Genomic DNA, 41,520 nt, shown 5'->3' on the forward strand with positions numbered 1-41,520 from the left:
CGTGGCAGTCCCAACCGAAACCGCGGGGAACCTTCTTGCCCTTCATGGTCCAGTAACGCGGAACGATATCCTTGATGGTACCGGCAAGCAAGTGACCGTAGTGCGGAAGGCCCGTTGCAAACGGAGGGCCATCGTAGAAAGTGTACGGTTCAGTTTCCGGACGGGAATCCAGCGACTTCTTGAACGATTCATCCTTATCCCACAGGGCGAGCACGCGCTCTTCGATCTGCGGGAAGGTTTCTTCTTTCTTTACTTCACGAAACATGATTGAACCTCGGAAGGGTTTTGCTAGACGAAAGACGAGCGGTTCGACAGGCTCACCGACCATGTAAGATCCCTGAGCTTGCCGAAGGGATTGCACAATCCATCGCCAACGCAACCTAACGTTAAATTTTCGGGCGTAAAGATAGAAACTTTTGCGTAAGGCGAGTGAAGCGGGACTGTTTACAGGCCCATTTCCGAGCCTAGCAAAAGACACTCAAAGAGCGTCAAAGGCGAGAGCAGCGGCAAAAGTGTGCAAGGTGAGAAAGCGCAAAAACTTGTTTTTGCATTTTCGAACCGCAGCCACTTACGTCATAGACGTCAAACAACTAGTTGTTTTGACATTGCCGAGCCGAACTAAATGCGCTCCGTAGGAGCGCCAAGTAGAAAATTCCCCCACCATTATCAAATCAATACAAGAAAATCCAGCCAACCTGGAACTTGGTGCGCTTGTCATTTAGCGGAAGCCCTTCCGGTGCATATTCCAAATACAAACCCCAGGGATGTTTCTTTTCTCAAAAAGCGCTGATGCCAAACGTCAACACATTCGTACGGTGCGCATACCCCGGGTAGTTTTCCCTGCCCTTATCACTTGTCCAATCCGAAAACATCTCGTTTTTAGCATTCGATCCGCCGCTATTGAAAGCGACCCGTTCGTAATTGACGTAAGCTCCCAAAGAAAACACTTCACCGAGATCAAACATTGCACCGCCGCCAACGTTGTACAAAATAAAGCCGTCAAAACGCCCCTTCGGATTATTCACTTTAGGCTCATAATTTTCTTTTTGTTCATTGGAATAATATCCACCCACAAAAGAGACTCCCGCCCCTAAATATGCAGGGCCAATCCATTGCACAACACTCGGACGCACCCCAATATCCATCGGAATGGAAATCGGGACAGACAAGAACAATCCCCCTTTTTGCCCAGCCAACGAGTAATCAAATGACAAAAGTTCAACTTTCGCATTGACAGCAAGCCCTATCATAGATTTCGAATGATGCGGCGACGAAACTTCCCTACTTTCATCACCAGCATAGACTCCCCCCGCTTCCACATAATGGTATTTTTTCTGATTCGTCGAATACTTGAGGACAGCGGCTTCTCCCAGCAAGTTTCCAGACGATGTCGCAGCGCATCCCGAGAACATCAAAGACGACAAACACAAAAACATAAATTCCGCACAAATTCTTTTTATACTAGACAAATTCATTTATTTCTCCTTCCGCAAAAAGGCGGTTTTTATACAAAAAACAAAATAAAAATTCATCGTCCACATATTCCAAGTTGGAATATGTAAAAAAGGCCGCTTTTAAAAATTTCTGTTCCAATGTAATAAAATTATATATAATAGACATATAGGGAGCAATGGTCTCAAGCCTCCAACTATGCTGGAAAGTAAGAAAACCGTTAGTCCTTTTTGGACTATCGAGGTTGATTGTAAACCTTGAATTTACAATTTCTTGATAGCTATATTAGCGGCTAATCCATTTGACAAAATCAAAAAACAGAGGTACGAAAATGGCAGTAGAAGACAATTACAAAGTTGGACATGTCATCATGATAACCCTTTCCGCCGCCATCGGAGGGTTCCTATTCGGTTTTGACTCGTCCGTGATTAACGGCGCAAACGTTGCGCTTAAGGGCTACTTCAACTGCAACGACATGCAGCTTGGCCTTGCGGTTTCTCTCGCATTGATCGGCGCTGCCATCGGTGCATATTTCGCCGGCCGTCTGGCAGATAAGTTTGGACGTGTACGTTGCATGCTCGCAGCGTCCGTCCTTTTCTTTATCAGCGCCATCGGTTCCGGCCTCCCGTTCACCATCTACGACTTCATCGCCTGGCGTGTGATTGGCGGTGTGGGTATCGGTGTAGCATCTATCATCGCCCCGATTTACATTGCCGAAACCTCCCCAGCGCATTTGCGTGGGCGTCTAGGTTCCATGCAGCAGTTCGCCATCGTTATCGGTATCTTTGTTGCCCTCCTTTCCAACTACATCATTGTCCGCATTTCGGGTTCCGCAAGTAACACGATCATGGGCATCCATTCCTGGAAGGTGATGTTCTGGGTCGAAGCCATCCCGGCATTCCTTTACGGTGTCGCCGCCTGGCAGCTCCCGGAATCCCCGCGTTTCCTTGTGAGCAAGGGCCGCATCGAAGAAGCTCAGAAAGTGCTTTCGATGATCGCATCTGTGGGCATTGCAGAAAAGACGCAAGAAATCCAAGATTCCTTCAAGAACAACAAGCCGGCAAAGCTTTCGGACCTCCTCGAAACAGTCGCAGGCAAGAAGCGCATCGCTCCGATTGTCTGGGCGGGTCTCGGACTTGCCATCCTCCAGCAGCTTGTGGGTATCAACGTTATCTTCTACTACGGTTCCATGCTTTGGCAGAGTGTCGGTTTCGGTGAAAGCGATGCATTCCTCACGAGCGTGATTTCTAGCGCCATCAACTTGACCATGACAATTGCTGCAATCCTCCTTATCGATAAGATTGGTCGTAAGCCGCTTTTGCTCATCGGTTCTGCCGGTATGACCGTAACGCTTGGCATTCTCGCCTGCTGCTTCCTCTTCGGTTCCGACGCTAGCGGTAACCTCGTCGGTTCTAGCGGCGTCTTCGCCCTCCTCGCCGCAAACTTCTACGTGGCATTCTTTGCCGCCACGTGGGGCCCGGTGATGTGGGTGATGCTCGGCGAAATGTTCAACAACCGCATCCGTGCCGTGGCTATCGCAATATGTGGCCTCGCCCAGTGGGGTGCAAACTTCCTGGTCAGCTGGTCTTTCCCGGTTCTCGTCGGCAAGGACGGCATCGGCATCGGCCCGACCTACTTGATTTACACGACCTTTGCGGCAATAAGCTTTGTGTTCGTCGCCAAGCTGGTGAACGAAACCAAGGGCAAGAAGCTCGAAGCGATGTAATCCTAAACCCGCTGAACACTCTTAAAAGCAAAGTCTCGGAGCTCCCCTCCGAGACTTTTTGTTAAATCATTCCGAATGGGACGATACAAGAGCCTATATCTTGTATTTTTTTAGCATTATAAGATTATTTTTATAATACTATGGTGTAGTATTATGAAAAAAAAGACGTCAAACAAGTCCACAGCGATAGCACTGGCATGCGGTATCGCATTTGGACTCGCAGGATTCTGCATGGCAGCCCCATTCAGGACCGTTCCCTGGAACGGCCATGTCGGGGCCGTCAGTTTCACATTTGACGACGCTTACGAAACACAGTTTTTGAACTTGAAGCCTTTGCTCGACGCAATGCCCGACGTTCATGTCACCTTCTTCTTGACAGGATTCCAAGACCGCCTGACCAAAAACGCAGAAGGTTTTGCTGCGCTCGCAAACTCCGGAAATGAAATAGGCAACCACACATTGTCACACTGGCGCCTACCGGAAGAAACGGATGACGAACTTGAAGTCGAAATTACCGATTTTGCAGATACCATCGAAGCTGCGCTCGCTAAATATGGCGCCGACGTCAACATCGTCTCTTTCGCAACTCCCGGCTGCGAGAACGGCGAAAACATCAAGAAGGTCATCCAAAAGCGCCACATGATCAACCGCGACTGCGGTTTTGACGGTCGTAACAAATGGGATGTCGAACCGGACTGGATGAGCCTTAAGGCAAAAATCTGGTCACGCACAGATGTCACGGTAAACGAGATGCTGAACGCCTTGGACACAGCTGCCTTTATCGGGACATTCAACAACACAAATCCATTAGAGCCGCAGATTACCGAAGGAACATGGCTTGTCGTCTTACAGCACGACGTTTCGGAAAGGACAATCGACTACCTCTCCATCAATCCGGACGATATAAAGCGTCTTTTTGAACGCGCCGTGAAGAACAAGCTGTGGATAGCGCCACTCGGAACAGTAGCCGCCTACCAGCGGGCGCATTTCATCATCGAGAACGCCACCATGGACAAAATTGACAACGGCTATTCCGTAAAATGGAAAATTCCGCACGAGAGAATGCCCAAAAGCGTTCCCCTCCGCATTCAAATCGATACGACCCGCGTGAGCAGCAAAACGACTCTTGAACAAGACGGCAAAAAGCTGACCCCCGAAAGCGACGGCAGCTACATTATTGAATTCATGTCCCAAAGCCTAATCATGCGGAATACGGGAAACATCCCGCTCCCCAAGGCAAAGCCAAAGAAAGCGATAGCGTCTTATTCAAAATTCACGCTATATGACTTGCGCGGTAAAAAGCTCGGAGCGACAAACGGATTTTCTGTTCCCAAGGACTATCCCAAGGGTATTTACATCATTCGCGCTGAAGCGGAAAAATTGCCAGCTATAACAAAGAAAGTAGCAAAATAAATTTCAGCAAATACAAAAGAAGCCGAGGCATTCGCCCCGGCTTCTGAAATCTTAGGAATTCTTAAGAGAATTACTTCACGTTGACACGGTTCAGTTCAGAACCAATGCGAACGATGTAAGATCCAGCAGTCGGAACCTTGACAGTCAGGTTGCTGCTGAAAGCCATGCCAGCGGCAACGAGCTTGCCCTGCATGTTGTAGACACCGTACGGATTGCCAACCTGAGCACCGTTGATTTCAATCTGCAGGCCGTTAGCACGGACGCTGAAGTGCGGCATCATGGCAACCTTGTAGAGGCTAATCGGATTGTCCTTGATTTCGAGGCCAGTGAGCTTGACCGGGTCAACCGGCTGCTTGGATGCATCGAGGAATTCGACGGACTTGATGGAAAGTTCACCGAGACCGCCCTTGGCATCCTTGACTTCCCACTTGAGACCCTTGATGCAAGTAAGGATTTCAGCGCCTTCCGGTGCATTGTTCTTGCTAACCCAGTCAAGAATATTGATTTCCTTACCAGCGCCAAGGCCATTGAAACCGTATTCATACGGAGTCATGTCATAGGTCACAGCCTTGAATTCTTCAGAGTTGTCAACATAGATACCCGGTTCAGAACCTGCACCAGCGTTTTCAACCTTCTTTTCTTCGTTTTCGTCGGTGATGGTATTGAGGATAGCCATACGAATCGGGCCAGAGGTCTTTGCAGTCACGCGGATGTACTGAATACCAAGTTCCTTGAAGTTCACACCGCAGGACTTGGTAGCCTTGCAATCGTCCTTCTTGAAGGAAACTGCGATACCGGCAGACGGATACTTGAGGAGACCAGCCTTAGCAGCAGCTTCGGTCCATTCCGGTTCCGGTCCGATTTCCATAGAAGCACGGGCAATGACAGAACCGTCATCCAATCTGTAGAGCGGAGATGCGCCAGAATCCGGGACCATATTGGTGCCGATACCGAGCTTGTCGTGGTATGCACCCCAGTTCCAAAGACCAGAAACACCAACAGTCGTATCGCCAAATGCCAAGTGTTCACCATCGCCTTCCTTGATGGACGGAGCCTTGGACGGATCCGGAGTGAACTTTTCAAAGCCGGTCATGTTATAGAAGTTCGGCATGTTACCCGTCACGAGGAGGAGGTAGAGCATGTTCAAAGTAGCCGGATAGTACTTTTCACCAGCGACAGAACCTTCACCGCAACCCTGGGCGGTAGTGCAGCTTTCCTTTTCCTTAAGGACCTTGTAAACCGTACCGAGATAGGTTTCAGCTTCCTTGCTATCGATAGAAGATGTTGCAAGGCCGAGACCGCCGGAGAACGTAGAAGAAACAAAGTTACGTTCGTCGCTCTTGTCAGCCATGAAGATGCCACCAGTGTACTTATAACCAGAATTTACGCCACTAGCCGTGCGGGTTTCCGGAATGAGCCAGTCCACAATCTTCTTGTTGAAAGCCTGAGCCTTGGTATCACCGTACCAGTAATATGCCCATGCCATACGCCACGGCGTACGGGCTGCGTCATCGTAGAAACCAATGTCATTGGCAACGGCTGCATTCGTCAACACCGGCTTATGGGAACTCCAGTCGCACCAGTCCGGAACAAGACCAGTCTTGGAATCCTGGCAAGCGTTCAAGTCCGTATAAGCCTGAGAGATGACGCTAGACCAAGAACCACCGGCAACATCCTGGAAAAGCTGGAAATTGGCAGTCGTTGCATAGCTCGGGTTGAAAGCGTTGTTCCACTGGTTACCCGGCTTAATCTTGTTGCTTTCGATATCGTTAGAAGCAATCCAACTGATAAGGGACTTACCGGCAGTGAGGTAAGAAGCGTCATTCCACTGCTTGGAAGCCATCACGAGAGCGAGAGCGGCATCGAAGTCAGCGTCAGATGCGGTACCCGAGCCACCGTCGCAGCCAATACGCCAGTTCATACCGCCATTGGCACCAGCGCTGTTGCCAGTCCAAGTCTTATAAAGATTCTTGAAAACATCCTGATCGTCCATGTAGACGGAAATCAACATACCGTATGCAATAGCTTCGGAAACAGTAGAGCAAGTTCCTTCCGGAGCGAGCACCCAACCATTGGAAGCCTTGTACCAAGCTTGCTTCCACTTTGCATAGTGGGACTTGATCATGTCCGTATCGGCGTATTCAATAATCTTGCCGTGCGGATACTTCGTGTTCTGCGGAAACGGGAAACTTCCTGCAGCAGATGCTGTCACTGCAGTTGCGGCTGCGAGGCCCAGCATAACTTTTACCAAATTCTTCATATGAATTCCTTTTAAAAAAAGATTTCACCCATCCAACCTAAAAGATAGTTTGATAGCACGTCAAAAATCAACCCTTCTTTTGTAAAAGGATTGACATAATGCGTAAAATCACACGAAAAGTGTTCTTAAAATGTTCCTTTCCGTCACGCTACGTTAACATTTTTTTGCATAACGGAACTTATTGTTTCGAGAACCTTTGATACTATGAACGGCTTTGTAAGATGCTCATCCATTCCCGCCGCTAGGGATTTTTGCCGATCTTCTTCAAAAGCATTTGCGGAGATGGCGATAATCGGAATATGCACACCGGGATAAAGCTTGCGAATAGCACGAGTCGCCTCGTAGCCGCCCATCACCGGCATCTGCACATCCATCAGGATGCAGTCGTAATAATCCGGGGCATGTTCACGTACTTTAGTCACCGCCTCAAGTCCGTTTTCTGCAACCTCCACAATCATCTGGTTGTCATGCAAAAGGTCTTGCGCAATTTCCCGGTTGAACGCGTTGTCTTCAACAAGAAGCACGCGCTTTTCCTTCAGGGCAGCGCAATCCGTTTCACATTTTCCCGCAGGAACCAGGTCCACATCGCTTTCTGTCGCAATTTTGAACTGCGTACGCACATGGACCGTCGTTCCAAGCCCAATTTCACTCTGGATATCGATTTCGGCCCCCATCATATCGGCAAGCCGTTTCACTATCGTCATGCCAAGACCAGTCCCCATCACGCCACTTTGCGTAGACGATTGCTCACGGGAAAATTCGTCATAAATATGCTCAAGAAATTCCTTCGACATCCCAAGTCCGTTATCGCTGATTTCAAAGTCAAATACAGTATAGCCATCGACTTGACACGGACGTTCTTCAAAGGAGAATACCACACGGCCACCATACGGCGTAAACTTCTGGGCATTAGAAATAATGTTGTACATAATCTGACGAAGGCCGCTAGCATACGCCATGACAAACTTGTTCCTTATCGATGGAAATTCCCAAATAAACGAAATATTCTTTTGGCGCATCATGGGTTCGCACGACTCGCAAAGTTCCTTCATGCAGGAAGGAATATTCACCATACGCTCGCTAAGGACCATCTGTCCGGACTCAATTTTTGCCATATCCAGAACTTCCTCGACAAGCTGGAGCAAGTAGCCTCCCGATATGCGGATTTTGCGAAGCGCATCCAAAATATCCGCACGGTTATCGACGTGACGTTCGGCGCGTTCCGTATAACCGATAATCGCATTCATCGGCGTTCTAATATCGTGGCTCATATTGAGCAAAAACTTCGACTTCGCTTCTTTCGCTTCGACGGCAAATGCGTTTGCCTCTCGCAGCCTCATGTCCAGTTCATTTTGACGGTTCTTCAGTTTACGCCTAAACGCAATCCAGACAAGAGAGCCGACCAGCGCCATCCCGAGAACGCCAAAAATTACGCCAAACGCGGTTGCGACTTTAGACTGTTCATGAATTGCGACCCCAGCAAAATCCGGCATACGGAACCCAGCATACTTAGTAATCTTTGACCGAACAACATTGGGCGAAACAGCCAGCACGCCCTTCGTCAAGATAGACGCAAGTTCACGCGGGAACGAACGCGGCACGGCAATGCACATTCCGTATAGCAAGCTATCATAACCGGCAAGCACCTGTTCATGCAAATATGGCGGAGTAAACACCCACGAATCGTCGCCGCCCTCCAAGCCATAAGAGCCATCAAGAACGACAATCGGCTTTTTCTCGTCATAAGTCATGACAAACTCATACTTTAGGCCGTTATGGAGCGCAATTTCGGCAAAGATATCGAGCAAAATACCTCTCGGGACACCCCTATCGATATAGGCAAACGGGAACTTCGCATTGCGAACCGTCACCTTGAGCATCTTGTCCTTGCTGCGAAAATCCTGCAAGAACGCCACCTCGCGGTCTCGAAACACGGACACGTCCAGCACGTCGTCGCCAAAATATTTTCGGTACAGCTGATTTTTCCAGGCGGGCTCCGTCAGGTCCATTTCGCGGATAGCGTAGTCAATTTCCTTCAGCAGTGCGGTATCGTTCTTTCGCAGGATGATGTAATCAGGATACAGCCCCACCGGACGCGAAAACGCAAACCGCTCTTCTAGTTCATCGGTCCGACTTACAGGTGAAACCATATCAATTTCACCTTTTTCAAGCATCACCAACATGTCGTTCCAAGTCTTGTTGAACCCGACGAACTCAAAATTCAGGTTGGCATAGCGGGAAAGCTGACGGTACATTTCGTAGTCATAGCCGCTCTTTTCACCATTTAACGAAATTTCGTGATAGCCGGAATAGGCAAAAAATCCCACTTTAACATTCTGTGGACCTGCGTAGGCAACCCCTCCTAGCAAGAGAAAAAACAGGAATATCATGTTTCTTGCACACATAAGCCAACATCCTGCTAAATATACTTACATTTATATTACAGAATATATACAATTTTTATATTTACAGCAATATTGAACATTTAAGCACAGCATTTTTATTGTGACAATGAACACAAAATGGTTAAAATTACATTTTTCTTACGTTTGACTTTTGAAATTATATACATTTATTATGTATCTATCGGGGTATCAAAGGAATGCGCTTATGGATGAAAGACGTCCGCTAATATTGATTGTTGATGATGTGGCTGTCAATCGCGCCCTGTTGTCCGACATACTCAGCGACAAATACAACATCATCGAAGCGGAAAACGGCAACGAAGCATTGCTTTTACTTAGAGAAAAGACCTCCGAAATATCTCTAGTGCTCTTGGACATGGTCATGCCCGAAAAAGACGGGATGGAAGTCCTTGCCATAATGAACAAAAACGGCTGGATTAACGAAATCCCGGTCATCATGATTTCGGCGGAAACGGCGCACGCGCTTGTCGAAGGCGCCTACATGTTTGGAGTCACGGACTTTATCGGGCGACCTTTCGACGAGATGGTCCTCAAGAACCGCGTCAACAACACCATCCGCCTTTACAACAAGCAGAAAAGCCTTTCGGATCTCGTCCTAAACCAGATTTACGAGAAGACGCGCAACAACAGCATGATGGTGACCATGCTAAGCCACATTGTGGAATTCCGCAATGGCGAAAGCGGCATGCACGTGCTGCACATCAACACCATCACGGAAATGCTCCTACGCGAACTTTTACACCGCAGCACAAAGTACAATATCAACAAAAACGACATCGGCATCATCTGCACAGCATCGTCCATGCACGACATCGGCAAAATCACGATTCCCGACGAGATTTTGAACAAACCAGGAAAGCTCACGACCGAAGAGTTCAACATCATGAAAAATCACACGGTCAACAGCGCCCGGATGCTGAACGCCGTCCCTTTCGGTAAAGACGAACTGCTGATGAAGTACGCCTACGAGATTTGCCGTTGGCACCATGAACGTTGGGATGGACGCGGATACCCCGACGGTCTCAAAGGCGACGAAATCCCCATATCCGCCCAGATAGTCTCTATCGCAGACGTTTACGACGCCCTCACGAGCGAGCGCTGCTACAAGCATGCGTTCACCCACGAAAAAGCGCTCGAGATGATCCACAACAACGAATGCGGCGTATTCAACCCGCTTTTGATTGAATGTCTGGATGCCATTGCAGACAAGCTTGTCATTTCGCTACAAACATTCGACTGGAGCAAGCAAGCCGACAAGGACTTTTTTTACATCGCCGACGCCATGATGACCGACCAGAAGCACCCCATTTACAACCAGGCCTTCAGGCAGTTTATTGACGAACGCAAAAAAAGCCATTTCTACGAATCCATGCTGGATGGAATTTTATTCGAGTACACAACCAACCCAACCGTGATGAAGCTTTCAGCGAAAGCGGCTGCAAAACTAGGATTGCCAAGGACAATCGTTGACGATTACAAGCCAGGAGAAGACGCCACCAGCGCCACCGAGAACCTGGAAAGAATCAAGAAGATACTGCGTCGTCAAACGACTCCAAAAGACAAACCTACGATTTCGAAGCAAGTATTCAACATCGACGGCAAGAAAACCCCCTGCAACGTCAAGGTACTCCCCATCTGGACGAAGGGCTCGAACGAAGAGCCTGTACTCACCTCCGTTTACGGGCACATTGACGTAACACATTAAACAAGGATATTTTATGACGCTCTCTGAATTTTATAGCTCTATCGGTGAATCGCTCAACGAAGTTCTTGAAAGACTCCGTATGGAATCTCGCGTTGCAAAGTACTTGCGCCTCTTTTTGAACGACCCGAGTTTTAGCGAACTGAAGAACGCCTTTGCGGCAAATGACGCAAAGACTGCATTCCGTGCGGCACACACGCTTAAGGGTGTTGCGGCAAATCTCGGCTTGAACAAGCTCTCTGCATCGAGTAGTGAGCTCACCGAAGACCTGAGGCCAGAAGCATTCACAGCCAATTCTCAAGCGCTGCTGGAAAAAGTCGAAGTGGACTACGTTGCAGCAGTGGCAGGAATCAAGCAGTTGGAGCAGTGATTAGTGGTTAGTAAACAGTGGTTAGTAAACAGGGCGGCTTCGCCGCGATTATAAATCCTAATCACTAACCACCAACCACAAATCACTAAAATGATCCTCTCAACGTCTAAGAAACTTCTTCAACGCATCTTCGAGCTGGGCTATAACGATGGGCTTTGCCAAGTGACCATCCATACCCGCTTCTAGGGATTTACGGCGGTCTTCATCAAAAGCATTTGCAGAAAGAGCAATAATCGGGATGCGCTTGTCCGGGAACATCTTGCGGATAGCGCGTGTCGCATCAAAGCCATCCATCACCGGCATCTGGATATCCATCAAAACGCAATCGTAGTAGTCAGGGCCTTTTTCCTTTAAGCAATCCACGGCAATGGAGCCGTCGGCTGCAGATTCTACGATAATCCCTGCACTTTCAAGAATATCCTTCGATATTTCCAGATTCAGTTCGTTATCTTCAACAACAAGAACCTTGAAGCCCTCGAATGAAACTGATTCATGTTCGGAGTGAGCAAAACGCACCTGCTCCACAGACTCGGGATTTTCCTGAATGCGCATCGGGATGCGAATCGTAAACTTGGAGCCCTCCCCAACTTTACTTTCCACATCAATCGTCCCTTCCATCATATCGACTATGCGCTTCGAGATAGCAAGACCAAGCCCCGTTCCCTGTTGCTTACTGACCGTAGATGTCCTTTCACGGGAGAATTCATCAAAGAGGTGCTGCTGGTATTCTGCGCTCATGCCGATACCCGTATCCTGAATGACAAACTGGTACATTCCGTAGCCATCGCGATCCGAGGCAACCTGGCGTATATCGACCGTAACCGAGCCTCCGGAAGGCGTATATTTCACCGCATTCGAGACAACGTTAATCAGCACTTGGTTCAAGCGCAAGAAATCGACATACACATAGCGGTCCCGGATATCATGACGGTTAAATTCAAAGTGTACATTTTTCTTTTCGGCCAAGGACTTGAGCATCGGAACTAAATCATCGCCATTTTCGTCCAGATCAACCGGGTTTAAGTCCAGTTCCACCTTGCCGCTTTCAATGCGCGACATGTCCAGCACGTCGTTGATTAAGGACAAAAGATGCTCACTCGAAAGCTTTGACTTGTTGAGGCAATCAAGAGCTTTTACTTTATCGTCAATATTTTTGACTGCCATGTCGGTAAAGCCAATCATTGCATTGAGCGGTGTACGGATGTCGTGCGACATGTTGAATAGGAATGCGCTTTTGGCCTTGTTCGCAAGTTCCGCTTTTTCGAGACTCGCCATTTCGCGCTTTGTCTCGGCGTCAACGCTATGGAAACCGGCAATCACGTGATTTTTCGAGTTTTCATCCTTGACAAACTTAATCTGGTAGTAAACATCTTCGCCATGGACTTGCAGCCTGAAGTTGACAAAGTACACGTGTTCGTGCTCAACCATGTCAAGAACTTTGGCAGGCTCGGTCGCCGCACAGAACGATTCCCGGTCGCTCGGATGGACAACAGTATTGACAAGAACATCTAGGCGCTCGCCGAAGTTCTTTATCTCGGACCATCCCGGAACAAGCTCATCGAATACAGGGTCAAAACGGTAATGCGCTTCGGAAAGCGTCTCGTAATCTACATACACCACACAACCAAAGTCATCGGAAAGGCCAGAAATCACAGCCATGTCGCGGTTTGCAATCGCCTTGCGTTCGGCCTTAGCAGATTCCTCTTCATCGACGTTTTCAAGCGTCACGACGATGTGATTTTCGGAATCCGGAGTCTTTGCCGCCTTCAAACGGTAGTAAACTAGCCTTCCGTCAAAGGAAAAGCGGAAAGAAACCGAAACAGCGCGGTCCTTTTGCAAACCACGGAGCAATTTTTCCTTATTGACAAAATCCTTGACCGCCTCCCAGTCTTCGCGGTAGACCACCTTTTCCAAAACCCGTTCCAGGCCTTCGAAAAAATCCTTGCAGGTCTTGGAGTCAAGAGTATTCACCGCCCCCTGGGCGTTAAACTCAATGAACGAGTTGTCATTGGTATCAATGTAATAGATGCTGTCGAATCCATCACCAAGCGTATTTGCAATATCGGAATACTGGTCGAGTTCACGCAAATGCATTTTGAACTCAATCTGTTCCGTCACGTCGGTACAGCAACCTTCTAGGCGCACCCCCCGCTTATATTCGTTATTACGGCTCCCGTTGCTCCTCAAGAATATAATCCCGCGGGACTGGTGGTTCCAGGCGTACTCCTGTTCGGACATTTCGCCGCGGGTCATCCGTCCGATGGATTCGGCAAACGCCTCATAGTACGTAAGGTCAATATTATTGCACCATAAGTTGTAAAGGTCTTCGGGGAGAGTTTCTTCGGGAAATCCAAGAATTTGGAGAAAGGCCTTGTCGGCATACATTCTTGGAGGCCTGCCTTCGTCAAGCTCTATAGTCCACAAACCGACTCCTGCACTAGACAGGATCGCATGCGTCAAGTCTGACGATTCGAGACAATCCATGATTTATAAATCCTCCAACAAGAATATCCCTTCCAACGGGCGTCTCCAGTCGCCCTATGGTATAAAATACACTTATTTTCAGAACCCGTTTGGGAAAAACCGAATAAAGTCTCGGATTTCGGCTTATTTAGTTGGCAGATCTTAGAATTGCTTAAAGATAATAGAGAGTGTTCTAAGTTCTAGGTCCTAGCCTTAACCTTCTTGCGGCGCCAGATTTTAAATTCCATGTAAAGCGTGCTAACCGTATAGATAAAGAGGAGCAAAAGGATGGTGTTCTTCGGACGGTTCAGGTTGCAAATGCCCCACGCAAACGTGATGATAGGCAAATGGATCAAGTACGGGTAGAAAGACGCACGGCCAACACGACGCACAAGCGGGATGCAGAAGAATCTCGCCAAGAAGCCCTTGCCCGAAAGGAGGCACACCACAAACATACCGTAAATGAAAATCGGAAGGCTATGGTGGATAAAATAATTATACCCTGGATTTGCATCAGGACGCATAAGGAAGAGACTTCCGTAAAGTGCAAGGAGCAGCAGCGCTTGGGCCACGCCACTCACATAATCTTTCTTGAAAACGTCAAAGACGCCCTCGTTGTAAAGGCGGTAAAGCACCATGCCAAAGATATATTCAAAGACGCGTACCGGAGCAAACATGTGGAAAAAGCGGTACTTGGCATCGAAACCATCAAACCATAAATTGCCCGTTTTGCCATACACGATAGCCCAAAGGATGCCCGGAACGAACACGCAGCCAAAGAGAATCCAGAGCGTGCGACGATTCTGCCGGATAAGCCAACGGCTGAACCACGGCGTAATCGCATAGCAGAGGAAAAAGCTCGTCAAGGACCAAGACGGTTCATTCAACTTCATGCCGAGATCCGGGACTATCGACCACGTGAGCGAGAGATGCATGAGGAGGCTCCGCCACGGGTGGAACATCTTCGCAAGCCCCGCCGAGGCGCAATCGCCTATTTCAGAGAATGCGGGTAAATGCGTGTAGCCGCTCATCTTGAAAATGACGAGCACAAACATGAGGAGCGTCATGAAAAAGTGCAAACGGTAAAGCTTCGCAATGCGGCTGAACATGAACGGGATGACCGGGATACTGCGGTCCGGGTCGCTGTACTTGCTTGCGAAAAGGAAACCGGCCAGCACATAGAAAATCCCCGCGGCAAAGGCAGGCGCCGAAATGATGGGCATGACCCACTTGCAATCGGACATGTACATAAGGGCGTTGGAACTGCCTAGATGGAGCATGACAATGTTCAGGCTCGCAAGAAGACGGAGCCCGTCAATGGCGGGGAAATAATTTGCTGGTTTCGGCATTTCAAGGAAAATTTAGAAAAAACAGGGAGATTCCCGCTCGTCCCCGTCAAGCGAGGACAGGTAGGCGGGAATGACAAGAGTTTTGAAGCAAGCTTAGCAATTCAATATGGTGATTTTGCGCAAATGGAAGGGGTATTTTGATTTTTCAGGAGATAAAACGCTCTTTTTCGTTACATTTTTCTTAAATTAAATAAGTACAACCACTTAAGAAAGAGAAAATAAAAATCGGTGTTTCGACCATGAGCAACGAACGTGCAAAAATTTTGATTGTCGATGACGACGCCATGAACAGGGTTGTACTTTCGGACCTGCTCTCTGACGAATATGATATCATCGAAGCAAAAGACGGCAACGAGGCCATCGATATTCTCGAAAAGATGGCTCAAGAAATCACGCTCGTCTTGCTGGACATGATTATGCCTGGACGTGACGGGCTCGAGGTCCTCAAGGTCATGAACGACCAAGGATGGATCAAAGGGACTCCTGTCGTGATGATTTCGGCAGAGACCTCCTCCCCGCAAGTGGAAAAAGCGTTTTCGCTCGGCGTGACCGACTTTATTTACCGCCCGTTCGACCAGATGGTCGTGCAGACCCGCGTCCGCAATACCATCAACCTTTACTTAAAGCAAATGCAGCTTTCGGAACTTGTGACCGACAAGATTTACGAAAGAACGCGAAACAGCGACATGCTGATTTCCATCTTGAGCCACATTGTGGAATTCCGTAATGGAGAAAGTGGCATGCACGTGCTGCACATCAAGAAAATCACCGATATCCTTTTACGCGCCTTGCTCAAGCGCACCAAAGAATACAAGATCACCGAAGAAGAAATCAACACCATTGCAACAGCCTCTTCAATGCACGACATTGGGAAAATCACAATTCCTGACGAGATTTTAAACAAGCCCGGCAAGCTCACGAAAGAAGAATTCGAAATCATGAAGCAGCACTCCATTAACGGAGCCAACATGCTCGAAGCTATCCAGTTCTTCAAGAACGAGCCGCTGATGAAGTTCACTTATGACATCTGCCGCTGGCACCACGAACGTTTCGACGGTCGAGGTTACCCCGACGGCCTCAAAGGCGACGAAATCCCTATCAGTGCTCAAGTCGTTTCTGTTGCCGACGTCTATGACGCACTTACTAGCGAGCGCTGTTACAAGAAGGCGTTCAGCCACGAGAAGGCGCTTGAGATGATCCGCAACAACGAATGCGGCGTATTCAATCCCCTGCTTTTAGAATGTCTCGGAGATGTTGCCGACAGCCTGCCTCAAGAGCTGAAAGACCATCGCTCAAGCAAGCTTAGCGATACAGACTTTGCCAAAATTGCGCGTTCCTTTTTTGAAAGCACCGAAGAAAATTCGAACAACATCATCTACGAGCAGTATCTAACGGAACGTAAAAAAAGCCAGTTCTTCGCCTCGTTACAGAGAGGTGTTACGTTTGAATACACTTACGAGCCTTCGTTACTGAAGCTTGAAGCCAAGAACGCCAGGGCGTTAAGTTTTCCGAAGGTCATGTCCGAGCCCGAAAACAATAGCGATTTCTGGAATATCTTCGGGCGGGAAAACTGGGATGAATTTGTAAAATTGCTGCACGATCCACAGCTAAACAATGACTCGTTCACGTTTAATAGCGAAATGCGAGTGAAAGGCGAAAAATGCCCATGCAAGATCAGGGTCCAACAATGCTGGAACAGACGCAACCCCGAGAATCCGGAACTCATTTCCGTCTACGGGTGCGTGGAATTCTTTAGGTAACGCCTATCCTAAAAATTTGTGCAGGACTTTTTTGAGTTTTTCAACATCAATGGGTTTTGCGATGTGCTCGTTCATGCCGGCATCCATAGCGGCCTTGCGGTCTTCTTCAAATGCGTTTGCGGTCATCGCAACAATCGGGACATGCTTGAAGTAATCGTTGCGCAAAGCCCTTATCTGACGGGACGCCTCTAGACCATCCATCACTGGCATCTGCACGTCCATCAATATCATGTCGTAGGCGCCCGGCTTTGCCACCTTGAGCATTTTCAAGGCGACACTTCCATCTTCTGCAGTATCAACGACAAGTTTCATCTCTTCAAGAACGGTCTGAGCAATTTCGCGGTTGAGCTCGTTGTCTTCGACAAGAAGAATTTTCTTCCCGGCAAAATTGCAAAAGACATCGCCCTCATCCTTCACTTCTTCTTTTAACATGCCAATGGCACGCGCGAGGACATTGTGCATCTCGGAGAGGAACAGCGGCTTACTCATAAACGCATTCACCCCCGCCTCGCGTGCCTCTTTCTCGAAGTTTGCACAATCATAAGACGCCATAACGACTATCAGATTTTCATGGCCAGGAATCATGCGGATTTGTCGGACGGCATCAAAGCCATCCATATCCAGCAACAGGTCGTCCAAAACAACAACAGAATACGCCTCGCGCCGATCGATGGACTCTTTTATCCGCAACACGGCTTCCTTGCCATACATTGTCCATTCGGCACGCATCCCTAAGCGGCGCAAAAGATTTGTTGCACTCGAACATGCGTTGTAATCGCTAGCGACCACAAGAGCACGCGCGTTTTGCAAAGAATCCAGCTTCATCATGATCACGGACGTATCCTGAATTTTCAGATTCAAGCGGATAATGAATTCCGTTCCCTGATTCGGGGCGCTAATGACATCAATGCGGCCGCCCATCATATCGACAATTTTCTTGGTGATGGACATCCCAAGTCCGGTGCCCTGCGTCTTGGAAATCGTCGAGGTGCGTTCACGTTCAAACGGTTCATACAGGACATTCAAGAATTCCGGACTCATGCCGATGCCATCGTCCTTGACATGGAACTCATACGTTCCCGTTTTTTCGCCTTTCCCGGTCTGACGGACAAACACGTGGATATGACCGCCAACAGGCGTAAACTTGACCGCGTTCGAAAGCAAGTTGATTAGCATCTGGTGCAAGCGCAGCTTGTCACAGACAACGTGTTCATTCTCAATGTTAAAAGTGTCCATATAAAGGTTCTGCTGCTTGGCGCTTGCCTGGCCCAAAATAATCGTATTCAGGTCATGCATAATTTCGGACAAGTTGCAATTCACTTCTTCAAGACGAATCTTGCCCGATTCAATACGGCTCATATCGAGAATATCGTTGATGAGCGACAAGAGATGCGTACTCGAGACAACCGTCTTTTCCAAATAGTTCTTGACCATTACCGGGTCTTCGAGGTTGTTCAATGCCAAATTTGTAAAACCGATAATGGCGTTCATCGGCGTGCGGATGTCATGCGACATGTTCGAAAGGAACATCGTCTTTGCGTTGTTCGCCTTTTCGGCCTGCACAAGAGCCTGTTCCAGAAGTTTCTGCTGTTTTTCAAGTTCCAGTTTCTGTTCCGCAATTTTTGCATCGAGTTCCATCTTCTGGGCGGTCATATTGTCGATGAACATGAATGTCATGACAAAACTTATCGGAACGCCATTTCGACGTTCAATCACAAAAGACGTCACACGGCGCCATTCTCCCTTCAGCGCCCTATAATTGAATTCGCGCTTGTCGTCATTGGCAAGGTAGGCACGCATAAATTCAACATCCGCCATGTGCTCCCACATTTCACGGAATTCTGGAAGAACCTCCTTGCTGAATTCAAGAACGACACTGCTATACTTGGCGAAGCCGCCATAAAACTTCGCTTTTTCATAGACCGTCGAATCGCGGACACTGCGGACCGTATCGTCTTCTAGACTTACAAAATAAACGGCAAAATAATCTTCATAGAGTTTGCTATCCACATAGCGGCTCAGGATTTCGGCATCCTTGTCGGCAAAGCACAGCACCACAGCTCTTGGCCGCCCGTTTGCAGCCCCAACTTTTACGTACTTCATCTCGATATAGCGGGTGCCGTTGCCCTCGTACTTTCGGTACTGCGTCGTAAACGACTTCTGGTTTTCAAGTTGAGCCTTGATGTTTTCAATGGACGCCGCTGCGGCCACCCGTTTCCGGTCAAGCTCATAGACAAAACCGTCAACGTACATTTGGAATAACTTAGAATAGCAGTTTCCGTTTGAGAATATTTCTCCAAACTTTGTTTCTGTATAGGAACTCATCGTGTACGGCGTAAACGTATCTGTTTCGAGGTCAATGTAATAGACAGAAGAATACTCTGTTGCAAGCACATTGATAATTTCGAAATTGCGTTCCATATCGCGTTCGCGCTCTTTCCTTGCCACTACTTCCTTATTGACATTAGCGACAGCGATGATGACATGGTCATCGGCAGCCTTGGAGCTCAGCACATTGAGACGATAATACTGCACATCGCGATTTACGGTAAGGCGATATTCCACAGAAAATGACTTTTCTTCCGCAAGCCGTTTCAGCAGCTTTTCCTTGTTCATGGTTTCGGTAATCTTGTCAATGTCTTGCGGATAGATAATCTTCTTGATATCTCTTGAACATTCATCAAAGAAGTGCTTGCCGGACATCAAAAGCTTCAGCTTGATGTAGCTGCCTTCTTGACTGAATACGTCATACGATTCGTCTTTCAAGTTCACGTAGTAGATGATTTCGTACTCAATACTCAGCGCATTTGCAATTTCGGAAAATTCGCGGTTCATGGCACTTGCCCGCATTTCCTCGTCGCGGTCCGCAACAGCCACGACAAACACAGACAACTTCGCACCAGAAACACGAACAAACTTCATCTCGAAATAGTGACCAAACTTATCCTGGTAATCTATTTCAAAATGACTTTGCTTTGACAACTTTTCTCGGATACTTTGGACAGACGCCAACGTCAAAAGGCGATCGGCATCTCTATCACATACAATTCCTTTGGCGTATTTTTCGAGCGCATCGGAATATTTTGTATCGCTATGGATTTGCTTTTCAAAGCCGCTATGCGTCTGGGACTTGATGTACGAGAGCATCTTTTCGGATTCAAGGTCAATGCGGTAGAGTACATTGTATTCCGAGGCCAGCGCCTGAATGATGTGGTACCCTTCTTCGACCTTCATGCGTTTGCGGATTTCGTCATCGACGTTCAAGAAGCTCAAGGCGATGTGGTCGTCATCGCGGCCGCGGGTGACTTGCAGCTTGCAGTAGCGCTCCTTGTCAGTTGCAATTTCACGTACCACGTACGAAAAACTGCTCTCTTTTTTGAGGCGCTTGCGGATATAATCCGGCGACACGAGATTTTTCAGCATTTCCCGGTCATCGGGGTGGACATCTTCGGAAATAAACTTCTGGAGAGCTTCAACGGCATTTTCGCCATTGCCATACTTTTTTTCGATGCCCTTCTTGCGATAGTAAACGACATACGTATAATCCAGCAAATTGACATAATATGCCGAAATAAACTGCTCGTAAAAGATTTCCGTGAACAGTTCAGCGTATGCAGCCTGATTCTCACCATCACTCATAATTGCTCCCTTTCTGCAATTAATTAAAATACATCAATTTTACGTTTAGCGATATAGAGAGTTCTATAAAAAAAGGAATTTTTTGCCTTTGCACAGGTAAAGAGGATGCGCGCGGGTATGGTAAAAAAAGAACCTTCGAGGGGAACCTCGAAGGCCTTTGGGTATTTAAGGCTCCCCGTTTGGTTTAGGGGAGTTATGGATTAGGAATCCTTTTAGCGAGAGATACGGACAGACTTCACGGCGCCATTCTGGACAGAGCGGAGCATGTAGATGCCATTGTTCTTGACATCGCTAGAGCTCTTGAGAATCTGGACTGCTTCGCCCATGGAGTAAGCGTTCATGCGGCCAAGACGGACACCGTTTGCATCGAAGACGTCGTAGCTGCCAATTCTCGAAGCCTGATACTGGATTTGCGGCTTGATGGAAATCGGACCCGGTTCATCACCTCCCTGACCCGGATTGTCGCCACCCGGATTGTCGGCAACTTCACCCTTCACGAAGTTGATATAGTCGATGTCGAAGTACTGCTGAGTCACATCCATGCGGAGCACGTGCTTACCAGCCGGGAGTGTCACCTTCTTCTTTACGTCGGAGAATTCATCGTAGCTTGTGCCAGTGACTTCGAATTCAGCGAGAGACTTGCCATCGAGGGAGAGCGTAAATGCGCCCGTGCCTTCGGTTGCAACAGAAGCTACTGCGGTGTAGTCGCCAGCTTCGGCAATGTTGATGGTGTATTCGTACCAGTCACCCGTAGTGTTGTAGCCGAGAGCAACGCCAGTAGCCTTCTTGTAAAGGTCTGCACCGGTATCCTTGCGGTAGTCAGAGTCGCCATGGTTTTCGAAATCGTCGCCATAGGATTCATTGCTCGTACCGTCTTCGTTCTTGCCCTGGCCCGGCTTATCGAAATCTTCGACTTCAATCTTGCCCGGAACAGCGAGAGCTTCGCCCTTGAACGGTTCCTGCGGAACAGGGTCAACCGGAGTGAGAACACCTGTATTGAGGCCAGTCGTGTTCACGCCCTTGTTGCTCTTGAGGTACTCCCTCATCCACTTCAAAGCGGCGCGGTCCTGGCCATTCTTGACAATGCCGGAGCAGCCACTCGCAGTGCCGTTACAGTCGAGCCAAGTGCGACCATAAATGTAGCCCCAGATGGTAATGCCGGCAATGTGTTCGTTTTCCATGAAGTGAGAAATCTGTTCGGAGTAGCACTGCTTCTGGATATTGTCGTCGGTAGTTGCAATGTCGTATTCGCTGATGAACATCGGGGTCTGGGTCTTGTCCCAAATTTCCTTGAGCACACTCTTAAGGGTGTTGATGTTCAAGCAGACGCCGCCGCCACCGGTACCACCAGCGCCACCGCCCTGGCTCATCATGTCGTGGGCCTGCAAGCCGTATGCGTCAACCGGAGCACCGTTTTTCTTGATGGTCTGGATAAGCTGAATGCCCTGATCCTTGTTCCACTGGACGGTATTATAGTCGTTATAGATAAGGATTGCCTTCGGCCAACGTTCGCGCGCCATCTTGAAGGCGGTCGTTACGAACTGGTAATTGCCACCATTATCGCCACCGAGTGCCGGAATGATGTTGTTGTTCTTGCCATAAGGAGAATGATAGCTGTTGTTACCCGTGCGGATAGCTTCGTTCACCACGTCGATCATTTCGAGATCGGGGTAATGTTCCTTGACCGCATCGAACCAGGCGGTAATCGCCTTCTTCGTTTCGTCTGTGCTAAGGCCATTGAGCCAGTTCGGATACTGGGAGCCCCACACCAAAGCGTGGAACTTGAAGTGACCCCCGTTCTGCTTTGCCCAGTTATAGGCAGCATCGCAGGCACCCCAGTTGTAACGGCCACGAGTACCTTCGACGGAACCCCACTTACAGCCGTTTTCGGCCGTAGCCTGGTTCCAGAGCGCAGTAAAGTCTGAGCCGACACTATTACTCTGGGTAATGTTACCAATGAACTTGGCCGCGCCATCGGCAAGGCCTGGACCTGCGTAAGAACTTACTGCACCACCCAAAAGTGCAGCAGCCAATAAACCTTTCAAATATTTTGATTTCATTTTCCACATCCTCATAGGTTAAGAGTCCCATACAACCATTATAAACATATCCTTGTTTTTAGAAATAGCCTCAAAAAGTCAAATATTTATCATTGACAAAATGTCCATAATGGAATTTTTACAAAGCCGAGGTGACATAGTAAAAAAAGGACCTTCGAGGAGTGCTCGAAGGTCCTGGGGTATTTTAGACTCCCCCATTCGGGGAAGTTATGGATTAGGATATTTTAACGGGTCACGCGGACGGACTTTACCATGCCGCTCTTGACGGAACGAAGCAGGTAGATTCCCTGGACCTTGATGGCGCTCGTATTCTTGAGGGTCGTCACGGCTTCGTCTACGGAGTAGGCGCTCATGCGGCCGAGACGGACGCCGTTCATGTCAAAGACATCGTAATCGCTGAGAACCGGGTAATTCATGCGGAGGTTCGACTGAATGGCATCTGGAATTTCTTCTTCGATCGGTTCGGGGTCGGTCGCGTCCTTGCCCTTCACGAAGGTGAAGTAGTCCACGTCAAACCAGGCGCCCGTTACGTCCATGCGGAGCACGTGCTTACCAGCCGGGAGAGTCACGTTTGCCTTGACCTTGTTGTAGTCATCGTAGTTTTCTTCACCTTCCTTGGCAGCAGGGACAGAAATCTTTTCGGTAAGCGCCTTGCCATCGAGAGAGAGTTGGAAGCTGGAGGTAGAACCCGCGGCAGCCACGGCGGCAAACATCGTGTAGTCGCCCGCTTCCTTCACGTTCACGGTCCATTCGAGCCAGTCGCCTTCGCTGTTGTAGCCCACGATTACACCGGTCGCCTTCTTGTAAAGGTCAACGCCCGTGTCCTTGCGGTAATCGCTATCGCCGTGATTTTCGGAATCGTCGCTATAGGACTGGTTGCTCGTACCGTCTTCGTTGATGCCCACACCCGGAATATCGAAATCTTCGGCTTCGACCTTACCCGGAATGGCAATCGGTTCACCCTTGAACGGAAGCTGCGGTTCAGGTTCAACCGGTGTGAAGGTCACGTCGTTCTTGCCCTTGCTCAAGTTCTTGGCGAAGTAGTCTTCGAGCCAGTTCATGGAAGCGCGCTTGCGGCCATCTTTTTCGATGAGGCCGGTGTTTGCAACCCAAGTAGAGCCGTTGATGTAGCCCCAGATGGTGATGCCAGCAACCCACGGCGTTTCCCACATGAACGGGATCTGGTTTGCGTAATCGTTCTTTTGCTTGGTATCGTCGGCTTCGCCGATATCGTATTCCGAAACGAGGAGCGGGAGGCCCGTCTCGTTATGGATACGGGTCATCTTGCTTTCGAAATCGGACTTGCTCATGCCCTTACAGTCGTGAGCCTGCTGACCGTAGGCATCGACCGGAGCGCCATTCTTGACGATGGTCTGGATAAGTTCGATACCTTCGTTGATCTGCCAGGAGAGCGTGTTGTAGTCGTTATAGATAAGTACAGCCTTCGGCCAACGTTCGCGGGCCATCTTGAAGGCATTCGTGATAAAGTCATACTGGTGTTTGCCATTCACCACGCGGTCACCGCCAAGGGCTTCGATAATGTAGGAGCCGCCGCATTCGGTATCGTCGGTACTGTGGCCTTCGGCACCTGCAGCAGGCTTGCCGTAACCAGAGTGGTAGTTGTTACCCGCCCAAATAGCTTCGTTCACCACGTCAATGTATTCGAGGTCCGGGAACTTCGCGGCAACGGCATCGAACCATTCGGTGATGTACTTTTTGGTGAGTTCTACGGTAATGCCCGGATTTTTCTTTTTGCAGAGGAAGTTCGGGTACTGGGAACCCCAAACGAGGGCGTGGAACTTGAAGTGGCGTTCGCCCGGTTTTTCCTTGGCCCACTTGTAGGCGCTTTCGCACTTGTCGAAGTTGTCCCAGGCGAACTTGCTTGTACCGCTGTTGCCATTAGAAAGGGAATGGATGGAGCCCCACTTACAGCCGTTTTCGGGTGTAATCTGGTTCCAATATTGAGCAAAGTCGCTACGAATCTGGCCGCCCGTAGTGATGTTACCCAGGAATTTTGCACCGCCATCGGCAAGGGCTGCGTTAGCAACGGAGACAAAACCAGCAACGGCAACTGCAGCCAAAGAGAGAGAAAGTTTTCTCATATACCTAATCCTCATACACGGTTAATACCCATAACCATTCTAAACATATCCTCTTTTTTGAAAAGTGCTCCAAAAAAGCAAATACTTATCATTGATAAAAAATCCATAGTGGAATATTCGTAATGGAGATGCCCGATCATCCCCGTCATCCCCGTCAAGCGAGGACAGGCGCGAGGACAGGCGTCGGGCATGACAGGCTTCGGCGGGCATGACTATGCTTACTTGATGCGGTGGCCGGTGAGGTCGAAGTGGCGGCCATTTTTCTCAACAAAGAGCTTGTTGTTTTGGATGCGGAGGCGCGGGAAGGAGTTTTCGAGAGTGCGCACGGAGGAAGCGCGATTTGCGCGGATTCCGACCGTTTCTTCGCATTTTTCGCCTTCGCAGAAGCGAATATTGTCGATATTCACGTAATTGCCCACAATTTGCATCTTGAGGACGTGTTCACCGGCTGCAATTTCACCCAATTTAGCTTGCACGGCGGTATAAGTCGACCAGTCTTCGCCCTGTTTTGCAATAATGCTGTCAGAAACAGCCTTGTTGTCGATAAAGAGCTGCACGCCCGCCTTTTCTGATGCGGTCGCCATCTGGACGGCAACGCTGTATTCAGCCGTTTTTGCCACATTGACGGTATATTCAAGCCATTCGCCATCCTGCGTGTAGCCTAAAGCGTAGCCCTTCGAGAGGTCTGCGGAATCAAGGACAACGATGTCCACGGCATCCTTGCGGTAAGCACCGCCTTCGTTTGTGGAAGACTTGTCGTAGAACGAGACGCGGCTACCGCCGAGGTCGTAATTTTCGGCTTCGAGCGTGCCCGGAATAGCAATCGCCTTGCCAGCAACCGGCTTTCCGTCTGCATCAAAACCGCCAAACGGGTCCTGTTGCGGGGGCGTCGTTTCGACCGTATCGGCCCATGCCATTTGCATGCGGTCCACACCGGACTGGTTCACAATCTGAAGCTTAATGTTTGCGCCCTCGCCCGTGCGCTTGGTCATGCTGTACCAGTCACCATCACGGAGGCCCGGCCAGTAGAAACTGCCCATTTCCCATTCGCGGAGCTGGTCCGACATGCCGCGGATGTAAGCGGTGAAGTAGTTGGTCGGAGCCTTGTTGTAATCCTGATAGTCGTAATGCACGCCCGCCTTGTCGCCAGGACTCATGGCGCCACCCCATTCCGTGCAGACGGTGCGGTCGATGTACTTGCCGACCTTGCCCTTGAAGCTGTTTTTCCAGCCCTGTTCAGTGGTGATGCTCATGTTCCAGAACGTGTATTCATGAACGGCAAAGAGGCAGCCTTCAAAGCGCGGGTCGTCGGCAATATCCGGGACGTTCCAGGCGAGGCCGGAGCCATCGAGCAAAATGTGGTCGCGCGGGACGTTCGGAAATTTCTTGAGCCAGTCCGCATAGAGATTGCGAAGGTCCGTCTTGTTATACATGTGCGGTTCGTTGAAAATTTCAAAGTAGGCGTTCGGATGGTCGCCGTACTTTTTCACGACGGTTTCCCACATTTTCCACCAGTCGTTCATGTTCTTCGGGCCGGCTGGTTGCGCGGGGCCCCAATAGCCAATGACAATGCGTCCCTTGGAAAGACCCACGTCAATAACGCCTGTATAAGTGTTCCAGAACTTGAGTGCAGTCGGCTCGTTGATAGGAATGCGGACGCTGTTCGTGCCGAACAGCTCCTGGAACTGCCCGATGACGCGCTCCGCAACGACAGAAGCCGATTCGTAAGTGTCCGAAAGGTTCATGCCCGAAAGCACGAGAACGTCCGAGACGAAGTTGTCGCGCTTATCCGCCCAGTTGACTCCGCGGAACTGGCTTGTGACAGCAAACAAGTTCACGCAAAGGACAAATACCAAACCAAGAACTCTCTTTTTCATGAGATCCTCCCTTTTTTTATTAACCTACTATCCCCACCCATAAATGTATGCTATTGGATGTGGAATGTCGCATGCGTGAATGCAAGTTGTTTTGTCAATTTATCAATAGGAAGAATCTGTAATTGCGAGTGTGTATGGCGACCCCGGAATAAATCCGGGGAGACATAGCGAAAGAAAAATTAGCGTGATTTTCAGGAGTCAACGATATTGGATATTTTTTAAAAAGTATGGGAAGAGCAGGCAAGTAAGTTCCCGTATGCGCGCCCGTTACAAAAGTTCCATCAAGGTTTTGATAAATATAAGATGTTCTAGACACAGTCGCAGAAGCTATCTTAAAGTCTAAACCTTTTTCTCCAGCCCAAAGGTCACCGTCTAAGACCCAACGGGTAACCCATTCGCCAAGGGGCGTTTTAGTAAACATCGTAATGCCTGTGGAATAAGCGTCGCCAGAACATTCATTGTTTCCAGTAAATTTTAGCATGGATATCAAGATTATCTTTTTTTAAAGGTCCTTGATTATCCCACAGGCAATCATAACTATAATATTTTTTACAACCTTCTAATATCGAAAATGAGTATCTACTATCCAGTATAAGATTTCCATATACAGTTTCTCTATCACACTCATACAAAGATAAACTACACCCCTTCATCACGTTTACGTCAACGGAATCGCCGCGAACGGTATAGGAATTAATTATTCCAGAAAGGTCGATGTCGTATTTCTTTTCAACGTTGTTGATATCGATAAGGGATATACTTGCGCGTTTATTCGAATCAAGAACCAAATCAACACTAGTGTTTTGATTAAGCTCTGAATGAAAATAATTTTTTCTTACAATTTTTATTTCATTTTCTTGCACAAATTTATACTCAAACCCAGCAACACAACCATAATCATCAGGAACAGCTACAGGTCCAAAAGAAAATTTCACATCACAAATAGAATCAAAAGGACAGATAATCCTAATGAAATTTGTCATTATTCCATGCTCTTTCATTATATAGGAACATTCCCCCTCACCTGGATTTCCCCCGGTTGCAGGCATATCACACGCCACAAAACACAAGACTATCGATACAAGCAACATCCATAATTTTTTCATATATCACCTCAACAGAAGTATGGGAAGAGCCGGTAAGTAGGTTCCCGTATGCGCTCCCGTTACAAAAGTTCCATCAAGGTTTTGATAAATATAAGATGTTCTAGACACAGTCGCAGAAGCTATCTTAAAGTCTAAACCTTTTTCTCCAACCCAAAGGTCACCGTCTAAGACCCAACGGGTAACCCATTCGCCAAGGGGCGTTTTAGTAAACATCGTAATGCCTGTAGACTGGGCGTCACCGGAACATTCATTTTTTCCAGTATATTGTAGCAGATATGTTTAAATCATCCTTTTGGAAGGGACCTTGATTATGCCAAAGGCACCTGTAACTGCTTTCTTTATCACAACCTTCTGTAGCAAGAAACGTATATTTACCATCTAGCAATTGATCTCCATATACAGTTTCTTTATTACAATAGTACAATTTAAAACTACACCCCTTCATCACGTTTACGTCAACGGAATCACCATGGACCGTATAGGAATGGATTATCCCGGAAAGGTCGATGTCATATTTCTTTTCAACGTTGTTGATATCGAAAAGAGATATACTCGCACAATTATTCGAATCAAGAATTAAATCAACACTGGTATTTTGACTAGGCTCCGAATAAAAATAATTTTTTTTTACAGTTTTTGTTTCATTTCCTTGTGCAAATTTATACTCAAATCCAGCAACACATCCATAATCATCAGGAATAGCAACAGATCCAAAAGAAAACTTCACATCACAAATAGAATCAAAAGGGCAGATAATCCTAATGCCATTTGTCATTATTCCATGCTCTTTCATTATATAGGAACATTTTCCCTCACCTGGATTTCCTCCGGTTGCAGGCATATCACATGCCACAAAACACAAGACCACCGATACAAGCAACATCCATAATTTTTTCATATATCACCTCAACAAAAGAATAGGAAGTGCAGGGAGATAGGTTCCCGTATGGTTTTCATTTTTGCAAACACCCCATGACTTTTGAGACATTTACTCTTCGCAGATACAATAATATAATTTTTCATGATCATTCATATCATTTATTCTAGAAGATGGTGCGAATTACATGGTTTCAAAACGACATTTGTATGGATTCCCACTCTCGCGGGAATGACGATGGGAAAAAGCCCCGGACTTTTGCAAGTCCAGGACCTTTGTGAGTGAGGAGGAAAGATTATTGCGCAGCCCTAGATCCTTCGACTTCGCTACGCTGCGCTCAGGATGACAATTGTGTATGGTGACCCCGTCCCGGCACAAGGCCGGGATGACATAAAGCGCGGGGTGGCAAGCTTAACGGACAGTGAGTTTCATGGTCTTTTGCATGGAACCACTCTTGACGATGGCAAAGTACATGCCCGGCGCAAGAGGAGCGCCAACGCCAAATTCTGCGAGGCCTTCACCGTGGCCGCGCCGCGAGCCAATGAACTTGCCGTTCACACCAACAAGATGGACAACGTAATCATTTGCAGGGGCATTCACCATCAGCGCAATGGATGCGTGAGAGTACGGCACGCGACTTACGGAGAGTGAAGCATTACGCATTTTGGCCTGCGGGAGTGCCGTCGGATCAGCCTTTAAATTATACCAGTCTACGTTGCCAAGGTACGTATCTTCGCCGGTGTATGTAAACGTGAGTTTTTGCTTGCCTGCCGAGAGCGCAATCTTCGTAGAAGCTTCGTACCAGTCGTTCCAGCCTTTGGACTTTGTAGGGTCAACAGAGAGCGTTCCGAGAATCTTACCCGTAGAATCCGTGACCGTGATGACACTTTCTTTTTCGGAGCCTGTTGCAACGCGGCCCGTCAAAACATAGCTACCCGCAGCCGGAACATTCACGTAGTACTGCGTCCAGTCGCCATCATTAATCCAACCGATGTTCGGAGTGCCAAGAGAATCTTCTTCAATTTGCACGCCATCCATAGCCACGTAATTTTCCGCTTGGATTTTGTCCGTAATTTCGAGTGGTTCAAACGGTGCGTTTGTCACCTTGAGGTTACCATCGAATTCGTAGACTTTGCCCGGAACGGTCGAGGTCGAGAACTTGTTAGAACCGGACACTACATTCAGCGTGCTACCCACGAGAGACTTGATTGCAACATAGGTAAGCTTGCCGCCCTTCCATGCCATGGAATCAATTTCAAAACCGCCACGGGCGCGGATGCCCTTCACGGAGCCGTTTGCCCACTGCGACGGGAGAGCCGGGAGCAAATTGATCCTGTTGTTGTGGCTCTGCATGAGCATTTCGTTCACGCCGGAGACAGCTCCGAAGTTACCGTCAATTTGGAACGGCGGATGAGCATCGAACAAGTTGTTGTAAGTTTTGCTCGGCGTAAGCAGCATGCGAATCATCTTGTAAGCGTGGTCACCATCGTGCATACGTGCCCAGAAGTTGATTTTCCAAGCGAGAGACCAACCTGTCGCATCGTCGCCGCGCTGCTGGAGCGTAACGCCTGCGCCCTTGATTAAGTCCGGAGTTTCTTCCGGAGTAATCTGAGCACTCGGGAAAAGGCCGTACAAGTGAGAAATGTGACGGTTCTTGTTATTCGGATCGTCCCAGTCCTGGAGCCATTCTGTAATTTGTCCATACTTACCGGTCTTTGTCGGCGGCAAGCGCTTGACGGTCGCTTCCATTTTGCCACGCAGTTCTTCATCGACGCCGAGAATCTTGGAGGCTTCAATCGTGTAGTTCAGCACATCGCGGATAATCTGGTTGTCCATCGTCGGACCAAAGCAAACGTTATAGCCACCATGGTCATTTTCCGGGGAATCGCTCGGAGCGGTGACTAAATACTTGTTGCCCGTAGTCGGTTCTTCGACGAGGCTGTTTACGAAGAAGAGTGCAGCACCCTTCATTGTTGAATAAACGTCCTGCAGGTACGCCTTGTCCGTCGGATTGTAGAGGAAGTGTTCCCAAAGGTGGGTCGTGAGCCAGCCAGCACCTGTCGGCCAAAGTCCCCACGCACCGTCAATCGGAGCAGAGCGGTTCCAAAGGTCGGTATTGTGGTGTTCTACCCAGCCTTCATTTACGCCCCAGTGCACCTTGGCGGTCTTTTCGCCCTGCGGCACCATGGACTTGATTTTGTCAATGAGCGGCCAAACGCATTCTTCGAGGTTGCCGGATTCTGCCGGCCAGTAGTTCATTTCGAGGTTGATGTTTGTCGTGTACTTACTGCCCCATATCGGGTTCGTGTCCTTGTTCCAGATGCCCTGCAAGTTGGCCGGCTGGCCACCCTTACGGGAGCTTGCGATGAGCAAGTAACGGCCATACTGGTAGTGAAGTTCTACGAGAGACGGGTCGTTCGTGGAATTGAAATTCTTGACGCGGGTAGAGGTGATATCGCCTGCGCTCTTGTCAGCCGTGCCAAGGTCGAGCTTAACGCGGTTGAAAATGGTCTGATAATCCTTGAGATGTGCAGCAAGTAAATCTTCATAGGATTTCTTGGCAACTTTCGACATGATGTCGGAAGCGATGGCACCCGGATCACCGCTCACATCGTTATAGGACTTGAAGTTTGTAGCGGTCGTGAGGATAAGCGTTGCGCTATTTGCGCCCTGCACGTTGATGTTGCCATTGGATACAGAAACCGTGCCACCATCGGTAACAACAGTCAAGCGATTCTGAAACTTGATGGAATTGACCGTGACATCGTAAATGAGCGTGTTGCCGCTGGAGGTCATGCGGTTATTGCGATGCGGCGTGGTCATGGTTGCACCAAAACTCACCGAGCCATCCTTGTCCGCAGACAAGTGAACGACAATCACATGGTCCGGGTAGCTAGCGAAATATTCACGGGTATGCTTGACGCCGCCCACCGTGTAGGTTGTCTTTGCGATTGCAGTCTTGAGATCAAGTTCACGGCGGTAATTGGAAGAACCCTTGTGCGAAGTAGAAATCACAAGGTCGCCCACCGGCTGGAAACTTGCAGGACCTGGACCAATCATGTACTGGCTCACGATGGATTCTGCGGTGCGGTAGTCGCCACGCCACAAGGCGTCACGGGCGTCTTTCAAGTGGTTTGCAGCACCCTGCTTATTGTTGTCGCCAGGGCCGCCCGACCAGACCGTACTTTCGTTAAGGCCGATGTAATCCTTTTCAACACCACCGTAAATAAGGCCACCCATGTAGCCGTTACCAATCGGGAGTGCATTCGTGAATTCAGAACCAGCATCGCTGTTGTACCAAAGTGTAAGCGGATTGTCCGTTGTTGCAAAAGTGCTTGTAAAGCCGACAGCGCAAACAAGCGCTGCAGAGCAAAGGATTCGGCTTGCTAAAGATTTCTTTATTCTAAACATAACGTTCTCCTCATAACCAAAACACACCGTTTTCATAGATCCTATCGAGTTCTACGAACTCTCCAGGATGACAGTTTTCCCTTATAAAAAATACCCCTCGGAGAGGGGATTTCATATAGGTTTAGAATTCTTCTCATTGATTTTTTATCAATGGGCTTCAATAAAAAAAGTCATCGCGGGGCGCTGTTAGAAGCCTCGCGATGACAGTTCTTCAATCGATTATTTCTTACTTCTTGACGGTGATGCGGAAGGCTTGGCCACCGTTCTTGGACTTCACGATATACACGCCGGAATTCTTGACGAGTCCAGACGTAATCGCATGGAGGTCTTCGACACCGCGAGTCGTAAACGCACCGACCTTCTTGCCCTGAGCATCAAAGACATTGTAGTTCTTTTCTGCGACAGAGAGGTCACGAATCTTGCCCGGGAGCGCTACAGGAATAAGCCCTTCCGTATCAGGATTTGCACCTTCCGTAATGTCCTTATCCGGCTGATTTTCGTAAATCTTGTCGATTTCCTTTTGGCTATATGGTGCAGGCGGAATTTCCTTGTTCCAGCCAAAGTTCTTGAAACCAAGCAGCGAGTATTCCGTCGGGTCGTTCAACTGCTTACGAATCGGCGCAATGCGGAACTTGTGAGAGTATTCGCGATTGGCATTCAGGCGGTAAGCGTTGAGCGGTTCTGCGCCCCAGGAGTTGATGCCACCGACACCCATTTGGTGCAAGTCCACACGGAGCGTGATATCCTTGTCGCGTTTGAGTTCCCACGGGAGCTTCACATTAGTGAGCTGTTCCGGAGTGTAGTGCTGGGCGCTGAATTCCATGCGCGGGTTACCCACAATCATAAGGCCCTTGCCCGTCTTTTCGTTTGTAAGTGTCGCCCACTTGACATCGGTGCGCTGGCCCGTTTCGCCAATTTCCATGTACATGACGGTCATAGAGTCTGCATACGTCGAATAAAGTCCCATGAAGCTACCGCGGTTACGTCCGATGTAGTTTTCGTCCGGACCACGACCAAAGTAACGGACCTTTTCGTAACCACCAGGAACAGTAAAGAGCGTACCCACGTTTGGCAAATAGCTCTTAGACCCATCTGGATTGAGCGTGTATTCCACAACGATATCGCCACTGCCGTAAACCGTGTACGTAAGCTTCATGCGGGTGCTGCCGACATCCGGGAAACCGAAATTGAACGTCACCTGCGTTTCGCGAGCGGAAACTTCCTTGACTTCGGAAGTGACAGAGCGGTTGTTGCTAGCCTTGCGCCATTCGCCATGGCCGCGTTCCATGTTGAAGCCCTTGTCGTTATCAATCGGGGCGCGCCAGAAGTTCGGACGGCCGCCGTTCTTGATAATCGTATCGCCATCAAGAACGTAGCTTGCAAGCGTACCGGACTTTTCGTCAAACTTAATCTTGAAATCAGAGCCTTCAATCGTGAGACCATTGTTCTTAGAGACCTTGTGGGCCTCCATGGTGCTCACATCAATTTCAGTAGACCAGAGCTGGCCTAAATCAATGCCGAACTGTTCATGACCGATGCTGTAGCCCGCCTTAGCCCAGAGTTCATCTTTTTTGAGGCGGAAATCGATATCCAGGAAGTACTCGGCACCGACTGTCGTTTCAATCTTTGGCATGTCAATCGTTACGGTTTTCTTCTGGTTCGGACCGATGTTCATCTGTGACCCGTCAATCTTACCTTCCTTAATGACCTTGCCGTTTTCCTTAATCTGCCAGAAGGCATCGAGGAAGTCGCCAAGATTCTTGTAGAGGTAGCGGCTTTCAATTTCAATCTTGCCCTTTGCGGCGTCTACGTTATGGACACGAACTTGACTGTACTGGTACTTGACTTCCCACATTTCCGGCTGGATTTTACGATCGGGGAACACGAGACCGTTAGCGCAGAAGTTGTCGTCGTTCTGCCAGTCGCCCCACATACCGCCAAATTCGAAGTACGGAGTTCCCTTGTGGCGCAGGCCCTGGTCAATGAAGTCCCAAATGAAGCCACCGAAAGAGCGCGGGTTACCGTAGAAGGCGTCCATGTATTCCTGCAAATCACCCACAGAGTTACCCATTGCGTGCTCGTATTCGCACAACATAATCGGCTTGTTGGCATCGCGATAATTCTGGACAGCATCTGGACCAAAGTACATCCAGCTGTTCACATCGGCATTGTTCCAGTCGCCTTCGTAATGCACATAGCGAGTGGAATCGATCTGGTGAGCGCGTTCACGTTCCGAGGCAAACACGTTACCATTACCCGCTTCGTTACCGAGCGACCAGAGAATAATAGACGGATGGTTTTTGTCGCGCTGCACCATGGTATTCATACGGTCTACAGCCGGAGCGCGCCAGTCGTCGCTGTTCTTCGGGAGGTCATTGTTTGCACCGTGACTTTCGACGTTAGCTTCGTCAATCACGTAAATACCGTACTTGTCGCAGAGATCGTACATCACCGGATTGTTCGGATAGTGAGACATACGGAGCGCGTTGATGTTGAAGCGCTTCATGAGGATAATGTCTTTTTCCATACGATCGTAAGTCACAGCACGGCCGTTATCCGGATCAAGTTCGTGACGGTCCACACCATGGAACTTCACAGGCATGCCGTTTACGTACAAACGCGGAGCACCATTGTCTTTCTTGATTTCAATCTTGCGGAAGCCAATCTTGTTACTTTCAACTTGGAGAATCTTGCCGTCAGCATCCTTGAACGTGAGCACTGCGGTATAGAGGTCAGGCGTTTCAGCAGACCAGCGCTTCGGAGAAGAATACGGAATTTCGAAGTGGACGCTCTTTTCGGCACCATTCGGACCAATGCCGGAAACCTTCTGGGAAGTCGGCTTAATCACTTCGGCACCGGAAGCATCGTACAAAGAAAGTTCCACGGTGTAATCGCCAGACTGCTTGCCCGTAGAATTGTAAATCCAAGCGGTCGTCTTTAAGAGACCGTCCTTGTAGTTGTTCGTAAGAGTCGCATCAATCTGGAAGTCCTGAATATGGACCTGCGGCACAGCGTAGATATACACATCGCGCATAATACCGGAAAGACGGATAAAGTCCTGGTCTTCGAGCCAAGAACCGTCGCACCAGCGGAACACCTGCACAGAGATGTTGTTTTCGCCCTTGCGGAGGTACTTATTGATATCGAATTCATGACCCGTGAAAGTATCTTCACTGTAGCCGACATAATTGCCGTTCACCCATACATAGTAAGCAGATTCAACACCTTCAAAGTGCAAACGGATGCGCTTGCCATCCCAAGTTTCGGGAACCGTGAACGTACGGCGATAATGACCGACCGGGTTAAAATCCGTCGGAGCATACGGTGCAGAAACGCGGTTGTTCTGGGACCACGGATAAATAACGTTCGTGTAAATCGGATGATCGTAGCCTAAAAGCTGCCAAGAACTCGGAACCTTGATTTTATCCCACTTGGAAACATCATAGTTGTCCTTGTAGAAATCATTGTTACGCTGGCTAGGCTTATCGACATGGTAAAATCTCCATTCGCCCGAAAGCGTCTGGTACCATTCCGACGCGTGACGGTCGCCCTTCACAGCCTCTTCAACCGTGGAGTACGGCATCGAAGTCACATGCGGACTCAAAGTATTCACACCAAAAATTCTCGGCTTGCCATTCCACTCGTCGTTAGGCTGGGCAAACGAAGATGCAGCCAACACAAGGCCAGCAGCCAAAACCAAAGACAAACTAGAACCAAAGTTCATAAGTCCTCCCTTATCATATTCCTAAAATCAAAAATACCCCCAAAACAGGGGTATTTTACAAGTGATTTTGCTAATTTCGTGGATATATTGTCAAAGGGAAGGTACCTTTACGACTTTTTATGGAGCAATTTGGAAAGGCCTAATCAAACAAGCGCCAACACCTCTAAAACAAAATTTAATTCTCTTAATTTAAAGAATTATAAGCCAAATCACATATTAAACTATTAATTTAAATGAATTAAAAGTTGCAAAACACAAAGAAATATATTACATTTACTATAGAAAAAGGAGGGAACATGACAACATATTCCGCACAAACAGACGAATCCGCACTCGCACTGATCGGGAAACGCCTAGCCGCATTCCGCATCCGAAACAACTGGACGCAAGCACAACTCGCCGAACAGTCGGGAGTAAGCAAAGGAACCATTGAACGCATCGAACGCGGCGATTCCGTGCAGATCGTAAATTTCATAAAAGTTCTGCGCGCATGCGGAATGCTCGAAAGCTTTTTGAGCGTCTTCCCGAACGACTTACCCTCCCCCATGCAACTTTTGTACATGGGAAAAATCAAGAACCGCAAACGTGCAAGCACACCACGCAAAAACACCGCAAGCATTTTAAAAGAAAATTCCGCCGAATACAACGCAGGCGACCAAACTAACGGCACACCCCAAACGCCCTGGGTCTGGGACGAAGACAAATAAAGGTACATCATGATTGCGGTAGAAGTTAAACTCTGGGGAACGACAATTGGAGCGCTTTCGATGATGGAAGGCGAAAGCGTCGCACGTTTTGAATACGCACCAAACTTTATCGGAGCTGGCATCGAGCCATCTCCTATAGTCATGCCGGTTTCTCGACAAATTTACTCGTTCCCGACACTGTCAAAGACGTTTCATGGACTGCCGGGACTTTTTGCAGACTGCATTCCAGACAAATTCGGCAATAGCATTATCGACTCGTGGCTTTTGCGACAGGGGCGTGCGCCAGAAAGTTTCACGGCGCTTGAACGCTTGTGCTATACGGGCAATCGCGGCATGGGCGCATTAGAATTTTTGCCGTTGCAGGGGCCAAATTCTGCGACAGACGATTCTCTGAATGTTGAGAATTTGAGAATTTTTGCGGCAGAAGTTCTAAACCAGCGCAAACGTTTTTCAACCAAAGCGCTCAGCAAAAAAGGCAGCAAGTCTTTTGAGGAAATTCTCAGGGTCGGTACGTCTGCAGGTGGCGCACGCGCAAAAATTCTCGTTGCCTACGACGAGGAGAGCGGAGAAATGCGTTCGGGGCAAGTCGCAACCGATCCGAGATTTGGCTATTGGCTTTTGAAACTTGACGACGTCACAAACAACCGCGATAAAGAAAACGCAGATATTTTCGGATACGGAGCCATAGAATTCACCTACTCGCAAATGGCAAAACTCGCAGGAATCGACATGACCGAATGCAGGCTGTACGAGTGCGCAGGCCACAGGCATTTTATGACGAGACGATTCGACAGACTTGCCGGCGGAAAGAAATTACACTACCAATCGCTTTGTGGCATCGCCCACTACGATTTCAACATGCCAGGAGCTTACAGTTACGAACAAGCTCTAGACATTATTAAAAGACTTGGACTCGGCTATGAAGCGCTTGAAGAAATGTATCGGCGCGCCACATTCAACATCTGCGCTCGCAACCAGGACGACCACGCCAAAAACATCGGGTTCTTGATGGACAAGCGAGGCATGTGGACATTGGCACCCGCATTCGATATGACGTACGCCTACAATCCGCAAGGCGCATGGACAGGTTCGCACCAAATGACGTTCAACGGGAAGCGCAGCGGATTTAAGCTAGACGACTTCAAGGCAGTCGCCAAGTTTGCAGGATTGAAGCAAGGGCGTTACAAGAAAATTCTTGCCGAAGTTGAAGACTCTGTAAGGGAATGGCCAAAGCTCGCGAAGCAAAACGGAGTACACGCAAGGATTGCCCGAGCAATTGCCGGAGTACATGAGTTTATTTTGTAAAAAATGTCGCCCCGGCACTGCGGCCGGAGTGACATGTAAGAAAAATGGCGACCCTGAAGGTCGCCATTTTTTTGAACATTTACCGGTCTTCACCCTAGCGGGTTCAGAATGACGCACTCGTTATTTCACGAGGACGCGGAAGGTCTTGGACTGGCCTACGCTGCGGACCATGTACACACCCGGCACAAAGCCTGCGGCGCGGATGGACTTTGCAACGCTCTGACCGTTCACTTCAACATTGCCGAGGAACTTGCCGGTCATGCCAAAGACTGCGTAAATCTTTTCAGGAATCTGGAGTTCCACGCGAGCCTTCGTAAGTGCAATAGAACTTTCTTCGCAATCAAAGCCCATGCAGAACTTGAACCAGTCCACGTTCACGAAGTTCCCGACAATCTGCATTCTGAGTACATGTTCGCCCTTCGGGATTTCCTTGGTCTTTGCTTCAACCGTAGAATAATGATCCCAATCTTCGCCCTTTTCGGCCTTGATGACATCGGTAATTTCCTTGCCATCAACGTAGAACTGGACGCCGACATCATCAGATGCCGTAGCCATGTTCAAACGAACCGTGTATTCAGACGCAATCTGGTTATCGATAGTGTATTCCACCCATTCGCCATCTTCGGTGTAACCGAGAGCGAAGCCCTTAGACGTGTCCGCAGAGTCAATTTGCACGATGTCCACTTCATCTTCGCGATAGGCACCGCCCTTGTTTTCGCGGTCGTTATCGTAAAAGGCCTTGTTGTGACCACCGACATCGTAATCTTCCGCTTCAATCTTGCCCGGGATTGCAGATGCGACTTCCTTGAACGGGGTCTGCGGAACAGCAGTCTTTTCGCTTTCCATATACCAATAGTCGAAATCGAAACCACCCTGCTTGACAACAAAGAACAAGTCTTCAACGCCTGCAGCATCCTTCAAGTCGAAGGTGTTTTCTTGCCAGCTAGAACTTGCCGGGATGTTCATTGTTGCAAGTGTTGCACCTGTTTCGGACTTGGCATGGAGTTCAATCTTACCGCCATTACCTCTCGTGCAAACAATGATGCGGTCTGCGCCATCACCCATGTCCACGGAGCGAACCTTTGTATAGAAGTTCGAACCCATGTTGGTGAGGTAGACGTTATCGCCCTGCTTTGCCACATGCTTGATGATGGTGTATCCACCGCTCTTGTCGACGTTGATGCCACCGACCCAAGACTTCGTTTCGGCTTCAACGCGCGTGAACGGGTCAAGGTTCTTAATCGGCTTCTTGACGCCATCATTCGTAGACTTGATGGTCGGAATCGAACCGTCAGCATTCCAGGTAAATTCTTCAACTGCAGTAGAACGGCTATAGCCACCGCCACTCACGTTCTTCTGGTTGTGATAGAAGAAGAAGCTACGCCCCTTGAAGTCAATGAGACCGGAATGGTTTGTGAACGCAGTACCGTTGCCCTGATCCATGATGACGCCGCCCCACTTCCACGGACCCGTCGGAGAATCACTGGTGGAGTAAGAAATCTTTTCGGGCACGCCATGAGAAGCGTAAATCATGTAATATTTTTTGTCGCGCTTGTGGATCCACGGACCTTCAGTGTAAACGGAGTTTCCGCTCGGAGAGAAGCCACGACTCATATCCGTCACCTTGATATCGCCATCGAACTCAATCATGTTTTCTTTGAGCTTGGCGTAATAGAGCTTCGGGTTGCCCCAATAGAGCCATGCCTGGCCATCATCGTCAATCCAAACGGTCGGGTCAATGTAATCCCAGTTCGGACCTGCAAGATGCTGACCATTACGAGCATCCTTGAACGGACCTTCCGGCTTGTCGGCCACAGCGACGTTAATAGCGCGGCCACCGCGAGTCGATTCCACAGTCACGTAGTAGTAATATTTGCCATTGCGACGAACAACTTGAGCAGCCCAGTCACCGTTTTTCTTGGCATTGCCACCAAAGCTTTCATTCGTGAGGATGAGTTCGCCCATATCGGTCCAGTTCACCATATCGGTGGTGCAAGAGACGCGCCAACCGTGCATGGTAAAGAAGGAACCGCCTTCGTCGTTTCCCGTGTACACGCAAACGGTATCGCCAAACACGACCGGAGCCGGATCCGGCGAATAGTACGTCTGGATAATCGGATTTTCAGCAAGCGCATTGGACGCAAAACCAAGTCCAAACGCGAGCAAAAGTTTATTTGTAAGTTTCATAGTCATCCCACTCCAAAATTATTTTACCTGAATCATCTTGCCAAAGGTCTTGTTCATACTCTGGACAAAGTAGACTCCAGACCCAAAGTTCTTTGTCTGCATAGCCTGCATCACAGAAGTCGTTGTCGGCATGCCCATCACGCGGATGACGCCCATGTGCTGGCCACGGACATCAAACACGTTCAGCGTGGAACTGCGAGAGATATCCATATTCAAACCATAACGGACATTCGGCTTGATGGAAATGATTTCATCCTTGGACTTGCCGAACTTGATCCAGTCGATGTTCAGGTAAGCACCCGTGATGGCCACGCGAAGCACATGTTCACCAGCTTCAAGAGCAGTAGTCTTACCTTCGACCATGTCGTAAGTGTTCCAGTCTTCGCCCTTCGGGGCAACAATTGTATCGCTAATCGCCTTGCCATCCAAGAAGAGCTGGAAGCTAGAGCCTTCGAGACCAGAAGCCACGTTTGCAAGGAACACGTATTCACCAGCTGTGACATTCACGGTGTATTCCATCCATTCACCAGCCTGCGTGTAACCCACAGCGTAGCCCTTAGACTTGTCCGTAGAATCAATCTGAGTGATGTCCACGCCATCTTCGCGGTAGACGCCGCCTTCGTTCACAAAGTCCTTGTCGTTGAAAGAAATGCTCTGGCCGCCTTCATCGTAATTTTCCATTTCGATAACGCCTGGAATTGTCATGTTTTCGACAAACGGAGCCTGCGGAACCACGTTGGAGAAATCCGGAAGCGGGATGGTGTTGATGCGATCCCCGATGTTTTTGAATTCGCCCTGGAGGCCAGCAGCTTCGGCAACAGAAGCGATGTAGCCACCGTTGTTCTTTTCGGTAAACTGACCCGGAGCGTTACGGCCAACGCCGCTCGGAGCGTTCTTGTAAGAGTTGTTTTCGACAGCAAAGCCACTAGAGCCTTCGTCAAGATAAATCGGCAAGATCCAGTAATCCGACCACTTGGACTGGGACATATCATGGATGTAGTTTTCCTTGATTTCGCTACCCGTGCCCTGGTTGCTCAATGTATAAATCGGACCGGAGTCGCAAAGTAAACGGGCAATGTGGTGGATGTTGTTCTTATTAATTTTGTTGTTCGTCATGGCTGTTTCGCTCTTGGTCCAGCCATAACCCACAGAGATACCGGAATAGTTTGTATAGGACACTTCGTTATTTTCGATGACGACATAACGCGGATACCCGGCGGCAATGCCCACAGCGCCCTGATGTTCATTCGTCACGTTTGTCACGAGGTTGTAACGGATTGTATCGCGGGTACTGATTTCGTCCTTGTCCTTCGGGTTGTACGGGATGTGAATTTCGGTCGTGGAGTCTTGAGAGAACTTGCCGAGCATAATACCGCAGCCGCCGATTTCATAGAATACGTTGCCTTCAATCACGTCATCATTTGTACCAGAGACAAAGTCAAGACCAGTTGCAGCCATCTGCGTGAACGTGCAATTCTTGATTTTGAAATGGTGCGCATTTTCGACGCGGAAACCAGCATCCGGACGCCAGAGGAGGAACTTGTTAGAGCCAAGACGGCCGTTTTCAGCCATGACTTCGATGTTGAACATACTTGCCTGCAAAT

At 48.8% G+C, this 41,520-nt stretch carries 23 protein-coding genes; 7 read left to right on the plus strand and 16 right to left on the minus strand.

Annotated elements, in window-relative coordinates:
- On the minus strand, positions 1 to 265 hold a 265-nt coding region (locus B3A20_RS01855; protein ID WP_290761223.1), incomplete at its 3' end, for a class I tRNA ligase family protein.
- Between the two features lie 511 nt (positions 266 to 776).
- Positions 777 to 1,436, minus strand: a complete 660-nt coding sequence (locus B3A20_RS01860; RefSeq protein WP_290761225.1) for a hypothetical protein — start codon at positions 1,434 to 1,436, stop codon at positions 777 to 779.
- 347 nt (positions 1,437 to 1,783) lie between these two features.
- Here B3A20_RS01860 and B3A20_RS01865 point away from each other — a divergent pair, with 347 nt between their 5' ends.
- Both B3A20_RS01865 and B3A20_RS01870 read left to right on the plus strand, forming a co-directional pair.
- Positions 1,784 to 3,178 (plus strand): sugar porter family MFS transporter, encoded by a 1,395-nt coding sequence (locus B3A20_RS01865; protein ID WP_290761227.1) that lies wholly within the window; start codon positions 1,784 to 1,786, stop codon positions 3,176 to 3,178.
- A 153-nt stretch (positions 3,179 to 3,331) separates the two neighbouring features.
- Positions 3,332 to 4,591 carry a polysaccharide deacetylase family protein gene (locus B3A20_RS01870; protein ID WP_290761230.1) on the plus strand — a complete coding sequence of 420 codons (1,260 nt, stop codon included), beginning with the start codon at positions 3,332 to 3,334 and terminating at the stop codon, positions 4,589 to 4,591.
- A 70-nt stretch (positions 4,592 to 4,661) separates the two neighbouring features.
- On the opposite strand, the gene B3A20_RS01875 is transcribed toward B3A20_RS01870, so the two are convergent.
- Positions 4,662 to 6,851 (minus strand): glycosyl hydrolase family 8, encoded by a 2,190-nt coding sequence (locus B3A20_RS01875; protein ID WP_290761232.1) that lies wholly within the window; start codon positions 6,849 to 6,851, stop codon positions 4,662 to 4,664.
- 143 nt (positions 6,852 to 6,994) lie between these two features.
- Positions 6,995 to 9,241 carry a response regulator gene (locus B3A20_RS01880; RefSeq protein ID WP_290761234.1) on the minus strand — a complete coding sequence of 749 codons (2,247 nt, stop codon included), beginning with the start codon at positions 9,239 to 9,241 and terminating at the stop codon, positions 6,995 to 6,997.
- A 220-nt stretch (positions 9,242 to 9,461) separates the two neighbouring features.
- Here B3A20_RS01880 and B3A20_RS01885 point away from each other — a divergent pair, with 220 nt between their 5' ends.
- Positions 9,462 to 10,982, plus strand: a complete 1,521-nt coding sequence (locus tag B3A20_RS01885; protein ID WP_290761236.1) for an HD-GYP domain-containing protein — start codon at positions 9,462 to 9,464, stop codon at positions 10,980 to 10,982.
- A 13-nt stretch (positions 10,983 to 10,995) separates the two neighbouring features.
- Positions 10,996 to 11,349: an Hpt domain-containing protein gene (locus B3A20_RS01890; protein WP_290761238.1), complete on the plus strand. Its 354-nt coding sequence runs from the start codon at positions 10,996 to 10,998 to the stop codon at positions 11,347 to 11,349.
- A gap of 99 nt (positions 11,350 to 11,448) precedes the next feature.
- Here B3A20_RS01890 and B3A20_RS01895 read toward each other — a convergent pair whose 3' ends face one another.
- Complete coding sequence (locus B3A20_RS01895; RefSeq protein ID WP_290761240.1) at positions 11,449 to 13,833, minus strand: PAS domain-containing hybrid sensor histidine kinase/response regulator; 2,385 nt, start codon at positions 13,831 to 13,833, stop codon at positions 11,449 to 11,451.
- Between the two features lie 179 nt (positions 13,834 to 14,012).
- Complete coding sequence (locus tag B3A20_RS01900) at positions 14,013 to 15,161, minus strand: acyltransferase family protein (RefSeq protein WP_290761242.1); 1,149 nt, start codon at positions 15,159 to 15,161, stop codon at positions 14,013 to 14,015.
- Between the two features lie 239 nt (positions 15,162 to 15,400).
- Here B3A20_RS01900 and B3A20_RS01905 point away from each other — a divergent pair, with 239 nt between their 5' ends.
- On the plus strand, positions 15,401 to 16,921 hold the full coding sequence (locus B3A20_RS01905) for an HD domain-containing phosphohydrolase (protein ID WP_290761244.1): 1,521 nt from the start codon (positions 15,401 to 15,403) through the stop codon (positions 16,919 to 16,921).
- Positions 16,922 to 16,924: 3 nt separating this feature from the next.
- On the opposite strand, the gene B3A20_RS01910 is transcribed toward B3A20_RS01905, so the two are convergent.
- The 8 genes from B3A20_RS01910 to B3A20_RS01945 form a co-directional block, all read right to left on the minus strand.
- On the minus strand, positions 16,925 to 20,560 hold the full coding sequence (locus B3A20_RS01910) for a response regulator (RefSeq protein WP_290761246.1): 3,636 nt from the start codon (positions 20,558 to 20,560) through the stop codon (positions 16,925 to 16,927).
- 212 nt (positions 20,561 to 20,772) lie between these two features.
- Entirely contained in the window at positions 20,773 to 22,620 is a 1,848-nt protein-coding gene (locus B3A20_RS01915; protein ID WP_290761248.1) for an endo-1,4-beta-xylanase, read from the minus strand.
- 224 nt (positions 22,621 to 22,844) lie between these two features.
- Complete coding sequence (locus B3A20_RS01920) at positions 22,845 to 24,722, minus strand: endo-1,4-beta-xylanase (RefSeq protein ID WP_290761250.1); 1,878 nt, start codon at positions 24,720 to 24,722, stop codon at positions 22,845 to 22,847.
- 218 nt (positions 24,723 to 24,940) lie between these two features.
- Positions 24,941 to 26,599, minus strand: coding sequence for a cellulase family glycosylhydrolase (locus B3A20_RS01925; RefSeq protein ID WP_290761252.1), 1,659 nt, complete (start codon positions 26,597 to 26,599; stop codon positions 24,941 to 24,943).
- Positions 26,600 to 27,054: 455 nt separating this feature from the next.
- Positions 27,055 to 27,705, minus strand: coding sequence for a hypothetical protein (locus tag B3A20_RS01930; RefSeq protein ID WP_290761254.1), 651 nt, complete (start codon positions 27,703 to 27,705; stop codon positions 27,055 to 27,057).
- 247 nt (positions 27,706 to 27,952) lie between these two features.
- Positions 27,953 to 28,603 carry a hypothetical protein gene (locus B3A20_RS01935; RefSeq protein ID WP_290761256.1) on the minus strand — a complete coding sequence of 217 codons (651 nt, stop codon included), beginning with the start codon at positions 28,601 to 28,603 and terminating at the stop codon, positions 27,953 to 27,955.
- A gap of 390 nt (positions 28,604 to 28,993) precedes the next feature.
- The gene (locus B3A20_RS01940) at positions 28,994 to 31,993 is read right to left on the minus strand and encodes a glycosyl hydrolase family 95 catalytic domain-containing protein (protein WP_290761258.1); all 3,000 of its coding nucleotides are present in this window, start codon (positions 31,991 to 31,993) and stop codon (positions 28,994 to 28,996) included.
- A gap of 226 nt (positions 31,994 to 32,219) precedes the next feature.
- On the minus strand, positions 32,220 to 35,717 hold the full coding sequence (locus tag B3A20_RS01945) for a glycoside hydrolase family 2 TIM barrel-domain containing protein (RefSeq protein WP_290761260.1): 3,498 nt from the start codon (positions 35,715 to 35,717) through the stop codon (positions 32,220 to 32,222).
- 296 nt (positions 35,718 to 36,013) lie between these two features.
- Between B3A20_RS01945 and B3A20_RS01950 the strand changes: the two genes are divergently transcribed.
- On the plus strand, positions 36,014 to 36,424 hold the full coding sequence (locus B3A20_RS01950) for a helix-turn-helix domain-containing protein (protein WP_290761262.1): 411 nt from the start codon (positions 36,014 to 36,016) through the stop codon (positions 36,422 to 36,424).
- 9 nt (positions 36,425 to 36,433) lie between these two features.
- Positions 36,434 to 37,729 carry a type II toxin-antitoxin system HipA family toxin gene (locus B3A20_RS01955; RefSeq protein WP_290761264.1) on the plus strand — a complete coding sequence of 432 codons (1,296 nt, stop codon included), beginning with the start codon at positions 36,434 to 36,436 and terminating at the stop codon, positions 37,727 to 37,729.
- A gap of 120 nt (positions 37,730 to 37,849) precedes the next feature.
- Here the strand turns inward: B3A20_RS01955 and B3A20_RS01960 are convergent, their stop codons facing one another.
- Together B3A20_RS01960 and B3A20_RS01965 are read right to left on the minus strand one after the other, a co-directional pair.
- Complete coding sequence (locus tag B3A20_RS01960; RefSeq protein WP_290761266.1) at positions 37,850 to 39,916, minus strand: family 43 glycosylhydrolase; 2,067 nt, start codon at positions 39,914 to 39,916, stop codon at positions 37,850 to 37,852.
- Positions 39,917 to 39,934: 18 nt separating this feature from the next.
- Positions 39,935 to 41,520 (minus strand): carbohydrate-binding protein (locus tag B3A20_RS01965; RefSeq protein ID WP_290761268.1); only part of this gene is annotated, 1,586 nt, incomplete at its 5' end.

Origin of the sequence: Fibrobacter sp. UBA4297, assembly GCF_002394865.1 — a bacterium.
Taxonomy (GTDB): domain Bacteria; phylum Fibrobacterota; class Fibrobacteria; order Fibrobacterales; family Fibrobacteraceae; genus Fibrobacter.

Bases quoted from the DNA above. Each gene is read 5' to 3' on its own strand.
- B3A20_RS01860 (WP_290761225.1), bottom strand. From the start codon at position 1,436: ATGTTTTTGTGTTTGTCGTCTTTGATGTTCTCGGGATGCGCTGCGACA.
- B3A20_RS01865 (WP_290761227.1), top strand. From the start codon at position 1,784: ATGGCAGTAGAAGACAATTACAAAGTTGGACATGTCATCATGATAACC.
- B3A20_RS01870 (WP_290761230.1), top strand. From the start codon at position 3,332: ATGAAAAAAAAGACGTCAAACAAGTCCACAGCGATAGCACTGGCATGC.
- B3A20_RS01875 (WP_290761232.1), bottom strand. From the start codon at position 6,851: ATGAAGAATTTGGTAAAAGTTATGCTGGGCCTCGCAGCCGCAACTGCA.
- B3A20_RS01880 (WP_290761234.1), bottom strand. From the start codon at position 9,241: ATGATATTCCTGTTTTTTCTCTTGCTAGGAGGGGTTGCCTACGCAGGT.
- B3A20_RS01885 (WP_290761236.1), top strand. From the start codon at position 9,462: ATGGATGAAAGACGTCCGCTAATATTGATTGTTGATGATGTGGCTGTC.
- B3A20_RS01890 (WP_290761238.1), top strand. From the start codon at position 10,996: ATGACGCTCTCTGAATTTTATAGCTCTATCGGTGAATCGCTCAACGAA.
- B3A20_RS01895 (WP_290761240.1), bottom strand. From the start codon at position 13,833: ATGGATTGTCTCGAATCGTCAGACTTGACGCATGCGATCCTGTCTAGT.
- B3A20_RS01900 (WP_290761242.1), bottom strand. From the start codon at position 15,161: ATGCCGAAACCAGCAAATTATTTCCCCGCCATTGACGGGCTCCGTCTT.
- B3A20_RS01905 (WP_290761244.1), top strand. From the start codon at position 15,401: ATGAGCAACGAACGTGCAAAAATTTTGATTGTCGATGACGACGCCATG.
- B3A20_RS01910 (WP_290761246.1), bottom strand. From the start codon at position 20,560: ATGAGTGATGGTGAGAATCAGGCTGCATACGCTGAACTGTTCACGGAA.
- B3A20_RS01915 (WP_290761248.1), bottom strand. From the start codon at position 22,620: ATGAAATCAAAATATTTGAAAGGTTTATTGGCTGCTGCACTTTTGGGT.
- B3A20_RS01920 (WP_290761250.1), bottom strand. From the start codon at position 24,722: ATGAGAAAACTTTCTCTCTCTTTGGCTGCAGTTGCCGTTGCTGGTTTT.
- B3A20_RS01925 (WP_290761252.1), bottom strand. From the start codon at position 26,599: ATGAAAAAGAGAGTTCTTGGTTTGGTATTTGTCCTTTGCGTGAACTTG.
- B3A20_RS01930 (WP_290761254.1), bottom strand. From the start codon at position 27,705: ATGAAAAAATTATGGATGTTGCTTGTATCGATAGTCTTGTGTTTTGTG.
- B3A20_RS01935 (WP_290761256.1), bottom strand. From the start codon at position 28,603: ATGAAAAAATTATGGATGTTGCTTGTATCGGTGGTCTTGTGTTTTGTG.
- B3A20_RS01940 (WP_290761258.1), bottom strand. From the start codon at position 31,993: ATGTTTAGAATAAAGAAATCTTTAGCAAGCCGAATCCTTTGCTCTGCA.
- B3A20_RS01945 (WP_290761260.1), bottom strand. From the start codon at position 35,717: ATGAACTTTGGTTCTAGTTTGTCTTTGGTTTTGGCTGCTGGCCTTGTG.
- B3A20_RS01950 (WP_290761262.1), top strand. From the start codon at position 36,014: ATGACAACATATTCCGCACAAACAGACGAATCCGCACTCGCACTGATC.
- B3A20_RS01955 (WP_290761264.1), top strand. From the start codon at position 36,434: ATGATTGCGGTAGAAGTTAAACTCTGGGGAACGACAATTGGAGCGCTT.
- B3A20_RS01960 (WP_290761266.1), bottom strand. From the start codon at position 39,916: ATGAAACTTACAAATAAACTTTTGCTCGCGTTTGGACTTGGTTTTGCG.